This window comes from Stenotrophomonas sp. GD03794, from assembly GCF_029842145.1.
GTDB classification, from domain to species: domain Bacteria; phylum Pseudomonadota; class Gammaproteobacteria; order Xanthomonadales; family Xanthomonadaceae; genus Stenotrophomonas; species Stenotrophomonas riyadhensis.
On record NZ_JAOCFV010000003.1, the window covers coordinates 57,672 to 114,099 of the forward strand.

General features: G+C 65.7%; 55 protein-coding genes and 1 tRNA gene (2 of these 56 only partly in view). 15 read left to right on the plus strand and 41 right to left on the minus strand.

Annotated elements, in window-relative coordinates; all coding sequences use genetic code 11:
• The 17 genes from N5D91_RS02655 to hisS all read right to left on the minus strand — a co-directional run.
• On the minus strand, window positions 1–2,240 hold the 5' portion of the coding sequence (locus N5D91_RS02655; RefSeq protein ID WP_180855594.1) for a TonB-dependent receptor. Its footprint begins 718 nt before the window's first position; the window shows 2,240 of its 2,958 coding nt (coding positions 1–2,240); it begins with the start codon at window positions 2,238–2,240; the stop codon falls past the left edge of the window.
• 403 nt (window positions 2,241–2,643) lie between these two features.
• Entirely contained in the window at window positions 2,644–3,375 is a 732-nt protein-coding gene (locus N5D91_RS02660; RefSeq protein WP_180855595.1) for a copper homeostasis protein CutC, read from the minus strand.
• On the minus strand, window positions 3,372–4,370 hold the full coding sequence (locus N5D91_RS02665) for a N(4)-(beta-N-acetylglucosaminyl)-L-asparaginase (RefSeq protein ID WP_180855596.1): 999 nt from the start codon (window positions 4,368–4,370) through the stop codon (window positions 3,372–3,374). Before N5D91_RS02665 ends, N5D91_RS02660 begins: the two co-directional genes overlap by 4 nt.
• Window positions 4,371–4,421: 51 nt before the next feature.
• On the minus strand, window positions 4,422–5,444 hold the full coding sequence (locus N5D91_RS02670) for a glucokinase (protein WP_180855597.1): 1,023 nt from the start codon (window positions 5,442–5,444) through the stop codon (window positions 4,422–4,424).
• 84 nt (window positions 5,445–5,528) lie between these two features.
• Window positions 5,529–5,813: a hypothetical protein gene (locus tag N5D91_RS02675; RefSeq protein WP_180855598.1), complete on the minus strand. Its 285-nt coding sequence runs from the start codon at window positions 5,811–5,813 to the stop codon at window positions 5,529–5,531.
• A gap of 36 nt (window positions 5,814–5,849) precedes the next feature.
• Entirely contained in the window at window positions 5,850–7,439 is a 1,590-nt protein-coding gene (locus tag N5D91_RS02680) for a calcineurin-like phosphoesterase family protein (RefSeq protein ID WP_180855599.1), read from the minus strand.
• Window positions 7,440–7,593: 154 nt separating this feature from the next.
• Window positions 7,594–8,214: a bifunctional phosphoribosyl-AMP cyclohydrolase/phosphoribosyl-ATP diphosphatase HisIE gene (hisIE, locus tag N5D91_RS02685; protein WP_180854701.1), complete on the minus strand. Its 621-nt coding sequence runs from the start codon at window positions 8,212–8,214 to the stop codon at window positions 7,594–7,596.
• On the minus strand, window positions 8,204–8,980 hold the full coding sequence (gene hisF, locus N5D91_RS02690) for an imidazole glycerol phosphate synthase subunit HisF (protein ID WP_180854702.1): 777 nt from the start codon (window positions 8,978–8,980) through the stop codon (window positions 8,204–8,206). The genes hisIE and hisF overlap by 11 nt, the downstream gene beginning before the upstream one ends.
• Window positions 8,974–9,708, minus strand: coding sequence for a 1-(5-phosphoribosyl)-5-[(5-phosphoribosylamino)methylideneamino]imidazole-4-carboxamide isomerase (hisA, locus tag N5D91_RS02695; protein ID WP_180847201.1), 735 nt, complete (start codon window positions 9,706–9,708; stop codon window positions 8,974–8,976). The genes hisF and hisA overlap by 7 nt, the downstream gene beginning before the upstream one ends.
• Entirely contained in the window at window positions 9,705–10,307 is a 603-nt protein-coding gene (hisH, locus tag N5D91_RS02700; RefSeq protein WP_008268504.1) for an imidazole glycerol phosphate synthase subunit HisH, read from the minus strand. Before hisH ends, hisA begins: the two co-directional genes overlap by 4 nt.
• Window positions 10,304–11,377, minus strand: a complete 1,074-nt coding sequence (gene hisB, locus N5D91_RS02705) for a bifunctional histidinol-phosphatase/imidazoleglycerol-phosphate dehydratase HisB (protein ID WP_180854703.1) — start codon at window positions 11,375–11,377, stop codon at window positions 10,304–10,306. The genes hisH and hisB overlap by 4 nt, the downstream gene beginning before the upstream one ends.
• Window positions 11,374–12,468, minus strand: a complete 1,095-nt coding sequence (gene hisC / locus N5D91_RS02710; RefSeq protein WP_180854704.1) for a histidinol-phosphate transaminase — start codon at window positions 12,466–12,468, stop codon at window positions 11,374–11,376. Before hisC ends, hisB begins: the two co-directional genes overlap by 4 nt.
• Entirely contained in the window at window positions 12,465–13,760 is a 1,296-nt protein-coding gene (gene hisD, locus N5D91_RS02715) for a histidinol dehydrogenase (protein ID WP_180847204.1), read from the minus strand. Before hisD ends, hisC begins: the two co-directional genes overlap by 4 nt.
• Window positions 13,757–14,668, minus strand: a complete 912-nt coding sequence (gene hisG, locus N5D91_RS02720) for an ATP phosphoribosyltransferase (protein WP_010482592.1) — start codon at window positions 14,666–14,668, stop codon at window positions 13,757–13,759. The genes hisD and hisG overlap by 4 nt, the downstream gene beginning before the upstream one ends.
• Before the next feature lie 34 nt (window positions 14,669–14,702).
• Window positions 14,703–15,011 carry a YerC/YecD family TrpR-related protein gene (locus N5D91_RS02725; protein ID WP_088025802.1) on the minus strand — a complete coding sequence of 103 codons (309 nt, stop codon included), beginning with the start codon at window positions 15,009–15,011 and terminating at the stop codon, window positions 14,703–14,705.
• A 488-nt stretch (window positions 15,012–15,499) separates the two neighbouring features.
• A complete protein-coding gene (locus N5D91_RS02730) occupies window positions 15,500–15,793 on the minus strand; it encodes a hypothetical protein (RefSeq protein ID WP_219635070.1) in 294 nt (97 codons plus the stop codon).
• On the minus strand, window positions 15,793–17,190 hold the full coding sequence (gene hisS, locus N5D91_RS02735) for a histidine--tRNA ligase (RefSeq protein ID WP_180854706.1): 1,398 nt from the start codon (window positions 17,188–17,190) through the stop codon (window positions 15,793–15,795). The genes N5D91_RS02730 and hisS overlap by 1 nt, the downstream gene beginning before the upstream one ends.
• Window positions 17,191–17,317: 127 nt before the next feature.
• Between hisS and N5D91_RS02740 the strand changes: the two genes are divergently transcribed.
• Window positions 17,318–18,070: a helix-turn-helix domain-containing protein gene (locus N5D91_RS02740; protein ID WP_075674614.1), complete on the plus strand. Its 753-nt coding sequence runs from the start codon at window positions 17,318–17,320 to the stop codon at window positions 18,068–18,070.
• A gap of 26 nt (window positions 18,071–18,096) precedes the next feature.
• Here N5D91_RS02740 and thrC read toward each other — a convergent pair whose 3' ends face one another.
• Genes thrC through thrA form a run of 3 tightly spaced genes read right to left on the minus strand, consistent with a single transcriptional unit; the run spans window position 18,097 to window position 22,828 of the window.
• Window positions 18,097–19,383 carry a threonine synthase gene (gene thrC / locus N5D91_RS02745; RefSeq protein ID WP_180854707.1) on the minus strand — a complete coding sequence of 429 codons (1,287 nt, stop codon included), beginning with the start codon at window positions 19,381–19,383 and terminating at the stop codon, window positions 18,097–18,099.
• Between the two features lie 29 nt (window positions 19,384–19,412).
• A complete protein-coding gene (locus tag N5D91_RS02750; protein WP_180854708.1) occupies window positions 19,413–20,327 on the minus strand; it encodes a homoserine kinase in 915 nt (304 codons plus the stop codon).
• Window positions 20,324–22,828 (minus strand): bifunctional aspartate kinase/homoserine dehydrogenase I, encoded by a 2,505-nt coding sequence (gene thrA, locus N5D91_RS02755; RefSeq protein ID WP_180847208.1) that lies wholly within the window; start codon window positions 22,826–22,828, stop codon window positions 20,324–20,326. The genes N5D91_RS02750 and thrA overlap by 4 nt, the downstream gene beginning before the upstream one ends.
• A 27-nt stretch (window positions 22,829–22,855) precedes the next feature.
• Here thrA and N5D91_RS02760 point away from each other — a divergent pair, with 27 nt between their 5' ends.
• Complete coding sequence (locus tag N5D91_RS02760) at window positions 22,856–23,176, plus strand: hypothetical protein (protein ID WP_180847209.1); 321 nt, start codon at window positions 22,856–22,858, stop codon at window positions 23,174–23,176.
• A 9-nt stretch (window positions 23,177–23,185) separates the two neighbouring features.
• Here N5D91_RS02760 and N5D91_RS02765 read toward each other — a convergent pair whose 3' ends face one another.
• Window positions 23,186–24,136: a DMT family transporter gene (locus N5D91_RS02765; RefSeq protein ID WP_180854709.1), complete on the minus strand. Its 951-nt coding sequence runs from the start codon at window positions 24,134–24,136 to the stop codon at window positions 23,186–23,188.
• 209 nt (window positions 24,137–24,345) lie between these two features.
• Window positions 24,346–25,044: an AraC family transcriptional regulator gene (locus tag N5D91_RS02770; RefSeq protein ID WP_279907084.1), complete on the minus strand. Its 699-nt coding sequence runs from the start codon at window positions 25,042–25,044 to the stop codon at window positions 24,346–24,348.
• Window positions 25,045–25,125: 81 nt separating this feature from the next.
• Here N5D91_RS02770 and N5D91_RS02775 point away from each other — a divergent pair, with 81 nt between their 5' ends.
• On the plus strand, window positions 25,126–25,905 hold the full coding sequence (locus N5D91_RS02775) for a DUF6491 family protein (RefSeq protein WP_180854710.1): 780 nt from the start codon (window positions 25,126–25,128) through the stop codon (window positions 25,903–25,905).
• Here N5D91_RS02775 and N5D91_RS02780 read toward each other — a convergent pair.
• From N5D91_RS02780 to N5D91_RS02790, 3 genes are all read right to left on the minus strand, one after another.
• Window positions 25,902–26,954 carry a linear amide C-N hydrolase gene (locus N5D91_RS02780; protein ID WP_153854933.1) on the minus strand — a complete coding sequence of 351 codons (1,053 nt, stop codon included), beginning with the start codon at window positions 26,952–26,954 and terminating at the stop codon, window positions 25,902–25,904. The two genes, N5D91_RS02775 and N5D91_RS02780, sit on opposite strands and share 4 nt — an antisense overlap.
• Window positions 26,955–27,021: 67 nt before the next feature.
• On the minus strand, window positions 27,022–27,435 hold the full coding sequence (locus N5D91_RS02785) for a DUF6691 family protein (protein WP_180854711.1): 414 nt from the start codon (window positions 27,433–27,435) through the stop codon (window positions 27,022–27,024).
• Entirely contained in the window at window positions 27,432–27,869 is a 438-nt protein-coding gene (locus N5D91_RS02790; protein WP_180854712.1) for a YeeE/YedE thiosulfate transporter family protein, read from the minus strand. The genes N5D91_RS02785 and N5D91_RS02790 overlap by 4 nt, the downstream gene beginning before the upstream one ends.
• Window positions 27,870–27,955: 86 nt before the next feature.
• Between N5D91_RS02790 and N5D91_RS02795 the strand changes: the two genes are divergently transcribed.
• The gene (locus N5D91_RS02795) at window positions 27,956–28,276 is read left to right on the plus strand and encodes a metalloregulator ArsR/SmtB family transcription factor (RefSeq protein ID WP_180847213.1); all 321 of its coding nucleotides are present in this window, start codon (window positions 27,956–27,958) and stop codon (window positions 28,274–28,276) included.
• 3 nt (window positions 28,277–28,279) lie between these two features.
• Here N5D91_RS02795 and N5D91_RS02800 read toward each other — a convergent pair whose 3' ends face one another.
• The 5 genes from N5D91_RS02800 to N5D91_RS02820 form a co-directional block, all read right to left on the minus strand.
• Window positions 28,280–28,708, minus strand: coding sequence for a BLUF domain-containing protein (locus tag N5D91_RS02800; protein ID WP_032127425.1), 429 nt, complete (start codon window positions 28,706–28,708; stop codon window positions 28,280–28,282).
• Between the two features lie 83 nt (window positions 28,709–28,791).
• On the minus strand, window positions 28,792–29,925 hold the full coding sequence (locus N5D91_RS02805; protein ID WP_153854937.1) for a hybrid sensor histidine kinase/response regulator: 1,134 nt from the start codon (window positions 29,923–29,925) through the stop codon (window positions 28,792–28,794).
• Entirely contained in the window at window positions 29,922–30,497 is a 576-nt protein-coding gene (locus N5D91_RS02810) for a chemotaxis protein CheB (protein WP_110712110.1), read from the minus strand. Before N5D91_RS02810 ends, N5D91_RS02805 begins: the two co-directional genes overlap by 4 nt.
• On the minus strand, window positions 30,497–31,321 hold the full coding sequence (locus N5D91_RS02815; protein ID WP_180847214.1) for a CheR family methyltransferase: 825 nt from the start codon (window positions 31,319–31,321) through the stop codon (window positions 30,497–30,499). Before N5D91_RS02815 ends, N5D91_RS02810 begins: the two co-directional genes overlap by 1 nt.
• Window positions 31,318–34,428 carry a response regulator gene (locus N5D91_RS02820; protein WP_180854713.1) on the minus strand — a complete coding sequence of 1,037 codons (3,111 nt, stop codon included), beginning with the start codon at window positions 34,426–34,428 and terminating at the stop codon, window positions 31,318–31,320. Before N5D91_RS02820 ends, N5D91_RS02815 begins: the two co-directional genes overlap by 4 nt.
• Window positions 34,429–34,605: 177 nt before the next feature.
• Here N5D91_RS02820 and N5D91_RS02825 point away from each other — a divergent pair, with 177 nt between their 5' ends.
• On the plus strand, window positions 34,606–35,742 hold the full coding sequence (locus N5D91_RS02825; protein WP_180854714.1) for a PAS domain-containing sensor histidine kinase: 1,137 nt from the start codon (window positions 34,606–34,608) through the stop codon (window positions 35,740–35,742).
• Window positions 35,732–36,091, plus strand: a complete 360-nt coding sequence (locus tag N5D91_RS02830; RefSeq protein ID WP_057500964.1) for a response regulator — start codon at window positions 35,732–35,734, stop codon at window positions 36,089–36,091. Before N5D91_RS02825 ends, N5D91_RS02830 begins: the two co-directional genes overlap by 11 nt.
• Before the next feature lie 31 nt (window positions 36,092–36,122).
• Here the strand turns inward: N5D91_RS02830 and N5D91_RS02835 are convergent, their stop codons facing one another.
• Entirely contained in the window at window positions 36,123–36,689 is a 567-nt protein-coding gene (locus N5D91_RS02835; RefSeq protein WP_153854941.1) for a TetR/AcrR family transcriptional regulator, read from the minus strand.
• Between the two features lie 171 nt (window positions 36,690–36,860).
• On the opposite strand from N5D91_RS02835, the gene N5D91_RS02840 reads away from it, so the two are divergent.
• A complete protein-coding gene (locus N5D91_RS02840) occupies window positions 36,861–37,691 on the plus strand; it encodes a universal stress protein (protein ID WP_180854715.1) in 831 nt (276 codons plus the stop codon).
• Here the strand turns inward: N5D91_RS02840 and N5D91_RS02845 are convergent.
• On the minus strand, window positions 37,639–38,532 hold the full coding sequence (locus N5D91_RS02845) for a helix-turn-helix domain-containing protein (RefSeq protein WP_180854716.1): 894 nt from the start codon (window positions 38,530–38,532) through the stop codon (window positions 37,639–37,641). The genes N5D91_RS02840 and N5D91_RS02845 overlap by 53 nt on opposite strands.
• A 146-nt stretch (window positions 38,533–38,678) precedes the next feature.
• Between N5D91_RS02845 and N5D91_RS02850 the strand changes: the two genes are divergently transcribed.
• Window positions 38,679–39,236: a GNAT family N-acetyltransferase gene (locus N5D91_RS02850; protein WP_180854717.1), complete on the plus strand. Its 558-nt coding sequence runs from the start codon at window positions 38,679–38,681 to the stop codon at window positions 39,234–39,236.
• 7 nt (window positions 39,237–39,243) lie between these two features.
• Here N5D91_RS02850 and N5D91_RS02855 read toward each other — a convergent pair whose 3' ends face one another.
• The gene (locus tag N5D91_RS02855) at window positions 39,244–39,708 is read right to left on the minus strand and encodes a GNAT family N-acetyltransferase (protein WP_180854718.1); all 465 of its coding nucleotides are present in this window, start codon (window positions 39,706–39,708) and stop codon (window positions 39,244–39,246) included.
• A gap of 117 nt (window positions 39,709–39,825) precedes the next feature.
• Here N5D91_RS02855 and N5D91_RS02860 point away from each other — a divergent pair, with 117 nt between their 5' ends.
• A complete protein-coding gene (locus tag N5D91_RS02860; RefSeq protein ID WP_180854719.1) occupies window positions 39,826–40,725 on the plus strand; it encodes a dihydrodipicolinate synthase family protein in 900 nt (299 codons plus the stop codon).
• Between the two features lie 85 nt (window positions 40,726–40,810).
• Here the strand turns inward: N5D91_RS02860 and N5D91_RS02865 are convergent, their stop codons facing one another.
• On the minus strand, window positions 40,811–42,013 hold the full coding sequence (locus tag N5D91_RS02865; RefSeq protein ID WP_180854720.1) for an acyltransferase: 1,203 nt from the start codon (window positions 42,011–42,013) through the stop codon (window positions 40,811–40,813).
• Window positions 42,014–42,174: 161 nt separating this feature from the next.
• Window positions 42,175–42,251: transfer RNA gene (locus tag N5D91_RS02870), tRNA-Arg, on the minus strand.
• A 109-nt stretch (window positions 42,252–42,360) separates the two neighbouring features.
• Here N5D91_RS02870 and N5D91_RS02875 point away from each other — a divergent pair.
• The 6 genes from N5D91_RS02875 (at window position 42,361) to N5D91_RS02900 (ending at window position 48,207) form a co-directional block, all read left to right on the plus strand.
• On the plus strand, window positions 42,361–42,951 hold the full coding sequence (locus N5D91_RS02875) for a phosphatase PAP2 family protein (protein ID WP_153854947.1): 591 nt from the start codon (window positions 42,361–42,363) through the stop codon (window positions 42,949–42,951).
• Between the two features lie 109 nt (window positions 42,952–43,060).
• Complete coding sequence (locus tag N5D91_RS02880; protein ID WP_180854721.1) at window positions 43,061–43,384, plus strand: hypothetical protein; 324 nt, start codon at window positions 43,061–43,063, stop codon at window positions 43,382–43,384.
• 77 nt (window positions 43,385–43,461) lie between these two features.
• On the plus strand, window positions 43,462–44,568 hold the full coding sequence (locus N5D91_RS02885; protein ID WP_153854949.1) for a polysaccharide biosynthesis/export family protein: 1,107 nt from the start codon (window positions 43,462–43,464) through the stop codon (window positions 44,566–44,568).
• 19 nt (window positions 44,569–44,587) lie between these two features.
• The gene (locus tag N5D91_RS02890) at window positions 44,588–45,268 is read left to right on the plus strand and encodes a YjbF family lipoprotein (RefSeq protein ID WP_180854722.1); all 681 of its coding nucleotides are present in this window, start codon (window positions 44,588–44,590) and stop codon (window positions 45,266–45,268) included.
• A gap of 3 nt (window positions 45,269–45,271) precedes the next feature.
• Window positions 45,272–46,033: a capsule biosynthesis GfcC family protein gene (locus N5D91_RS02895; RefSeq protein WP_153854951.1), complete on the plus strand. Its 762-nt coding sequence runs from the start codon at window positions 45,272–45,274 to the stop codon at window positions 46,031–46,033.
• Entirely contained in the window at window positions 46,030–48,207 is a 2,178-nt protein-coding gene (locus N5D91_RS02900) for a YjbH domain-containing protein (RefSeq protein ID WP_283102592.1), read from the plus strand. Before N5D91_RS02895 ends, N5D91_RS02900 begins: the two co-directional genes overlap by 4 nt.
• A 120-nt stretch (window positions 48,208–48,327) precedes the next feature.
• Here the strand turns inward: N5D91_RS02900 and N5D91_RS02905 are convergent, their stop codons facing one another.
• The 6 genes from N5D91_RS02905 to N5D91_RS02930 all read right to left on the minus strand — a co-directional run.
• A complete protein-coding gene (locus N5D91_RS02905; RefSeq protein WP_153854952.1) occupies window positions 48,328–49,152 on the minus strand; it encodes a hypothetical protein in 825 nt (274 codons plus the stop codon).
• A complete protein-coding gene (locus tag N5D91_RS02910) occupies window positions 49,149–50,303 on the minus strand; it encodes a DUF1972 domain-containing protein (RefSeq protein WP_180854723.1) in 1,155 nt (384 codons plus the stop codon). The genes N5D91_RS02905 and N5D91_RS02910 overlap by 4 nt, the downstream gene beginning before the upstream one ends.
• 31 nt (window positions 50,304–50,334) lie before the next feature.
• Entirely contained in the window at window positions 50,335–51,714 is a 1,380-nt protein-coding gene (locus N5D91_RS02915) for an O-antigen ligase family protein (protein ID WP_153854953.1), read from the minus strand.
• Between the two features lie 91 nt (window positions 51,715–51,805).
• On the minus strand, window positions 51,806–52,912 hold the full coding sequence (locus tag N5D91_RS02920; protein ID WP_153854954.1) for a glycosyltransferase family 4 protein: 1,107 nt from the start codon (window positions 52,910–52,912) through the stop codon (window positions 51,806–51,808).
• Between the two features lie 58 nt (window positions 52,913–52,970).
• Entirely contained in the window at window positions 52,971–54,410 is a 1,440-nt protein-coding gene (locus N5D91_RS02925) for a lipopolysaccharide biosynthesis protein (RefSeq protein WP_180854724.1), read from the minus strand.
• A 92-nt stretch (window positions 54,411–54,502) separates the two neighbouring features.
• On the minus strand, window positions 54,503–56,428 hold the 3' portion of the coding sequence (locus N5D91_RS02930) for a polysaccharide biosynthesis tyrosine autokinase (RefSeq protein ID WP_153854956.1). The gene runs 285 nt beyond the window's last position; the window shows 1,926 of its 2,211 coding nt (coding positions 286–2,211); its start codon lies off the right edge, out of view — the gene reads right to left on this strand; it ends in the stop codon at window positions 54,503–54,505.

Below are 56,428 nucleotides of genomic sequence, written 5' to 3' on the forward strand. Positions count from 1 at the left end.
CCACCGGCCGGATTGGCCCACGGCGTACCGTCCATGTTCTTGCCGGTCAGGCAGCCCGCTTCGCTGGCCAGTACCTCGTCGGCGCCAACGTCGACGATCATGTCTTCCAGTTTGATCGCCCAGTAGTCGGCACTGACCGACAAGTTCGGCATCACGTCCCAGACGAAACCGACCGTCCACGAATCGCCGGTTTCCGAACGCAGCAACGGCGTGCCACGCCGGTTCACGTCGAAGGTGTACCAGACATCGGTGTTGCCCACGCCACAGTTGTTGACCAGGTAGGCACCGCTCTGGATGCAGCGCAGGCGGTCATAGGTCTGCACTTCGGAGCTGCTCGGTTGACCGAGCAGATAGTGCATGTCCGGCGCATGGAAGCTGGTGGCATAGGAGCCACGCACCAGCAGCGACTCCGCCGGGCGCCATTCCAGACCGACGTTCCAGGTGGTCTCCTTCTGGCTGCCGATGTCCAGCGCTTCGCCGCTGTTGTCAGCCTTGTAGCTGCCATAGCGGTCATAGCGCGCGGCCGCAGTGGCGGTCACGCTGTCCAGCAGCGGAATCTTGAACTCGACACCGGCCGAATAGCGGGTGCGCTCGCCGCCACCGCGATCGACGTTCTGCAGGTCGAAGTCGATGCCGGCGCGTGGATCGGGACTGAGGTGGTAGCCCTGCTGCGCGACTTCGGCCACCGCCGCGAACGAGATCGGACCGGCCCAGCCCTGGAACAGCTCGCCGGTGATATCCGCCGACGCCTGGTTGACCCATGAGGACGCACGGTTCTTCGCCACGGTGCCCATCTGCCAGTACTGATCCGGCGTCAGCGGGTTCCACCAGCGCGATTCGTTCAACGCATAGATCGCCTCGCCGTCGGCGGTAGTGCCCAGCTTCGGGCCGAGGAAATAGTCGTACGACTTCTGCTTGTCGACCACGTTCTGCCGTTCTTCCACGCGGTAATAGGAACGCCCCACCGTGGCGCTCCAGTCGAAGCGATCGGCCAGGCGTCCACGCAGGCCCGCACTCCAGTCCCAGGACAGTTCGCGGTTGGTGTTACGCAGCGTATCCAGGCCGCCCACCTCGTTCGGGGTGAACTGGCGCACGCCGAGGATCGGGCGGTTGCGGTTGGCATCCCAGTAGTAGCCGTTGTCATCGTCGATCAGCGACACGCTGGGCGGATTGGTGCCCCAGATCGCCTCGGAGCGGTACACCGCCAGGTTGGTCCAGGCCTGCAGGTCGTTGCTGAAATCGAAGGTGGCATACAGGTTGCCGGACACGTTCTCGGCACCACCGGTGAGCAGCCAGTTGGCGTAGTCGGCGCTCATGCCGCACAGGCGGCCGGTGTTGGTGATGGTGTTGGCGGCGTAGTTGTAGACCAGGCGATCGGCGGTGTAGTACTCCCCGTCGAACTTCTCGCAGGTGCCGGTGGGCGGCGTCAGGCGCTGGCCGGTGGTCGGATCGATCAGCGCCAGGCCGGCAGTGGGACGGAAGCCGACCTTGCGTTGTTCCATGTTCCAGGACGGGTACGGCGCATCATCGGCATCGTCCATCTGCGGGCGGTCACGGCCGAACAGCGGATCGCGCTTTGTGTACTGCAGCGCGTAGGTCACGCTCCAGTTGTCGCCGGTCTTGCCGCCGGCCCAGGACAGATCCCAGGTATCGCGGCCGCCTTCGGTGGAGGTACCACCGCGCACGCGTACTTCGTCGCCGTCATAGTTGGTCTTCAGGATGACGTTGACCACGCCCGCGATCGCATCGGAACCATAGATGGCCGAGGCGCCACCGGTCAGTACTTCGATGCGCTCGACTGCGGCAGCGGGAATGTTGCCGTAGTTGGAGAAGTTGGTTTCGCCGCCGTAGGGCAGCGGATAGTCGGCTACACGGCGCCCGTTGACCAGCAGCAGCGAACGGTTCGGGCCCATCCCGCGCAGGTTCAGGCCGCTGGCATTGGGCGTGTGCGAGCCCCACTGCGAGGCAGCTTCAACGGTGCCGGTGGCTTCGGTGAGGGTCTTCAGCGCGTCGTACACGCTGACGAAGCCTTCCTTCTGGATCTGCGCGGCGGTGATCACGTTGACCGGCGCCGGGCCTTCAACGCTGGCGCGCTTGATGCGCGAACCGGTGACGGTGACCGCGTCGAGATCCTTGGTGGACGAGTTGGCGGCCTCCTGCGCACTGGCCGCCAGGGGCAACAGGGCCAGGACCAGGGCCTGGGACAGCAGGTGACGACGCTTGCGAACGATCTGAGCCATGGGTGGTTGCTCTTCGAAAGTGTGGACGCACGGACGGGTGGTGGCGCGGCACTACGGCTGATCCGGGCACCTGGATCGGTTCAAGACCGATACGGCGCCCTCCCCTGTGGATCGATCCAAACTAAAGCACAGCTGAACCATGCCCAGCATGTGGCGGCGCAGCAACACGCGGCGGAATGCCGCTAACGGCCTTCGCCAGCCATGACAATCAAAGAGTTGCGTGATATCGCTGAGAGAACAAAGCACGAAGTGGTGACACGATTGCGACAAACGCGCGCGGAACGGTTTTGTCCGTGGCGGGTTGCCGTAAGGGGTCGGATCCCCTCGCAGAGGGGCTCTGACCCGACTGCATCCAGATGGGGTCAGAGCCCTTCTGCGAAGGGATCCGACCCCGGGCTTGCGATCAGACGTCCAGCGCCTGCCGCAGCGCGGCCACAGTGGCAGTGGCGGTCTGGCTCCAGTCCGGGTCCAGCCCTCGCAAAGCCGGGTTCTGGAACTGCATCGCCGAGCGCCGCAGGCCCTTGGCCGAGGCGTGCAGTTCGGTGCAGCCGGTCTGCCGTGCGACGGTTGCGATGTTGCCCGGTGCCAATCCGGCGCCCGCCATCACCGTGATGCGGCCCGCTGCCTGGGTAACGAGGCCTGCCAGCACATCGGCACCGGCCTCGGCGCTGACCTCGCCGCCCGAGGTCAGCACGCGCTGGCAACCCAGCCCGATCACCTGCTCCAGCGCGACCGGCACATCGCGGGCGGCGTCGAAGGCGCGATGGAAGGTCACCTGCAGCGGCCCGGCAGCCTGCACCAGCTCGCGGCACAGTGCCACGTCGATCCCGCCCTGCACATCCAGCGCGCCGATCACCACGCCATCGCAGCCCAGCGCGCGGCACTGCGCGATGTCACGCAGCATCAGTTCGGTTTCCAGCGCGTCGTAGTGGAAGTCGCCCGGGCGCGGCCGCACCAGCACGAACAGCGGAATCGACAGGCGTTCGCGGGCCATCGCGATGCTGGCGAACGACGGCGTGGTGCCGCCCTCGGCCAGGTTGTCGAACAGCTCGATACGATCGGCGCCGCCGGCCTGTGCGGCCAGCGCCGAGGCCAGCGAGTTGCTGGCGATCTCCAGGGTCCGCCGCGTGCTCACGCCTGGGTGCTCGTGTAGATCGACGGCGAATCGCGCAGGTCATCCTGGCGCTGCCCATCGCAGACCGCGTAGACAAAGCCGCGATGCAGCGCGTAAGCGCCGACCTCGCCCTGCTTGTTCATGGCCAGGAAGCAGACCTGCAGTGTCTTGCTCGCTTCCGGGCGCTTGCGCACCACGCGGTCGATCGCTTCGCGGCAGGCCTGCGCCGGCGAGCGCCCCTGGCGCATCAGCTCGACCACCAGGAACGAGGCGGCGTTGCGGATCATCTCTTCACCCACGCCCGAAGCAGTGGCCGCGCCCACGTCGTTGTCGACGTACAGGCCGGCACCGATGATCGGACTGTCGCCAACGCGACCGTGCAGTTTCCAGGCCATGCCGCTGGTGGTGCAGGCACCGGCCAGATGGCCATTGGCATCCAGTGCCAGCATGCCGATGGTGTCGTGGTTGTCGCTGTTGCCGGGAATACCACGGCGCTCGGCGTTGATCTGCGGCCGGTACTTTTCGGTCTTCAGCCACTCGCGCCAGGCCGCTTCAGCCTGCGGCGTCAGCAGGTGCTTGCGCTCGAAACCCTGCTGCACCGCGAACTGCTGCGCGCCCTCGCCCACCAGCAGCACGTGCGGGCTGTTCTCCATCACTTTGCGGGCCACCGACACCGGATGCAGGATGTCGACCAGCGCGGCCACTGCACCGCAACGGCCATCGCCGTCCATGATGCTCGCGTCCAGGCTGAGCACGCCATCGCGATCCGGGTTGCCGCAATGGCCGACGGTGGGGTTGCACAGCTCGCTCTCGGCCCAGCGTGCGCCCGCTTCCACCGCATCCAGCGCGCTGCCGCCCTGCGCCAGTACCTTCCATGCGGCCTGGTTGGCCGGTACGCCGAAGTCCCAGGTCGAAACCACCTTGGCCCCACCCTGCGTGCGCGCCTGCACGCCCGGCAATGCCGCCATGCCTGCGGCCAGTGCACCGGCCTGCAGGAACTGCCTGCGATCCACCATCTTCCCCTCCCAGTCTGCAATGCATGGCCGGCCCGATGCCGGCCCTGCCGATCAGTCGTGCGTAGGCTGCCGTGCGGCATGCCAGACCGCTGCACCGAGCACGCCCAGCTGGCCGTGCTCCACGCGCCACACCGGCACCTGCCGCAGCACCTCGGTCAGCACGCCCTTGTTGAGGAAGCGCTCACGGAAGCGGCCATCGGCCAGGAAATCCTGCACATGCGCGGAAATGCCACCGGCCAGGTATACCGAGCGCGCGCCGACGGCGATCGCCGCGTCGCCGGCCAGGCTGCCCAGCCAGGCACAGAAGACATGCAGCGTCTCCACCGCCAGCGCGTCCTCGCCACTGCGCGCGGCGCCGATCAGTGCCTCGGTGCTGGTCCACACCGGGGTGACGCCGCGCAGTTCGCACAGGCACGGATACAGGTTCATCAGGCCGCTGCCGGACAGCACTCGCTCGTTGTCCACGTGCGCCCAGCGCTGCAGCAACTTGCCCAGCACCTGCAGTTCCAGCGCGTTGCCGGCGCCGAGCGCGGCATGGCCGATCTCGCTGGCCAGCACCGGGCGCTCGCCATCGGCGAAACGCAGCGCGGCACCCAGGCCGGTACCGGCACCCAGCACCAGCGCCGGGAAGGCCTGCGCCGGATCGGCGTCGCCGTTCAGTGGCACCAGGGTTTCCGGCTGCAGGAACGGGATGGCCAGCGCCACCGCTTCGAAATCATTGATCAGCTGCAGTTCGCGCAGGCCGGACTGTTCGCGCGTGGTCGACAGCGAGACTGTCCACGGCAGGTTCGAGTTGATCAGCACATCGCCATCGAGCAGGCCGGCGATGGCGACCACCGCGGTCTGCACCGGCTGGCCGAGGCCACTGGTGAAATCGGCCAGGATCGCGGCCAGGCTGGGATGCTCGGCGCAGGCATAGGTGCGATGGCTGCCCAGACTGGGCGCCTGCCCGGGCTGCGTCTCAGCCAAGGCCAGGCGGGCGAAGGTGCCGCCGACATCGGCAACGACCAGATGGCGCGGAAGACCGCCGCGGGCGGAGTCGGAGGAAACCGGGGACGCTGCTGCGATGGTCACGCTGGCCTGCTTGGATCGATTGAATCGCCCCGATTCTCAGGCATCGGGGCGGCTTTGCCTAGCGCGCCGATGGTTCAGGTTGGCCTACATGCCTTCCTGTTCGGCCACCTGCACGCCATCCACCAGCACGCGCAGGCGCTGCGGGCGGAAGCCGGCGAACAACAGCGGCCGGGTGCGCTCGACCAGTACTTCATGGCCGGCGATGTGACGCAGCCACGACTGTACCAGCGAGAACGAGAAGTGGGTGCCCGGATGCAGCGGGTGCTGCACCCAGACCTTCTCGGTGGCGCTCCGCAGCAGCATCGCGCCGGTGAACCAGTGGCGGCTGAGGGTCACCGGCGTGGTGCCGGCCATGAAGCGGATATCCATGCGGGGTCCTTTCGCGTTGGGCAGCGGCGCCCTGGATCAGGGCTGGGCAGTCTGCAGGCTGTAGCTGGTGGTGGCGGTGAACACTGCACCATCAGGCTGGGTGGAGCGTACTTCGACCTTGTGGCTGCCTGTTGCCAGGTCGGTCGGCAGCGCGCCCCGCCACAGGTGCGGCGACGCGGTGGCCTCCGGCGAACGGTCGTAACCGCGCAGGTTGTTGGCAAGATCGTCGGCCACGTTCTCCACCATCAGGCGCGGATCGGGCTGGCTGACCTGTTTCATCGGCTGCCACGCGCCGCCATCCACGCGGTACTCGACCACGCTGGCGTCCTCACCCATGTAGACGTTGGCATAGATGCCCCAGGCCGGGTAGGCGCCCTGGCGCAGCACCTTGGGTGCATGCAGGCCGATCTGCTCGCTGGCCGGCTGGCCGGCCACGCGGTACTGCAGCTTGTAGCTGCCGTTGCCGGCCACATCGAGCAGCGCATAGCCCTTCGGCGTGCCATCGCTCATGGTGCTGTCCGGCACGCCGGCGGCGTTCTTGACGCCCGACCAGAACGCACCGCAGTTGGCACCGACGTTGTATTCGTGCAGCGGCTTGTCGCCGTTCCAGCCCTCGGCCTTGCCGTGGTAGACGTGCTGCTGGGTGTGGCTGTGGCCGCTGAGCACCAGCACGTTGCGGAAGTCCTTGAGCAGGTCGAACAGGCGCTGGCGGTCGGCGTGGCGGAAGGTCTCGCGCCCCGGCGCGGCGTCGAACAGCGGGATGTGCATGCCCAGCACCAGCAGGCGATCCTTGTGCAGGCCCTTCAGGTAGCTGGCGAGGAAAGCGAACTGGTCTTCGCGCAGGCCGCCGATGTATTTCGGCTTGGCCTTGGGGTCGTAGACCACGTCGTCCAGGAACACGAAGCTGGCGCCACCCTCTTCCACCGCGTAGGTGTCCGGGCCGTAGATGTTGCGCCAGCTGTCCAGTGAGTGCTCGTCGCTGGCCGCATCGAAATCGAGATCGTGGTTGCCCGGCACGTGGAACCACGGCACACCGAGCTCGGTGGTGACCTTGTTGATCGCCGGGTACAGGGCCAGGTCATCGTTGACGATGTCGCCCAGGGTGGTGCCCATGCGCGCCCTGGTCTGGCCAACCAGCGGCGCCACGATCGACTGCTGGTAGTAGCCGATGTCCTTCAGGCTGGCGGTCTGCGAATCGGTGAACACCAGCATCTGGAAACCACGGCGGCTGTCATGGCGATCCGACTGCAGGGCGAAATCCCAGTTGCGGGTGACGTCGCTGGTCGCGGCGATGCCACCGTACTTCAGTGCCGGTGAACCGTTCGGGCGGTAGTGGCGCCAGAACGAAGGCAGGCCGTCGGTGGCCTTCGGGAAGGCGTACGCATCAGGCTTGATCACAAATACGGTCTGGCCGTCGCGCACTGGCAGGCTGTAGCTGCCGTCGGCGGCGGTCTTGACGATGGTCTCGCCGTTGGAAACCTGCACCCCGGCCAGGCCCGGATCGGTCGCACCGCGCCCGGGTTTGCCGTCGCGCTCCAGGTAGACCTTGCCGCTGACCACGGTATCCGCGGCCCAGGCCGGCGAGGTCAGCAACAGGCAGCACAGCCAGGTGGCAGGCAGTTTCATGGGCGGTCCGGGAAAGAAAGACCGCCTATTGTAGATTCCGCTGATGACATCGCGCACGTGATGGCGCATTGCCGGTAGTGCCGGCCGCTGGCCGGCAACCAGCCGATGCCCGACGATCATGAGGTTGCCGGCCAGCGGCCGGCACTACCGCTCTTCAACGATGACGCTTTTCCAGCACCGCCCGCGCATCATCCAGCGACAAGCCTCGCGCGCGCAGCAGCACCAGCAGGTGGTACAGCAGGTCCGAAGCCTCGCCGAGCAGCGCCTCATCATCCTGCGCCACGGCGGCCAATGCGGTCTCCACGCCCTCCTCGCCCACCTTCTGCGCGATGCGGCGGATGCCGCCCTCGAACAGGCTGGTGGTGTAGCTGCCTGGCGGGCGCTGCGCCTCGCGCATCGCCACCAGCTGGCCCAGCCCGCCCAGGAAGTCCTTCGGTGCCTGGTCGAAACAACTCTCGGCACCGGTATGGCAGGTTGGCCCGGCCGGGCGTGCCATCACCAGCAGCGTGTCGGCATCGCAGTCGACGCTGATCGACTGCACCACCAGCACGTTGCCGGACTGCTCGCCCTTGGTCCACAACCGCTGCTTGCTGCGGCTGAAGAAGGTCATGTGGCCGATGGCCAGCGTGGCCGCCAGCGACTCGGCGCTGACATAGCCGAGCATCAGCACCTGCAGGGTATCGGCTTCCTGCACCACCGCCGGCAGCAGGCCGTCGCCCTTGCCCCAGTCCAGCGCCTGCAGCGCATCCAGCGATGGCCTCACTTCAATAGACATCCCGCACCTCGATCTGCTGTCCGCGCAGGTAGCGCTTCAATTCCGGAATGGCGATGGCGCCGCTGTGGAACACGCTGGCCGCCAACGCGCCGTCGACGTCGGCCTGGTCGAAGGCTTCGGCGAAGTGCTCCATCGCACCGGCACCACCCGAGGCGATCAGCGGCACCTGGCACAGGGCCCGCGCCTGCTGCAGCTGCACGACATCGTAGCCACGGCGTACGCCATCGCTGTCCATGCAGTTCAACACGATTTCGCCAGCGCCACGCCGTTGCGCTTCGACGATCCAGTCCAGGGTCCGCAGCGGTACCGCCTGGGTCTTGTCCGGGTCGCCACTGAAACGGCGTACCCGCCACTGGCCGTCCGCTTCGCGTACCGAGTCCACACCCACCACCACGCACTGCACGCCGAACTCGTCGGCCAGTTCAGTGATCAGTTCGAGGCGGCCCAGCGCAGGCGAGTTGATCGACACCTTGTCGGCACCGGCGAACAGCACGCGACGCGCGGTTTCCACGCTGTCGATGCCACCGGCCACGCAGAACGGAATGTCGATCAGGCGTGCGATGCGCTCGATCCAGGCGACGTCGACCGACCGTGCTTCGGGACTGGCGCCGATGTCATAGAACACCAGCTCGTCGGCACCCTGGTCGCGGTAGCGCTGCGCCAGCTCGGCGATGTCGCCCATGTCGACGTGATCGCGGAAGCGCACGCCCTTGACCACGCGGCCATCGCGCACGTCCAGGCACGGAATGATGCGGCGGCTCAACATGCCAGCGCCTCGCTCAGGTCCATGCGCTGCTCCAGCAGGGCCTTGCCGAGGATGGCACCGCCGCAGCCGGCAACACGCGCCTCGGCCACATCGGCCACGTCACGGATGCCACCGGAGGCCTGCACCGCCACGCCCGGCAGCAGCGCCGACAGGTGCTGGTAGAGGCTGATGTTGGGCCCGGCCAGCATGCCATCGCGGGCGATGTCGGTGCACAGCAGGTGGCGCATGCCGGCACGCGCATAACGCAGGGCCAGGTCATCCAGGGTCACGCCGGCGTTCTCGGTCCAGCCGTGCACCGGCAACTGCCATTGGCCCTGGGCATCCTGGCGGGCATCCAGCGCGATGGTGATGCGCTCGGCGCCGAACTCCTCCAGCCAGCCGACCACTTCGTCGGGGCGGCGTACTGCCAGCGAACCCACCACCACGCGGCCGGCGCCGGCATCGAGGATGCGCGCCACGTCGTCGCGTCCGCGCACGCCACCGCCGGTCTGCACCTGCAGCGGCGTCTGCGCACGGATCGACGCCAGCAGCGGCACAAGGGTGTAGCCACCGGCACGCGCCGCGTCCAGGTCGACCAGATGCATCCACTGCGCGCCCTGCGCAGCGAAGGCCTGTGCACGCGGCAGCGGATCGTCGCCATACGAGGTTTCCTGCGCGTAGTCACCCTGGCGCAGCCGCACCACGCGGCCGTCGCGGATATCCAGCGCGGGGTAGACGATGAAACTCATGCAGCAGTGCCCTCGAGGAAGTTGCGCAGCATCAGCGAACCGGTCTCGCCGGAGCGCTCGGGGTGGAACTGTGCGCCGTAGTAACGCCCCTGCTCCACCACGGCAGTGAACAGGCCACCGTGGTCGCAGGCAGCGACGGTGTGGGTATTGAGCGGCGCCGCATAGCTGTGCACGAAGTAGGCGCTGGCGCGCTCCGGCACGCCTTGCAGCAGCAGCGATTCGCGCAGCGGGAGCAGGCGGTTCCAGCCCATGTGCGGCACACGGATGCCACAGGCCGGTACCAGCTTGCGCACCACGCCCGGAATCAATCCCAGTGTCTCGACGCCGGCCTCCTCGGAGCGTTCGAACAGCAATTGCATGCCCAGGCAGATGCCCATCAGCGGCACCTCCAGTCGCTGCAGCGGTTCCACCAGGCCCTGCGCATGCAGGCGCTGCATGCCGGGACCAGCGGCGCCGACGCCGGGCAGGATCACCCGCTGCGCACCGACCAGACCGTCGGCATCGCGCACCAGCCGCACCGTCGCGCCCAGGCGCTCCAATGCGTAGCGCACCGAGCCCAGGTTGGCACCGCCGGCATCGATCAGCGCAACGTCGCTCACAGCGCCCCCTTGGTGCTCGGCAGTGCCGTGCCCTGGCGGGCCAATGCCGGGCGCAGCGCGCGCGCCAGTGCCTTGAAGCAGGCCTCGACCTTGTGGTGGTCGTTGTCGCCGCGCACCTGCAGGTTGAGGTTCAGGCCGCTGGCGTCGCACAGCGAACGGAAGAAGTGCGGCACCAGCTCGGTCGGCATATCGCCCACGCGCTCACGCTTGAACTCGCCCTCGAACACGAAATAGGGGCGGCCGCTGAAATCCAGCGCAGCGCTGGCCAGGGTCTCGTCCATCGGCAGGGTGAAGCCGTAGCGGCCGATGCCGCGCTTGTCGCCCAGCGCCTCGCGCAGGGCCTGACCCAGCGCCAGCCCGGTGTCCTCGATGGTGTGGTGCTCGTCGATGTGCAGGTCGCCCTCGGCCTGGATGTCCAGCGCGAACCCGCCGTGCTTGCCGATCTGTTCCAGCATGTGGTCGAAGAACGGCAGTCCGGTGGCGATGCGCGCATCACCGGCACGGTCCAGATCCAGTTCAACGCGGATCCTCGTCTCCTTGGTGTTGCGTTGGACCACGGCGGTGCGCGGCGCATCGGCCAGCGCGTGGGCGATGCCCGGCCAGTCCCACTCGCCACCGAACTGCTCGGTGCGCAGCTGGAAGCCACGGATGTTGAGGTTGTCGGCGAACTGCAGGTCGGTGATACGGTCGCCGACCATGCCCGAACGCGCCCAGTCGATGCTGCGGTCCTGCAGGTAAGCGGTCATCAGGCCGATGCCCGGCTTGCGGGTGGGCGCCTTGTCCTGCGGCCAGCTGCAGTCGATCAGCACGTCACGGAAGGTGACCCCCTGGCTCTCGAAGATCTGCAGCATCAGGTCGTTGGGGCCATCGAAGCTGGCGCGCGGGTAGCTGTCGCTGCCGAGGCCATCCTGATTGGTGACGATCACGAACTGGTAGCCGGCATCCCGCAGCTTCAGCAGCGCCGGGATCACCTGCGGCACGAAGCGCAGCTTCTCGTAGGCGTCGATCTGGAAATCGGACGGCTCCTCGATGAGGGTGCCGTCGCGGTCGATGAACAGGATTGGTGTCATGCTGCGGCCCTCCGCGCCGACAGGGCCGCAAGCACGCGGTCATTCTCTTCGGGGCTGCCGATGCTGATGCGCAGTGCATCACCCAGCTGCGGTGCGGCGCGCTGGTCGCGCACCACCACACCGGCATCCAGCAAGGTGTCGAACGCTGCCTGCGCATCAGCGAAGCGGACCAGCAGGTAGTTGCCGGCCGAGCGGTACACGCGACGAACGCCAGGCAGGCCCGGCAGCGCAGCGAACAGGCGTTCGCGCTCGGCGATGACCGTGGCCACGCGCTCGGCGGTACGTGCCAGTGCGGCCGGCTGCAGCGCCTGCACGGCCAGCTCGGCGCACGGGGTCGGCACCGGGTACGGCGCCTGGCAGCGGCGCAGTACGGCAATCAGTTCCGGCGCGGCGATCAGGGTACCGATGCGCGCGGCCGCAAGTGCGTGCGCCTTCGACAACGTGCGCAGCACCGCCAGATTGGCGTGCGCGGCCAGCAACGTGGTCGCCGACGGGCGCTGCGTGTACTCGACATAAGCCTCGTCCACCACCACCAGGGCCTGCCCACGCAGAGCAGTGGCGACGCGCTCGATCTCGTCCAGGGCGATGTCACTGCCGGCCGGGTTGGACGGTGCGCACAGGAAGACCAGCTTGGCGTTGCGCGCCTTGGCGGTATCGATCACAGCATCCAGATCGGCACGCAGGCCGTCTTCGGTATCCACCAGGGGCACTTCAATCAGTGCGGCGCCCTGCAGGCGCGCACAGACCGCGTACATGCCGAACACCGGCGGCGTGACCAGCACGCCATCGCGGCCCGGCACGCACAGGGCACGCACCAGCAGATCGATGGCTTCGTCGCTGCCGCGGCCGATCAGCAGCTGCTGCGGCGTTACTCCATACAGCCCAGCCAGGCCCTCGCGCAGGGCCAGCGGCTGCGGCTCGGGGTAGCGACGGCTGCTGCCGGCGCTGTCGGCCGGATTCGCCCAGGCCGATTCGTTGGCATTCAACCAGACCTCGCCCTGCACCGCTGCACTGCGCGCCGAACTGTAGCCAGCGAAGGCCTGCAGGTCCGGGCGCACCAGTGCGAGCACCTCATCGATAGCCGCGTTCATGCCGCGGCCTCCATGCGCAGGGCCACTGCACGCTCGTGCGCATCCAGCCCTTCGGCGCTGGCGATGACGCGTGCGCAGCCGCCGATTGCCGCCAATCCTGCAGCGCTGGCGCTCTGCACGCTGATCAGGTTCTGGAAGCTGGCCACGCTCACGCCGCTGTAGGCACGTGCGGCACCGGCGGTGGGCAGCACGTGGTTGGTGCCGCTGCAATAGTCACCCAGTGCCTCGGGCGTGTAGTCGCCGAGGAACACCGAGCCGGCTGCCTGCACCTCGTCCAGCCACGCGCGCGGTTCGCGCAGGGCCAGGATCAGGTGCTCGGGCGCGTAGCGGTTGCTGATCGCGAACGCCTCGGCCAGCGAATCGACCTGGATCAGGCGCGACGCCGACAGCGCCTGGCGCGCGATCTGCTGGCGCGGCAGCAGGGCCACCTGGCGCTCCACCTCAGCCTCGACCGCCGCCAGCATCGCGGGGGCGTCGGTCAGCAACAGTACCTGCGAATCCGGACCGTGCTCGGCCTGCGACAGCAGGTCGGCGGCAACGAACGCCGGATTGGCGCCGGCATCGGCGATCACCAGTACTTCGGAGGGACCAGCCGGCATGTCGATGGCGGCGGCGCCATCCTGTGCGACCTGCTGCTTGGCTTCGGTGACGAAGCTGTTGCCGGGACCGAACAGCTTGTCACAGGCCGGGATGCTGGCCGTGCCATAGGCCATCGCGGCGATCGCCTGGGCGCCGCCCAGCTTGAACACGCGCTGCACGCCGGTCAGGCGCGCGGCCACCAGCACCGCAGGATCGGCACTGCCGTCGGCGCGCGGCGGCGTGCACAGCACCACTTGGGGGCAGCCGGCCAGCTGCGCCGGAACGCCCAGCATCAACGCGGTGGACGGCAGCGGCGCGCTGCCAGCCGGTACGTACAGGCCAACCCGGCCGATCGGACGCAGCATGCGTTCGCAGACCACGCCCGGTGCGGTTTCCACCGCATACCCCGTACCCATGCCGGCGGCGTGGAAACGGGCGATGCGTTCGGCGGCGTCCACCATGGCCTGGCGCAGTTCGGCCGGGACGGCGGCTTCGGCCGCAGCGAACTCGGCTTCGCTCACTTCAAAGGCTGGCAACTCGACACCATCGAAGCGCGCGGTGATCGCACGCAGCGCGTCGTCGCCCTGTGCGCGCACCTGTGCGATCAGCGCGGCCACGGCATCGCGGGTCTGCTGCGCCACGGTCTGCACCGGGCGGGTCAATGCCGCGCTGCGCGCGGCCTCATCAAGTCGGGACCAGATCAGACGGTTCATGCCAGCGATCGCTCCACGCTCAGTACCATCAGGCCCTGCGCACCCGCGCGCTCGAGTTCCTCCATGCGCTGCCAGCTCAGCGGGCCGGGGCACATGGTCTGCAGGCGCAGCGCGCCGCCATCGGCCGGCAACCGCACCAGCGGCTCGGCATCGGCCAGCAGCTGCGCCAGCGCGTCGACGCGGTCCTCGCTGGCACGGAACATCAGCAGCTTGCGGTCCTGGCGCTGCACCACACCGTCGAGGCGGCGCAGCAGCATCGCGCGCAGCGATGCACGTGCGTCATCCGGCACGCGCACCGCGCCGGCCAGCACCGCCTCGCTGTCGAGCAGGTTGTGCACCGGGGTCAGCTGATTGGCGCGCAGGGTGGCGCCGCTGGACACCAGATCGCAGATCAGGTCGGCGGTGCCCAGGCGCGGAGCGATTTCCACCGAACCGGACAGCTCGACCACCTGTGCGTCCACGCCCTGCTCGGCCAGCCACTGCTTGAGGATGGCCGGGTAACTGGTGGCGATGCGGGTGCCGGCCAGCTGCGCCGGACCCTGCCACTGCCATTCCTCGGGGACCGCCAGCATCAGCCGGCACTGGCCGAAGCCCAGCCCACGCAGCGCCTGGTAGGCGTCCGGCAGGCCGATCTGACGGCGTGCCGCGGCCTGTTCGTCCAGCTCGTTGCGGCCGACGATGCCGAGGTCGCAGACGCCGTCGGCGATCAGGCCGGGGATGTCGTCGTCGCGCACCAGCAGCAGGTCCACCGGCAGCGATTCGCCGTAGCAGAACAGCTTGTCGCGGCTCTCGCGCCAGCTCAGGCCGCAGGCGCTGAGCAGGTTGCGGGCGGGTTCGGCCAGCCGGCCACTCTTCTGGATGGCGATACGCAGCCGGTCTCGTGCCGGCGCTGCCTGGGTTGCACTCATGGGGGAGGTCTCGAAGTTCGGAACGGGGCGCGGATCAGCGCGAGGCAAGGCGGTCGATGGCGGCGGCATAGCCTCGATGGCCATGCTCAAGCGTGCGTGCCACCCGTCCGGTGGTGGTCACGCTGACGCCGGTGCGCTCGTGGATCTCGCGGTACGGCACGCCCTGCTGCAGCAGCGGCACCACCTTCCAGCGGTCAGCCATGGCTTCCAGCTCGGCCGGGGTGCACAGGTCACGCAGGAAGGCTTCGACCTGTTCCGGCTCGCGCAGGGCGGCAAAGGCTTGGGCCAGGGCTTCCAGGTCGGCCTTCGGGTCTTTGGCGGCAATCTCGGGGCGGGCTTTCATGGGGTGGTTTCCATGCATTAATGTAATAGCGCGTTAGTACATTAACGCATTCTTGCGCAGTGCGTCAAATCGAGGATTGAGGGGGCCGCAGGGCTGCTGCCCTGCACCCGCAGAGGCAAGAGCCAGAGCAACAGCGGGCATTCCTTGGGATGGCGGGGTGGGTCCGGTCGAGGGGGACGCTGCAAGTACGTCCATGTAAGCTCGGTCGCCGCTTGCTCGTGTGCGCAATCCTGCGCACACGGCAAGGCCGGGGTTGGGCGTCCTGCCCAACCCGCCCGAGGCATGCCTCGGGCCCATGCGGCTCACGCCCCCTCAACCGGACCCACCCCGCCTTCGACAGTTGGCCGCGATCTGCTGGATCTCGCTGGGAAACTGATCGGAACCGGCTTTTGTAGAGTCGAGCCATGCTCGACTGCGCTTCGTCCAGAAACGCAAAACGCCCACCAAGGGGCGGGCGTTCTGCTTTCAAATCAACAACCTGGCCCGACTCAGGGCAGGCAGCGCACCTCGGCCTGCAGCGCTCCGCGCCGCAGGCATTCGCCGAACAGGCTGCCCTGCCGGCTCGGCCGGGACTGAACGTTTTCCAACGCCCCCGCACCTGCGGGGCACTTCCGCGAGGCCAAAGCCTGCAGGTCACTCTCCAGCTGCGCTCTGTCGATCACATGGCAACGATCAACCTGCAGCCGGTACTGGTCCAGACCTATCCGCGTGCTGTGCAGCGCCGGGTCGCTCTGGCAGCCGGCCAGCAGGAGGACGATCAGCCCTCCTGCCGCGACCCGCATCACACCATCGCCTTCGACTGCTCCAGCTCCACCAGCAGGGTGCTGGCCAGCTCGTCGCGCGACACTTCGAACTGCTGTTCGCGCAGCAGGTCCTTCACTGCCACCACGCCGCGCGCCAGTTCATCCTCACCCGCCAGCACCACGAAGCGGATGCCGGCCTTGGCCGCGTACTGGAACTGCTTGCCGATCTTCTTCGGCTCCATCTGCACTTCGGTGTTGATGCCACCGGCACGCAGGCGGCGGGCAATGTCAAGCGACTGCGGCATGCCCTGCTCGTCCATCAGCGCCACCAGCGCCTGCACGCTGCTGGCTTCGATGCCGTCGATCAGGCCCGCCTCGCGCAGCTGCCAGAACAGACGCGACAGGCCAATGGAGATACCCACGCCCGGCAGCTTCGACTTGCTGTAGTGGCTGGCCAGGTCTTCGTAACGGCCGCCCGAGCAGATCGAGCCGATCTGCGGGTGGTCGGTCAGCGTGGTCTCGTAGACGGTGCCGGTGTAGTAGTCCAGGCCGCGGGCAATGGAGAAGTTCAGGCAGTACGCGGTTTCCGGCACGCCCAGCGCCTGCACCAACTGCAGCACTTCGCGCAGTTCGGCGATGCCGGTACGCAGGATCTCCGAAGAACCGGCGTCGGCTTCCAGCGTGACCAGCTGCGCCAGCGCATCGGCATGGCCCTGCGAACGCACGGCGACGAACGACAGGATCTTCTCGACCTGTTCTGCCGGGATGTTGAAGCCCTCGCCCACCAGCGTCTCGCGCACGTAATCGGCGCCTCGCTTGTCCAGCTTGTCCACTTCGCGCAGTACGGCCAGCTGACGCTCGCCCTCGGCCACGCCCAGGCTCTCGAAGAAGCCGCGCATCAGCTTGCGGTTGTTCAGCTGGATGCTGAAGTCACCGATGCGCAGTTCCGAGAACACCGCATGGATGACCGCCAGCACTTCGGCGTCGTAACGCACGCTCAGGCTGTCCTTGCCGATCACATCGATGTCGCACTGGTAGAACTCGCGGAAACGTCCGCGCTGGGCGCGCTCGCCGCGGTAGACGCGCTGCATCTGGTAGCGGCGGAACGGGAAGGTCAGTTCGTGTTCGTGCTCGGCCACATAGCGTGCCAGCGGCACGGTCAGGTCGAAGCGCAGCGCCATTTCCGGCAGCGAACGGTCGCCCGATTCGGCCGCGTTCGCCAGCGCGCCGGTGGACTGCACGAAGTACACCTGGCGCTCGGTCTCGCCGCCGGACTTGGTCAGCAGCACGTCGGACAGCTCGAACACCGGCGTCTCCACCGGCAGGAACCCGAAGCGCTCGTAGTTGCGGCGGATGACGTCCAGCATGCGCTGGAACGCAATCTGCTCGCGCGGCAGCAGTTCAAGGGTGCCGGGCGGGGTACGGGGCTTGATCACGGGCGGAACTCCTGCTGGAACGGGACGTGGGAGGGGGCGACATTCTAGCGCCCCCGCCTCGGGCAGGGTCGAACGGCCGCTTGAAGTATCATAAGGCCCTCCCCGCCCGCGATACGCCCCCCGCAACATGTCACGGCCTTCCGGCGCTCCGCCCGCCACCAACGATCCCGCCTCGCCGTCCTGCACCACGCTGGACTGCCTGCACTGCTCGGTTCGCCACCTTGCGGTGTGCTCGGCGCTGTCGCCCGATGAAGTGCAGGCGCTGGAACAGGTCACCGTCTCGCAGCAGGTCGGCATGGGCAGCACGCTGGCCCGCACCGGCGAAGAGCGCGACCATGTCTATACATTGACTGCCGGCGCACTGCGCCTGGTGCGCACCCTGGCTGACGGCCGCCGCCAGATCAACGGCTTCGTGCTGCCCGGCGACTACCTGGGCCTGAGCGGCAGCGACCACCACCGCTACGACATCGAGGCCATCGCCGACAGCCGTGTATGCCGCGTCGCGCTGCCACAGATGAAGGCCCTGCGCAGCCGTTTCCCGCACCTGGAGCGCAAGCTGCTGCAGCGCGCGTGCCAGGAACTGGATGCCGCGCAGGACGCCGCGCTGGCGCTGGCACGCCTGCAGCCGGCCGAGAAGCTGGCCGATTTCCTGCTGCGCCTGGCCGCACGCGAGGCCAAGCTGGGTGGCGACGGCCTGCGCGTATCGCTGCCGATGGGCCGCGGCGATATCGCCGACCATCTGGGCCTGACCATGGAAACGGTCAGCCGCACTTTCACCAAGCTGCGCCAGCAAGGGCTGATCGCCCTGCCCCACCTGAACGTGGTGGAGATCCTCGACGAGGACGGGCTGCGCACGCTGGCCGGTGAAGGGTTGATCTGACCGCATGCGGTCCGTGGGGTTGCCGGTCAGCGCAGCAACACCTCACGCAACGCCGTGTAATCGGCCGCCAACGGTTCGGCGTGCGCCGGCCGCTGCAGCAACGCATCCAGCACAGGCGGCACCGCCACCGCTTCGCCGATCAGCGGCTCGACCACGGCCTCGAACTTGGCCGGATGCGCCGTGGCCACCACCGCCCAGTCGCCCTTGGCACCGCGCGCACGCAGGTCCTGCAGCACCTTCACCGCCGTCGCCGTGTGCGGGCAGAACAGCTCGCCGCGGCTGGCATGCGCTGCCGCAATCGTCGCGCGGATGGTCACGTCATCCACCGCGAACGCGCGGAACGCAGCACGCAGTTCCGCGTCGTCGCCGTGGTAGAGCCAGCGCAGTCGCTCGAAGTTGCTCGGCGCACCGACGTCCATTGCATTGGCCACGGTCGCCACACTCGCCTGCGGCTGGTAGTCGCCGCCATTGAAGTACGCCGGCAGCACCGCATTGGCATTGGTGGCCAGCACGATCTGACCGATCGGCACACCCAGCGCGCGCGCCAGCACCGCTGCCATCGCATTGCCCAGGTTGCCGGTCGGCACCACCAGATTGAGCCGGCGACGATGCGCGGCGTAGTGGGTCAACGCTGCATGCGCGTAGTAGCTCATCTGCGGCAGCAGTCGGCCCAGGCTGATGCTGTTGGCCGAGCTCAACGGCACCTGCGCCTGCAGTTCGCGGTCAGCCAGCGCCTGCTTGACCATCGCCTGGCAATCGTCGAATGCGCCCGCCACACGCAGAGCCTGGATGTTGTCGCCGAAACAACCGAGCTGATGCGCCTGGCGCGGAGATACGCGGCCATCCGGATACAGCACCACCACGCGCACGCCCGGCTGGCGATGGAAGGCCGCCGCAACGGCGGCACCGGTATCGCCGGACGTGGCGACGACGATCGTCAGATCGCGGTCCTTGCCGGCCTGCAGCCGCGACAGCGTACCGGCCAGGAAGCGCGCGCCGATATCCTTGAACGCTGCGGTCGGCCCATGGAACAGCTCCAGCACGTGGTCGCCATCGCCGAGCGCACGCAGCGGCACCGGGAAGTCGAACGCCTCGCGACAGATCGCCGGAAGCGCAGCCTCGAGTGCATCGCCAGCAAAGAACGGCATCAGCAGATCGGCGGCGGTATCGGCCAGGGTCGGCCCGGCCTGCAGTTCGCGGACGGCCGGCAGAAGCGCGGGGACATACAGCCCGCCATCGGGCGCCAATCCGGCGGCGATCGCCGCGCTGAGGCCAACGGCCGGAGACTGGCCGCGGGTCGAAACAAATTGCATGGGTTCGGTATCCAGTAAAGGGGAAGGATTCAGCACAGCCGGGCTCCCGGTGCATCCAGTGGCGATACCCAGGCGTCACTGTCGAAGCCGGCCGCAGCGAACGCTGCCTGCACCGGCGCCGCAGCGGCACGCGCCTGGTCGGCATCCTCGAACCAGGCGAACACGCTGGGTCCGGCACCTGAGATGCCCGCGCCCATTGCATGGGACGACAGCGCCGCATCACGGGCGGCTTCGAAGCCGGCAATCAATCCGGCCCGTCGCGGTTCGACCAGCACATCGCGCAGGCCCGCGCGTACCAGCGTCGCGTCACTGCGATGGCAGCCACTGAGCACCAGCGCGAGGTTCGCGCTCTGTGCCACGAACTCGCCCAGCGCATAGCTGCCCTGCAGGGCCTGGCGGGCACGGCGCGTTTCCAGCACCGCGTGCGGATGCACCAGCAGGCTGTGCCAGCTGGCAGGCACCGGGATCGGCAACAGGCGATCGGCCGTACACAACGCCAGGCCACCCAGCAGCAGCGGGCCGACGTTGTCACCGTGGCGGCCGCCACTGGCCACCGCCTCACCGTCCAGCGCAAACGGGTACAGCGCCTCGCGCGACAGCGGCACATCCAGCAGCGCATTGGCGGCGACCAGCGCCGCGACACTCGATGCGGCCGATCCGCCCATGCCGGAACCGAACGGGATGCCCTTGTCGATCTCGACCGCGAAACCGAAGTCCAGGCCCAGCCCTGCGCGCAGCGACATCAAGGCTGCACCTGCGGTGTTCCCGGCCGCATCCAGTGGCAACTCAATGGCACTGCCACGGATCGCCTCGATGCGCACCAGCGGCTCATCGATGCGGCGCACGCTCACGGTATCGCCAATGCCGGCAATGGCATGGCCGAGAATGTCGAAGCCCACCGCCACGTTGGCCACCGAGGCAGGCGCGAACGCACGTGCGATCACAGGCGCGCTCCTTCACCGGCCGCGACCCGCAGCAGGTCGGCGAACACACCGGCCGCGGTGACTTCCGGGCCGGCGCCCGGACCCTGCACCACCAACGGGTTGTCGCAGTAGCGACGGGTGCGGAACTGCACCACGTTGTCGGTCAGCCGCAGGTTGGCGAAGGCGTGATCGGCCGGCAGCTCCTGCAGACCGACCGAGGCGCCATCGGCACCCAGCTGTGCCACATAGCGCAGCACCGCCCCCCGCGCCCGCGCGTCCTGCAGGCGCTGCAGCAGGCTGGCATCAGACTCACCCAGCCGCGCCATGAACTCATCCACGCTGCCATCGCGCAGCAGCGCCGGCACCAGGCTTTCCACCTGTACCTGTTCCAGGCTGAGCGCGTGGCCGGCTTCGCGGGCGAGGATCACCAGCTTGCGCGCCACATCCACGCCTGAAAGATCATCGCGCGGGTCCGGCTCGGTGTAGCCCATCGACCGCGCCTGCGCGACCAACTGCGAGAACGGCTGGCTGCCATCGAAACGGTTGAACAGCCAGGCCAGCGTGCCGGAGAAGATGCCTTCAATCGCCAGCACCTCGTCACCTGTATCGACCAGATCGCGCAGCGTGGTGATCACCGGCAGGCCCGCGCCGACCGTGGCCTCGTAGCGGAAGCGCGCGCCACTGGCCGCCGCTGCAGCACGGATGCGCTGGTAGCGCGGCAGCGGCCCGGCGCCGGCCTGCTTGTTGGGGGTGACCACGTGGATGCCGGCCGCCAGCCAGCCCTCATAGCGCTCGGCCACCTCGGCACTGCCACTGCAGTCGATCACCACCGCATGCGGCAGGTGCGCGGCCAGCAGGTGTTCGGTGAAGCGATCCAGATCGCTGGACTCGCCCGCTTCCTGCAAGGCCTCCCGCCAGTCGGCGTGCAGGCCATCCACTTCCAGGCGCATGCGCGAACGCGAGGCCAGCGCGCGCAGGCGCAGATCCACATTGGCCTTGGCCAGCAGCTGCGGGCGTGCGGCCAGCAACTGGTCCAGCAGTGCGGCACCGACGTTGCCCGGCCCGATCACACCGACCGCAAACGTCTGCGGCGACAGCCAGAAGCCGGCATGCGCGGCGCGCAAGGCGCGGGTGGCATCGGCACTGTCCACCGCCACTGAAATGTTGCGCTCGGACGAGCCCTGCGCGATCGCCAGGATGTTCACCTGCGCACGGCCCAGTGCCTCGAACAGGCGTGCGGCCACGCCGGGTTGGCCGGCCATGCCGTCGCCCACCGCCGCCAGGACGCTGACGCCCTCGCTGACCTGCACGCGCTGCACCTGGCCCACCGACAGCTCATGCGCGAACGCATGCAGCAGCGCCTCGCGGCCGCGCGCAGCTTCGGCGGCGCGTACCACGCAGCAGATCGAATGTTCCGACGACCCCTGCGAGATCATCACCACCGACACCTGCGCCTGGCGCAGGGCGGCGAATACGCGCTCTGCAGTGCCCGGCACGCCGATCAGACCGGTGCCTTCCAGGTTCAACAGGGCCAAGCCGGGGCTCAGGGTCAGGCCCTTCACCGGCCCGCGCGGCGAGCGCTCGGCGCTGATGCGCGTCCCCGGATGCGCCGGCTGGAAGGTATTGCGGATGAAGATCGGCAGGCCGAGGCGGATCGCCGGCGACATCGTCTGCGGGTGCACCACCTTGGCGCCGAAATAAGCCAGCTCGCAGGCCTCGTCGTAGCTCAGCGACTCCAGCTGCACCGCCTCGGGCACCAGCCGCGGGTCGGCCGACAGCACGCCGTCGACATCGGTCCAGATGTGCAGTTCATCGGCGTTGAACAGCGCGGCGAAGATCGCGCCGGAGTAATCGCTGCCGTTGCGGCCGAGCGTGGTGATGCGGTCATGACGGTCACGGGCGACGAAGCCGGTGGCGACCAGGCGTGGCTGCGGATGCTGCAGGCGCCACTTGGCGAGGCGGTCGGCGCTGGCTTCCCAGTCGACATCGACGCCCAGTTCGCCATGCCCCACCACCAGCACGTCGCGCGCATCCAGCACTGCACAGTCTGCGCCCAGCGCCTGCAGGTGCGTGCCGAGCAGCTGCGCGGAGAACACTTCGCCCAGGCCCTGCACGCGGTCGAGTACTTCGCGTGGCAGCTCGCCGATCACCGCCAACGCCGCCAGCACTTCGGCCAGTTGATCGAAGCGGGCGTCGATCCATTCGACTGTCTCGCCCACCTGCTCGCCCAGCAGGGCCACGGCGGCGCCACGGTGGCGCGCGCGCAGCGCATGCCAGGCCTCGCGCCAGCCTTCGTCACCCTTGGCTGCCAGCTGGGCCAGCTCGATCAGTGCGTCGGTGACCCCCTTCATCGCCGAGACGACAGTGACCTGCAGCGATTCGGGGCGGGCCAGCAGCAGGCCGGCGACATGGCGGTAGCGTTCGGCATCGGCCACCGAGGTGCCGCCGAACTTGTGCACGACGATGGACGGTGCAGCCAGATCGGCCGGGGCAACGGGATGAGCGGGGGCGTGGGAAGACATGCAGACCTCGGTAGGAGGCCCCGTCGCATGCAGGTGTCGAGTTTCCCCGCCACCTGTATGGTGCGGGGCCGTGGTTTTCGGGAGTTACACGAAGACGACGGGCCGCACCAGGGCAGTGGTGACGGTGGTGGTGGTAATGGTGGTGGTGGCGACCGGCGCAGTCGAACGGCCCGCAGTGGCGGGGGCGATCAGGCTGGCATGGGCGGCATCAAGAACCATGACGCACAGAAAACACCGTGCGCCGGGCCGCTGTCAAGTGCTGCGATGCAAAAAATCGTTGCCGCGATCATCGGCCAACGTGCCGGCATTTGGTTGCATCTGAGACCAAGCGGCCATCAGCATGCTTGACGACCGCATTCAGCCGGCATGTTCGGCGATCGCACGGGGCGTGCGATGCGCATGCGCGCACAGCATCACGCCGGCCACCAGGAACACGATCGCCAGCGCTTCCAGCAGCGAGGGCCAGCGCTGCTGCCAGGCGAATGCGTAGAGCAACGCGAACAGGGTCTCGAATACGATCATCTGGCCGGTCAGGGTCAGGGGCAGCAGGCGGCTGGCACGGTTCCAGAACGCATTGCCAAGGATCGAGGCGACCACCGCTACACCCGCACTGATCGCCCAGAAACCACTCCACTGCGTCGCCGTGTGCCCGCCGGCGTGGCCGATGAAGGCCATCGGCACCAACAGCAGAGCCAGGCCGCCGGTGGTGACGCCCGTCAGCAGCGACCAGTCGTGGCTGGACAGGTCCGGTCGGCGCGCCAGCCAGCGGCTGTTGCCGATCGAGTACAACGCCCACGAGAACAGCGCGCCGAATGCGCACAGCAGGCCGATCAGGCGCTGCCGCCACGGGATTGCCAGATGCTCGGACATCAGTGCTTCCCAGCCAACCAGTGCCACGCCCAGCACGCACAGCCCCAGTGCCGGCAGCAGCTGCTTCAGCGGTACAGCGCCCTGCTCGCGCACACCGACCAGGGTCACCACTACCGGAATCAAGCCGACGATCAAGGACGCCGCCGCACCGCCGGCCCACTGCACCGCCGTCGCCAGCAGCAGGAAATACACCAGGTTCCCGGCCAGGCTCAGCCACAGCAGGCCGATCCACTCGGCGCGGCCGAGCCGTGGCGCCAACCGCTTCCAGCGTGGCAGCAGCAGGGCTACGGCGATCAGGCCGTAGACCAGATAGCGACCGGCGGACAGTTGCAGGGCATTGAACGACTGCAGTACGGCGGGCGCGAGGAAAACCACGCCCCACAGTGCGCCAGCGGCAACGCCATTGGCGATGCCCAGGGCCATCGGGTTGTTGCGCATTCGGGTTCTTCGGGGGGAGGAACAGGCCGCGCAGTGTAAGCGCTGGCCGCTGGGCGCTCTTGACCGAGGCTACTGCCCTGGCCGGCCGCGCGTATGGGAAGCCGAGCATGGGCTCGGCTCTACAGGACACCGGCTTTTGTAGCGTCGAGCCATGCTCGACTGCCGTTCGCGAGGTGGTCGGTGCAGAAGCACTCGAGCCTGGCTCGACGCTACAGTCCGGCGCTCCTGCGCCACGCGGCGGGGGTCTGCCCACACTCACGGCGCAGCGCGCGGGTCAGTGCGCTCTGCTCGGAATAGCCTGCGGCCAGCGCGATATCACTGATCGGCGCCGTGCTGGTGCGCAGCTGGTGCTTGGCCCAGCGCAACCGGCATGTACTGAGCCATGCCTGGGGGCTGAGCCCGAACTCACGCTGGAACAGCGCGTGCAACCGGCTCTCGCTGACCCCGACAGACGCGGCCATGCGCGCCACCGGCCACGCCTGGCCCGGATCGGCCTGCACTGCCGCACACAGTCCCTGCATGCGCGCGCCACTGCCGGCCGGTGCAAACACCTGCAGCAGCTGCGGCAGCAGGGCCGGCATCGGCTGCCCGTCCTGCACGCCCGCCAGGCGTTGTCGCAGCGCATGCGGCAGGTGCAGCCAGCGCTGCCGGCACAGATGCTCCTGCGTGCCGTCATCAAGCACGCCGGGAGGACAATCGACGATCACGAAACCGTTCGGGCCATCGGCCATCTGGTCATGCGCTTCGCCGGCCGCGACGAAAACCCCCTGCAGCAGGTCGAGGCGACCACCGCGGCCTTCCATCTCGAAGTGCAGTTCGCCCTGCAGCGGCAGCACCCACTGCGCGTAGTCATGGCGGTCCAGGCCGGTGGCCTGGCTGTAGTGCCGCAGATGGAAGATGGCGCCCATCCGCGCAGTGTGCGCGTGTAACAACGGCCGTGCAAACCGCTGCTATAGTCGATCCGTCATCCAACGCAGGGAGTGCAGGACATGACCCATCGGCAGGTGTCACTGATGCTCGCCACCAGCCTCGGCCTGGCGCTCGCAGCTTCGGTCTCCGCACAGGAGCGTACACCCCCGGCCCCGCACTGCATGGACGCGGTCGGCGTGCAGGAAGTGGAGCAGGCATCACCGCGCTCGATCGCACTGCGCGCCGCCTCCGGACAGGCCTATCGCATCGACTTCAGCGAGGATTGCCCCGGCGTCCGCGGTGCTACCTCGCTGAAGCTGGAAGCACCTGCCGGCTGGGCCTGTGGTCGCCCCAGCGAACGCGTCGTGGTCGACGGCCGCCGCTGCGGCATCAGCGCGGTCACCCCGCTGCAGGATCGCGACTACGCCAGCGTCGCCCGCGACAGCGACCGCCTGCGCACGGCCACCCTGCCAGCCGTGACCATCCGCGAGCGCAAGGAAATCCGCCGCAGCTTCGGCGGCTCGCCGTCGTACTGCTTCGCCACCCGCAACGTCCGCGCGTGGTCGTCCGACCCGCAGGGCGTGCTGGTGGAGACCAATCCGCGCCGCAATGGCGGCCACCGCTACTACCGGGTCGAACTCGGCAGCCACTGCCGCCAGCTCGACCGTGCGCCGCAGCTGAGCTTCCACTCGGGCCTGCAGAACGGCCTGATCTGTGGCAATCCCGGCGATCGGATCATGACTGCCGAGTTCGAGACAGACGATCTGCGCGGTGAAAGCATCGCCCCGCTGCCGCAGTACACCCGCGGCAGCTGCGCGATCCAGGCGGTCTACCCGGCCTCCAGCCAGACGTCGAACTAACCGTCGACGCCCAGGAAGGTGAACGGTGCACTGGGCACGAAGTGACCCAGCGCATCGCCCGCAAAGGTGTTGCGCTGGTCCTTGCCAAGGTCGAGCTTGAGCACCTGGCCGCCGAAATCGACCTTGTTCAGATCGACCCAGAAGGTGTTCGGGGTCAACGCCGACTCGAAGAAGTACAGCCGCCGCTTGTGGTCGGCCACGGTGCGCCAGCGCGTGGATGAGATGTTCGGCTCACCCGGCGTGGTGATGCCATACGGCACCGACGCGTTGCGGATCACGCTGAACACACTGGCCAGGGCCTCCACCGGGTCTTCGGCCTTGGGAATGGCGTTGATGTAGAACGAGGCGCGCGCGAAACGATCGGCGGAGCGATTGGTGCCCGGCAGCATCACCGTGCCACCGATCTGCTGCCAGTAACTGTTGAGGGCCAGCTGCTGCTCGAAGATCGGCGAGTTGGTCATCACCTGATAGCGCCGGTCATGGTGGATCACCTGGCGACCGCCGATGTACTCGACGATGGCGCTGTCGCCGGTGGCATCGGACAGCGACAGGTGCAGCGTCGCCTGGCGGTCTTCGCCCGGCACCTTGTCGGTGACGATCGAGTACGGTTCACGCTTGAGCGCCGCGACCGCCTCATCCACGGTGGCGAAATTGTCCAGCACATACTGCGCCCACAGCGAGATCGCCAGTCCCGGCTTGTTGCCTCGCTGCTGCGGATACTCCGATTCCACCAGCCACAGCAGGTTGGCCACCAGGCCCTTTTCGTTCATGCCATCGGTGGTCGACACGTCGTAGCCGGTGGCCACCACGCTGCCGTAGCGCGCAGTCCAGGCCAGCGACTTCGGGCCGGCCAGGCCGGTACGTGCGATGCCACGCGGCAACACGTAGAGGTTGGTCGCCACATCGACCTTCCAGTCCATCGAGCGCGCGGTGATCACATCGCCGTTGTCGCCCCGATACACCGCACGCGTGCAGGCCAGTGCCGGCGTGATCGCAGATGCCAGCGCCATGGCCAGCATTGCCTTTCCCTTCCACTTCATCCGTGCCATGTCGTTACGCTCCTTTCCCCGTGGTCCGTCGATCTGACCCGATCCATGGTGACACAGGGGTGAAGCCTCAGTGCACGAAGCGATCGTGCAACCAGAAGCCCACCACCATGGCAGGCACGAACCACAGCGCTTCACGCGATGCGACAGCCAGCCCGGCGATGGCCGGTCCGGGGCAGTAACCAGCCCAACCCCAGCCGATACCGAACAGTGCAGCACCCAACAGCAGGCGCGCATCGACATCACGTGCACTGGGTAGCTGGAAGCGCAACGCGAACCACGGCTGCGCGCGTCGCAGCACCCAACGCTGCCCGACGGCACTGACCAGCAATGCCGAGCCCAGCACCCACATCAGGGTGGGATCGAAATCACCTGCGATGTCGAGGAAGCCGAGTACCCGACGCGCGTCGATCATCCCCGAAAACGCCAGTCCCGCGCCGAACAGCGCACCTGCCATAGCGGCGGCCATGACCGCGCGGCTCATGTCAGGCCTCCGCCGTGACGGACCAGGAAGGTGGTCAGCATCGCGCAGGCCATGAACACCAGCACTGCCAGCAGCGAGCGCTTCGAGCCGCGGGCCATGCCGCAGACGCCATGACCACTGGTACAACCACTGCCCAGGCGCGTGCCGAAGCCCACCAGCAGGCCGGCGCCGATCAGCTGCCAGGCGGGCAAGGCATCGCGCACCAGCATGCGTGGCGAGGCTTCGGGCAGCGACTGCCACCACAGTGCCATCCCCGCTGCTGCGAGGAGACCCAGCAGGAATGCCCAGCGCCAGCCGCGCTCACCTTTCGCTGCACGCAGGCTGCCCGCAGCGATCCCGCTGATACCCGCCACGCGCCCGACAGTGGCGAGCAGCAACACCGCGGCGGCGCCGATCAGCGCACCGCCAGCCACCGCAGTCCATGGCAGGTTCATGCCCTGCCCTCTTTTGCGCCGCTCATGGGATTGCCCTTTGATTTAGATTTATCTAAATTAGACACTTCTAAACAAAAAGGTCAACCATGGCCCGCACCCCGCTCGACAGCGCCGCCATGGCCGAACACGCCGCCGAGGCTGCAACGCTGCTTAAGAGCCTGGCCCATCCTGCGCGGCTGCGCGTGCTGTGCCGCCTGGTCGAAGGTGAGGCGCCGGTGCCGGAACTGCAGGCACTGACCGGACTCAGCGCATCAGCGCTGTCACAGCATCTGGCGGTGCTACGCCAACTGGGTATCGTCGCGACGCGTCGCGAAGCGCAGGCAATCCACTACCGCGTGATTGAAGGGCCCGCACTGGGCGTGCTGCAGGCGCTGCATGCCGCCTACTGCGGCGGCACTTCGCGTTGACGCTCAGCCGGCGTGCAGGGCAGGCTGTACGACGTTGTCGAGCAGATCCACCGGGGTCGGCGCCGAACGATCACCTTCCAGCGCCCGGCTGAAACCCGACCAGTCGCTGGCCGACAGCTGGCGCAGCAGCGCCGCATCCACCGGCAACGCGCGCATCGACCAGTACGGAAACTGACGCTGGCCCAGGCGGCCGCGCGCCAGCTCGATGATGTCGACATGGCTGCCGGCCTGCAGGATGCGCTCGTACACCGAATCGATACCGTCCGGCGGCCCCTCGATGTACTGCAGGAATCGCCCGCCGTCATGCAGCAGCACACCGGTCACGCCCGCCATCTTGTTGAAGCGGGCGGCATCGTCGACCAGCGCCTGCAACCGTTCAGCGGAAAGATCCGGCAACGCCTGGCTGACGTAGGCGATGGCACGCAGTGGCATGGTGCTTCCTTGACAAGATGTACACCCACGGTAGCAGTTGCGGACGAGCCCGTCTCAATACACCCGCGCACTTCCTGAAGAATTCAGGTTGCGACCGCGCCGGCTCCATCCCATCGACGCGGCAGGACCGCCTCGAACACCACCTGCCCGGCCTCGTTGCGTGCGCCGATACGACCGCCATGGGCGCGGACGAACTGATCCACGATGTACAGGCCGAGACCCAGGCCCTTGCTCTGGTGGAAGCTGGCCTTGAACGGCTCGAACAGCCGCGGCAGCAGCGCGTCATCGATGTGGCCGGCATTGCTTACCCGCAGCACGACGGTGCGGGCGTCATTTCCATCCAGCTGCACCTGCGCCTCGCTGCCATGGGTCAACGCGTTGCCCACCAGGTTGGCCGCGATCTGGCCCAGGCGATCCATATCGCCCTGCAGCCGGGTATCGCCGACGACGTCCAGGCGGATGCGCTCATGGCCATGGGCGCTGCCCGCTTCGGCGATCACCGCGTGAGTGACCTCGCGCAGGTCACAGGCGGTCGCCTGCAGTCGCAGGCCGCCGCTGCGGATACGCGAGAAGTCCAGCAACTGCTCCACCATCCGCGCCATGCGCAGGGTGCTGGCCTCCAGGAACTGCAGCGTCTGCTGTGCCCCCGTATTGTCCTCCGGCAGCTCCAGCGCCAGCTTGTCCGCACACAACAGGATGGCCGACAGCGGCGTACGCAGGTCGTGGGTCAGCACGGCGGCCATCGTCTCGTTGAGCTTGAGCGCGCGTTCCAGCGCCTCGTTGCGCGCCTTCAGCAGCTGCCGCTGCTGGTACAGCTCGATGAAGACATTGACCTTGCTCAGGATCACCTGCGGCGCCACCGGCTTGTGCAGGAAGTCGACCGCGCCGGTTTCGTAACCCTTGAACGCACGCAGCGGATCGTCCGGCGAGGCGGTCAGGAAGATGATCGGCACCGTGCGGCTGCGATGCGAACCGCGCATCAGCTCGGCCAGGGTGAAGCCATCGATCTCCGGCATGTGCACGTCCAGCAGGGCCAGTGCAACCTCGTGCTCGAGCAGCAGCTCAAGCGCCTGCGCGCCGGAACCGGCCAGCAGCAGATTCACGCCCTCGCGCTGCAGCAGCGCCTGCATGGCCACCAGGTTCTGCGGCACGTCATCGACGATCAGCAGGTTGACCGGGGACTGCGACTGCGCAGGGTCCGGTGGCAACAGGTTCATGCAAACAACTCCTTCAGGCGACGACACATCAGTTCAAGGGGCAGCACGGCATCGGCACCGGCGCGCTGCAGGGCGGAGGCCGGCATCATCGATGCCTCGGCCTCCTCGGGACATTGCAGCCAGGCACGGCCACCGGCGGCGCGTACCGCGGCCACGCCTTCACTGCCATCGCTGCTGGCACCGGTCAGCAGCAGCGCCAGTACCTGCGCACCGAACACCGCGGCGGCCGATTCGAACAGCGGGTCGATGGCCGGGCGCGAGAACAGCACCGGCGCATCCACCGAGAGCGCCACCGAGCCGGCATCCTCCACCAGCAGGTGGTAATCCGGAGGCGCGAACGTCACCGTGCCCGGCTGCAGCGGTTGCTTGTCCTCCGCCTCGCGCACCGGCAGCGCGCAGTACGGCGCCAGCACCTCGGCAATGCGGCTGGTGCGATCACGCGGCAGGTGCAGCACGGCCAGCACCGGCGCCGGCAGCCGGGCCGGAAGGGCACCCAGCACCGCCTGCAGCGCGGCAACACCTCCTGCGGAGGCGCCGACCACCACCACCGCAGGGCGAGACTGCACCGCCATCAGGAAATCTTCCGGTACAGGCGGTGCTCGCGCGAGCAGACCTCGAAGGCATCGTGGTGGCGCCCGAACTGCAGCGACTCCTTGCTGCCAAGGCCCAGGAATCCGCGATGTACCAGCGCTTCACGGAACAGGCCCACCGCGCGGTCCTGCAGGTCGCGGTTGAAATAGATCAGCACATTGCGGCACGACACCAGGTGCACTTCGGAGAACACGGTATCGGTGGCGAGGCTGTGGTCGGCGAACACCACGTTGCGACGCAGCTGGCGATCGAACACCGCGCCGTCGTAGGCCGTGGCGTAATAGTCGGACAGTGACGCCGTGCCACCGGCCGCCAGATAGTTGCGGCTGAACTGCGCCATCCGATCGATGCCGTAGGCCCCTGCTTCGGCAGTGGCCAGCGCCGCCGGGTTGATGTCGGTGGCATAGAGGATGCTGCGTTCAAGCAAGCCCTCCTCGTGCAGCAGGATCGCCAGCGACCACACTTCTTCGCCGGTGCTGCAGCCAGCCACCCACAGTTTCACCGATGGATAGGTGCGCAGCACCGGTACCACCTGCTCGCGCAGCTCACGGAAGTACGCGGGGTCACGGAACATCTCCGAGACCTGCACGGTGAAGAACTGCATCGCCTGCGCGAACAGCTCCGGCTCGTGCAGCAGGCGATGCTGCAGGTCGACCAGGCGCTCGCACTCGTAGCGCTGCATGGCCTGGCGGATGCGTCGCCGCAGCGACGACACCGCATAGCTGCGGAAGTCGTAGTGGTAGCGCTGGTACAGCGCCTCCAGCAGGACCTTCAGTTCCAGGTCGAACAGCGCCTGTTCATTCATTGCCGCGAGCACCAGACCCGGCACAGCGAAACCAGTTTGTCGACGTCGATGGGCTTGGCGATGTAGTCGTTGGCGCCGGCCTGCAGGCAACGCTCACGGTCGTCCGGCATCGCCTTGGCGGTCAACGCGATGATCGGCAGGTCCTGCAGATGGCGCTGCGCACGGATCTCACGCATCGCCGCCAGGCCATCCTTCTCCGGCATCATGATGTCCATCAGCACCAGGTCGACCTCGCGTTCGGTCAGGCGATCCACCGCTTCCTGGCCGTTGCGTGCGATCTCCAGGGTCACGCCCAGCGGCTCAAGCACGCTGGACAACGCGAAGATGTTGCGCACATCGTCCTCGGCCAGCAGCACGGTCCGGCCGTCGAGCACGGTGTCGCGACGGCGGGCCTCGCGCAGCAGGCGCTGCTGGTCGCTCGGCAGGCTGGCCTCGACGCTGTGCAGGAACAGGGTCACTTCGTCCAGCAGGCGCTCGGGCGAGCGCGCGCCCTTGATGATGATGCTCTTGGAGTAGCGGCGCAGGCGCTGCTCTTCCTCGCGGCTGAGCGCGCGGCCGGTGTAGACGATCACCGGCGGGAAGCCGACGTCATCGTTGCCGGCCATGTGCTCGAGCAGGTCGTAGCCACTGCCATCCGGCAGCGACAGGTCCATCACCATGCAGTCGAAGGTGACCGTACTGAGCTGTTCCAGCGCACCGGCCAGGGTGCCCACTGCGACGATCTGCAGCTGCTCGCGGCCCAGCAGCAGTTCCAGGTTGTGGCGCAGCTCGCTGTCGTCCTCGACGATCAGCAGGCGCCGCACGTCGCGCTGGCTGGTCTGTTCCAGCTGCTCGATGGCCGTCACCAGCCGCTCGCGCGTGGTCGGCTTGATCGCAAAACCAATCGCGCCCAGCTCGCGCGCCACCTGGCTGCGATCCATCGCCGAGACCACATGCACCGGGATGTGGCGGGTCTCGGGGTTGCGCTTCAGGCGCTCCAGCACGCTCAGGCCGGACACGTCGGGCAGGCCGATATCCAACAGGATGCCATTCGGGCGCAGCTCGCTGGCCAGGGTCAGTGCCTCTTCGGCGGTCCCGGCCACCACGCAGTCGAAATCCAGTTCATGCGCCAGGGCCACCAGCGCTTCGGCGAACGTGGCGTCGTCTTCCACTGCCAGGATCAGGCGCCCGGCACGCTGGCGGCGGCCACGGTCATCGGCCACGTTGGCGGTGACCGGCGCCACCGATGCAACGGTCGGTGCGACAGCAGTGCGCGCAGCGATCGGCGGCGCAGGCTGCGGCGCAGGCGCTATTGAGGCGGCGGCCGGCACTTCGCCCGGCTCCGAAGCCGGCGCGCCCTGCAGCGGCAGTTCCAGCATGAAGCAGCTGCCACGACCTGGTTCGCTGTCGACCTGGATGCTGCCGCCCATGCGCTCGGCGAGGTCGCGCGAGATCGACAGGCCCAGACCGGTGCCACCGTAACGGCGGCGGGTGCTGCCGTCGGCCTGGCGGAAGGCCTCGAAGATGACCTGCAGCTGCTCGCGGGCGATGCCGATGCCGCTGTCGCAGACCTCGAAACGGATGCGGCCGTTGCCGCCGGCACGCACATGCAGGCTGACCTTGCCATGCTCGGTGAACTTCAGCGCATTGGCCAGCAGGTTCTTCAGGATCTGCTGCAGGCGCTGGCTGTCGGCCACCAGCTGGCTCGGCGCCAGCGCATCGGCCTCGATCTGCAAGGCCAGGCCCTTCTGCCGCGCCATCGGCTCGAACGTCTCGCGCAGGCGCTGCAGCACGCTGTCCACCACCACCACTTCGTCCGCCAGCTCGACGTGGCCGGCCTCGATGCGCGACAGGTCGAGGATGTCGTTGATCAGCGCCAGCAGGTCGTTGTTGGACGACAGGATCGCGCGCGCGTACTTCACCTGCTCTTCGGTGAGCGTGCCGTCCTTGTTGTCGGCCAGCAGCTTGGCCAGGATCAGCGAGCTGTTCAGCGGCGTGCGCAGTTCGTGCGACATGTTGGCCAGGAACTCGGACTTGTAGCGCGAGGTCGCAGCCAGTTCGTTGCTGTTGCGCACCAGCTGGCCCTGCGCGACCAGCAGCGCCTGCTTCTGCGCCTCCAGCTCGTGGGTGCGCTCCTCCAGCTGGACGTTGCTCTGTTCCAGCTCGGCCTGCTGTTCTTCCAGATGGGCCTGCGAGTGCTGCAGGCTGCGGCTCTGCTCCTCCAGCTCCTCGTTGGCAACGCGCAACTCTTCCTGCTGGGCCTGCAGCTCCTCACCCTGGCGCTGCGATTCCTCCAGCAGCACCACCAGCTGTGCACGCAGCAACGAGGCCCTCAGGGCCATGCCGATGGTCTCGGCGCAACGCTCCAGCAACTCACGATCCAGCTCGCGCTGCTCGCCCACCCGCGCACGGCCCAGTTCAATCACACCAACCACGGCGCCATCACTGCTGATCGGCGCCAGGATACGTTCGCGCACCGGCAGCCGGCCCAGGCTGGTCTGCAGTTCAAGCATCACTGCATCATCCCCGTGCAGGTGACGCACGCGTTCATCACGGGCCACCTGCCCGGCCAACCCCTCCTGCAACGCCAGCGACGCCGGCATGCCGGCTGGCAACGCCAGACCGCCGGTCAGCTGCAGCCGCCCCCCTTCCAGGCGGTAGATGGCACCGACCTCAGCCTCCAGCTGTGCGCCCAGGCTGGTCGCGGCCGCCTCGGCGATCTGCTCCGGGCCCAGGTCGCCCCGCAGGCTCATCGCCACCGCGTTCTCGGCTTCCTGCAGCCACAGTGCACGCATTGCCTCACGCCGTGCCTGGATGGCACGGGAAACGATCAGCGCGATCATCAGGAAGGCGCAGCCACCGATGCTGCGATTGACGAACGAGAACGCCGAATTGGAGCTGGCCGGTGCAACGTTGTAGCCAACGATCAGAAGAATGCAGGCGACGATAGCTACGATGAACGGCGCCCGCGCACTGCGCTGGAACACCGTCACGCCCACGGCCAGGAAATAGGCCAGCCACACCGCGTAGCCCAACGGCACCACCAGCTCCAGCGCGATGGTCGCCGCCAGCAGTACGGCGGAGGTCATCCAGATCCAGCGGTCACGCGTGGTCGCACCAGGACGCATGCAGGTCGGTTCCAGAGGCAAAGGGTGGGTGATGGTACTCCGTGTCGCATTCAGCCGCACAGGACCTATGGCACGTGCTCGTCGTGCACGCATCCTTCACGCTGCACTGCCTAGCTTCACGTCCCTCTCAGGGGTAACACTTATTTCCACGTGGACGCTGCCGCTTCTACGACGTCCGTGCTGACGGACCCTTCCCGACAACTGCGACTGCTGATCGACAGCGTGCGCGACCATGCGCTGTACCTGCTTGATCCCGAAGGCATCGTCTGCAGCTGGAACCCGGGCGCCGAGCGCATCAAGGGCTATTCAGCCGATGAAGTGGTCGGCACGCACTTTGGCCGTTTCTATCTGGCTGCCGATCGCGAAGCCGGCGAACCGCAGCGCCTGCTCCGCCTCGCAGCGCAGCAGGGCCACGTTGCCAGTGAAGGCTGGCGGGTGCGCCGCGATGGCTCCTCGTTCCGTGCCAGCGTGGTCATCGAGCCGGTCGTCGAAGCAGGCGAGCTGCTCGGCTTCGTCAAGATCACCCGCGACATCACCGAGCAGTGGCAGGCACAGCGGCTGCTGCGTGATGCCCAGCGTGCGCTGCGCAATACCCAACAGTTCGAGACCGTCGGCCGCCTCAGCCGCGGGCTGTCGCACGAGTTCAACAATCTGTTGACCACCATCGGCAACGCCCTGGACCTGCTGTCCCTGCGCGTGAACGGTGACGATGCACGCGCCGCCGAGCTGCTTGATGCGGCGCAGACCGCGACCGATCGTGGTGCGCTGCTGACCCGCCAGCTGCTGGCCTTCAGCACCGGCCAGACCCTGATCCGCGAACCACTGGATATCAATGCGCTGATACGGCAGTGGCTGCCGGACCTGCAACGCGCCTGCCCGCCCACGGTGATGCTGGATGCCCAGCTGGCGCCCGGCCTGCCTGCGATCAACACCGATGCGCTGCAGCTGCAGACGGCGCTGGCCAATCTGGTCGCCAATGCCGCGGATGCTACCCTTGAAGGCGGCCGCATCCTGATCGGCACTGCACTGGAGCATCGTCTCGATCCGGATGCGGACTCCACGCTGCAACGTGGCTATGTCACCCTCAGCGTCTGCGATGAGGGCCACGGGATGGCCGCCGACATCGCCGAACGGGCGACCGAGCCGTTCTTCACCACCAAGGACATCGGCAAGGGCAGCGGCCTGGGCCTGAGCCAGGTGTTCGGATTCACCACCCAAAGCGGCGGCTTCGTCGACGTGTCCACCACGCCCGGTGTCGGCACCACGGTCAGCCTGCTGCTACCCGCAACAGAGGAATCACTCCATGACCGATGACCCGATCCGCGTTCTGATGGTCGAAGACCAGACCGATCTTCGCGAGATGATCGGCCTGGCCCTGCGCGATCTCGGCATCGAGGTGGCCACCACTGCCGATGGTCACGAGGCGGCGGAACTGCTCAAGGGCGAAGCGCGCTTCGACGTGGTGTTCAGCGACGTCAGCATGCCCAACGGCATGTCCGGCATCGAGCTGAGCGAGCACGTGGCACGCGAGCAGCCGCAGGCACGGATGATCCTGTCGTCCGGCTACGCCCGCTCGCAGCTGCCTCCGCTGCCCGAGCAGGTCGAGTTCCTGCCCAAGCCGTATCGCCTGCGCCAGCTGGTGCAGCTGCTGAAGCAGGCATAAGCGCACCTGCATCCAAGAGCTAGCGGGAGGCTCATCCCTTCATCGCCCCCTGCTGGAACGACGCCAGCAGCGTGGAGGCGGCCATGGCCGGGGCCAGCCGACCGCGTGCGAGTGACCAGGTGATGCCGTAGAAGCAGGTCCAGTAGAAATCGGCCAACCACACCGCACTGAACTCGACGTTGAACACGCCGGCCTTCTGGCCGCGCAGGAAAAACGCCTCGAAACGCTCACCGATCGGCGCCCAGCGCTCCGGCAGCAGATGCAGGTCACCCTGGCGCTGCTGCTCTTCCATCATCCGCGCGAACAGCAGCGTCACCAGCTCCCAGTCCGCCAGCAGCGTGGCGGTGACCTGCTGCAGTACCTGCCGTGCATCCGCACCATCGTCGAACCAGACCGCCGCCGCTTCCACGCGCTCGAAGCCGGCCGCGAACAATGCCTCGTCGATCGCCTCCCGGGTGGGCGCAAACCGGTACAGGGTCGCGCGACTGATACCCGCCCCCCGCGCCAGTTCGTTGAGGGTGCAGCGTGGATGGCTGACCAGGGTGGCCGCCAGCGCGTGGGGCAGGTCGCGGCGGGTACGTGCTGCGGCAGGTCGCATGAAAGCGCTGAGGAGTGGGTTCGCCCTCACGCTAGCATGAATCACCAATTAATAGACTGAATCAAAGATGATTCATTCGGATCACTGATGCGCTAAAACGGGAATGCGTCCGGTGCACCCGGGTCGGTGCACGGCAGGGAACGCGTCACAGGCATCGAAGGAGACAACGCCATGCTGCATCCACTACGCGACATCGCTGTGCTGTTCGATGCCAGCGACACCGGGCACCGCGTTCTGAACATCGCCGCGCACCTTGCGCAGGTACAGCAGGCTCATCTGGTTGCGGTCTCCACCGCACAGCATCCCACCGACATTGCCAACGGCTTCGCGCGCGGTGCCGGCATCGCCGCCGCTCTCGACCACGAGGCGCGCGCGGATGCCGCCTGCACCGCACAACTGATGCAGAACCTGCGTGCCGTATCCGAGCCGCTGCAGATCAGCAACGAACTGCGCATCGTCTCGGACTATCTGGGCGGCGCCGACCTGGCCCTGCAGTCGCTGTACTGCGACCTGATCATCGCCGGCTATCCGCGCACTCCCGGCGCCCCTTCTGGCTGGCACCCGCTGGGAACGCTGCGCCAGACCGGCGTGCCGATGCTGCTGGTGCCACCGCATTGGCATGGCGACCAGGTCGGCCATCGCATCGTGGTGGCCTGGAATGCCAGCAAGCAGGCACGCCGTGCGGTAGCCGATGCGTTGCCGCTGCTCGCACGTGCGAAAGCGGTGCACCTGCTGATGGTCGACACGCCCAAGGCCGAGGCCACACCCGGCGCCGAGATGGCCCAGCACCTGGCGCGGCACGGCGTCGAAGTAGAGATCCAGGCGATCAGTTCAACCCAGGGCGGCGTTGCCGCGACCATCCGCCAGCACGTGCTCGATGCCGACGCCGACCTGCTGGTACTGGGCCCTTACAGCCGCAGCCGGGTGGTCGAGCGCGTGCTTGGCGGGGTTACCGAGGATCTGCTGGCCGAAGTGCCGGCGCCCTTGTTCGTGTCGCACTAGTACCGCCCTGCCCTGCCCGGCGATAGCCGGTCAGCGACTGCCCGGTGTGCCGCCGGAAGTAGCGGCACAGGTAGGATGCATCCTCGAAGCACAGGCGCTCGGCGATGCGACCGATCGGCAATTCGCTGTAGGTCAGCAGCGCCTTGATTTCCAGCACCACCTGGCGATCAATCAACGCCTTAGGCGTTTCGTCGAAGCACTCGCGGGTCAGCTGCGAAAGATAGAACGGGGTGATGCACAGCGCGTCGGCATAGGACTGCACGTCGCGCTGGCGCGTGCTGCGCTCACCGACCAGTTCCCAGAAATTCCAGGCCAAGCGCTCGCGTCGGCTGACCTGCGCCACGGCCACACTGCGCGCCGGCAACAGCGTTGCGAATTTGAGGAAGAACGTCTGCAGCAGGTTGCGCAGCATCACGTGACGATAGCGGCCGCCATTGTGCTGTGCATCCATCAACTGCTGCAGCCAGCCCTGCAGCAGCGGCACGTCCAGCGGCGACGGCACGCAGTGGGGCTGATCGTGCAGGAACTTGAACAGTGCATTGGGAAGCACATAGGCCACCTCCGATGCCAGCGCCTTGGGCATCAGGCAGACCACCGCCAGAAAGCCGCGTGAGCGCTGCCGCAGCAGCGCCAGCGTGTCCTCTGCCAGCACCAGCACATCGTGCCGCCGCACCGCTACCTCACGGAAGTTCAGTGCAAAGCGCGCGCGCCCCGATACGCATACCAGCACCGCCAGATAAGCGTGGCCGAACGACAGCGGGACGCCCTGCCCTTCGGCCAGCGTACTGACCTCCAGGCGCATGGATTCGTCCTGGTCCAGGAGCTGGGGTACGCGATCCATGGGCCGATCCGGCTGTATTCCGGGCCCCAGCATACCCGGGCTCGACCACCCGTTGTGAAAAGTACCGAAACCATCAAGGTCCCGCTCTGGGCCGATCGCGCCTGGCGACCTAGCCTGTGCACTCTCTTTGTTCCCGTGGAATTGACATGCAGCTGCACACCGAACGCTTGATCCTTCGCCCCTGGCGCGACACCGACGCTGCCGATCTGTACGAGTACGCCCGCGACCCGCGCGTGGGCCCCATCGCCGGCTGGCCGGTGCACACCAGCGTTGAGGAAAGTACCGAAATCATCCGCACCGTCTTCAACCGGCCAGAGGTCTACGCGCTGCAGAGCCGCGAGGACGGCCACGCGATCGGCTGTGTCGGCATCCTGATCGGCACCGACAGCAACTTCGAGATCAGCGATCGAGAGGGTGAGATCGCCTACTGGATCGGCGTTCCGTACTGGGGCCGCGGACTGGTGCCCGAAGCGGTGCGCGAAGTGATGCGGCACGCCTTCATGCAACTGGAACTGGACGCACTGTGGTGCGGCTACTTCGCTGACAACCTGCAATCGCTCAGCGCGCAGAGCAAATGCGGTTTCCAGCATCACCACACCGAAATCAACAAATTCAACAGCTTCCTCGGCGACTACCGGACCGAGCACATCAGCCGCATCACCCGAGAACAATGGTGTGCCCTGCAGGCCGCCTCGCCGGCCTGAGCAGAGTTCAGGCCGACGTGCGCTGCATGAACAGGAGTTCTTGCGTCGAAGACGCCTCCACCTGCTGGAAACCAAGGTCACGGTACAGGGCCGCGGCGGCTGTGTTGTCACGATAGACGCGCAGGGTGAGCCGCTGGATACCGTCTTCGCGCAGCGCCTGTGCACTCAAGGCCTGCATGAGCAGCCGGCCAAGGCCGCGCCCGCGTGCCAGCGGGGAAACAATGATGCGGCCCAGGTGCGCGGTGCCGGCGTCGGTCATCCAGTACTGGCCAAAGCCCAGGCACTGGTCCTGCTCGTCCAGCAGCGCCCAGCCCGGCCGCGCCTCGAGCTCGAGCACCTGCGCGAACCGTTCCGGCAGCAAGGGAAACGGCACGCCGGGGCCCGCCCAGCGCTGGGTGGCCGCGGCGGAATCAAGCCAGCCGGCGATGCTGGCGTAGTGCGAAGGCTGGACAGCGTAAAGGTTCGGTTCCATGACGCTCATGGTGCGCCATTTGCACTGGGCAGACACGCTGCAGGACGGCACTTGAGTTTTGTCATAGGACAATAAACAATGCCAGGCGTCCAGCCCATTCCCCTCTCGGGAGATTCCATGTTCAAAGGCCTCAGCGCGTTTCCACTGACCCCACTCTCTGAAGCAGGTATCGACTTTCGCGCGTTTACCGGCCTGGTCGAGCGCCTGGTCGATTCCGGTGTTGATTCGATGGGCGTCCTTGGTTCCACCGGCAGCTATGCCTATCTGCAGACGCATGAACGCAAGCGCGTGTTGCGCGAAGCCCTGGCACACGCCGGAGGCGTACCGGTCATCGCCGGCATCGGTGCATTACGCACCCGGGATGTGCTGGAGCTGGCCCTGGATGCCGAAGATGCCGGTGTAGCGGGCCTGCTGCTCGCGCCCGTGTCCTACCAGCCCCTGAAGGACCATGAGGTGCAGGCGCTGTTTGAGACGGTTTGTGCGGCGGTGCGCACGCCGATCTGCGTCTACGACAACCCGAGCACCACGCACTTCCGCTTCACCGATGCACTGCATGGCCGGATTGCCGCGCTGCCCAACATCGCTTCGATCAAGATTCCGCGCCTTGCTGATGATCCGGTTGAGGCTGCCACACGTGTCGCGGCACTGCGCGCCAGCGTCCCTTCGCATGTGACGCTGGGCGTCAGTGGCGACGCCTCTGCGGTGCGTGGTCTGCTGGCGGGATGTGATGGCTGGTACTCGGTGACAGCAGGGCTGTTCCCAGAGGTTGCGCTGCAGATCGTGCGGGCCGTGGGAAACGGCGATGAGAAGGGTGCGATTGCCCAGTCCGTACGACTGGCGCCGCTGTGGTCGCTGTATGACCGCTTTGGCGGGATTCGCGTCATGGCCTGCACGGCGGCCCTGCTGGGGTTGTGCGGCGAGGACTGCCTGCCGTTGCCGTTGCAGGGGCTGCATGGTGGCGAGCGCGAGGAGGTGGCGGCGGTGCTGGGTGGTTTGGGGTTGTTGTCCAACAACTAGTCAAATCTTGCCACCTCCGGTGGCAGACGCCCCCAACTGACCCAAGCACTGACGAAATCGCCGCTGCTAGCCCCCGGAATAACCTTCAGTCCACTCGCTCAGGTCTAAGTAAAATACGCCATCTGGCAATAAGGACTTCGCTCACAACCTGTATTTTTTCGAGGACACTTCTACGCGACAGCATCGCAGGAAGTTCAATGCATCGATAACTGACAAGGCAAGCGATGAGCAGTGGAAGCAACAAAGTTGCAGTCAAAGCCCAGTACGAGGCGGGCGAGAGATCTGCAAAGACAACCGCACCTAAACCCTTGTAGGCAAGAAAGAGTACAAATCCGTGCAGGAGATAGATGCCATAGGACAGCTCACCCAAAATGGCTGAAACCCGAAGTGTAAGCAATCCGAACAAGGTGTTACCGCAGGCAATCGCCGCAAAGAAAACCGACCACAAGACGACTGCCGCTGGATGCCGAGCTGAATCGAAACAGGCAACCGACAGGATCATGCACGAAGCCGCTAGAATCGAGCCCCACTTCCCACGAAGAAAGCTCACAACGGCCATTCGAGTTGTTGCGTAGTACGCGGCGACACCACCGACAAAGGGCAACATCAGCACCCAGCTCAATCGGACAGCCGCATACGCCAGACCAAGTGCCGACAGCAGCAGCAATCCGCGCCGGACACGCTGACGCATGAAATACGCCAACAGTGGCAATACCGAATACCAAACCCATTCATAGGGAAGCGACCAAACGACTCCGGCCATGATGTAGCGGGTTCCAACAACACCATTGATATCAGGCGCCCCGAGAACAGTGAACGAGAACCATTGGATCACACCCACCCCAAACCGGAACAACGGGTCGACAAGGTGGAAGTCACTCTCGATCAAGACCAGAAGCAGCAACAGCACAACGCAGATCGCGTAAAGCGGCAACATACGCAGGACTCTGCCGACGTACAGCCTCGTCCAATCAGTGACGCCACTGGCAATTTGTCGATAAAAGAGATAGGCCGAAATCATGAAGAAGAGGGCAACTGCGGCCTCGCCAAGTTGCGCGTACAAGGCGGAGGCGGGAGCCTTCCACTCCCCACTCCTCGCGTAGACATACCAGATGGATGAGTGGTGGACGAACACACCTAGGGCAAGCAGCCCCCTGAGCCCATCGATTGAAGTAGCACGTCCCTTGGAGTCCGGTAGCGGCACGAACCTCCCCAGTGGCAAAGCACACAGCAGTGCGAGCAGGGCAATTCCAGCCGGCACGAAAGGCGAATAAAGATCGATCGACACCAACCCACCCAGAAGCAAACAAAAGAATGCATGGGCCGGAGCAAGCGCCCTCGAAAATCCATATCCGACCGCAAACACATGCAGGCAATGGCAGCCATTCCGCTGCCCCCACCCCATTCCAGGATCTGAACGGCAAACTCCCCCAAGTTACCCGGCCTGGCTGGTGACCCCGGCCCGATTCGAACGGGCGACCTTCCCCTTAGGAGGGGGACGCTCTATCCAGCTGAGCTACGGGGCCATTGGCAGCGGCACAGGATACCGCGTTCAGCTGAATGGACCAAGCGCGCGTCGTGCTGCGAAGCGCTCGGACTCGATATGCTGGCCCGCCGCGACCCGTTGTGAACTGGATGTCCGACGCCTGGCGAACCCTCTCCGCCCTCGGCGACAGCCGCTGGCTGCTGCCGATGGCCTTGGTGCTGCTGATCACCCTGCCCCGCGCAGATGTAAGCCTGAAATGGCGATGGCTGCTGGCCATCGCCGTCACCGCCGGCGTCACGCTTGCCTCAAAGCTGGCCTTCATGGGCTGGGGAATTGGCATCAAGAGCGTGCACTTCACCGGTTTCTCCGGGCATGCCGCGATGTCCAGTGTCATCTATCCGGTCGTTGGTGTACTGCTTGCCGGCCCCGGCAAGCGCGCTCGGACGTTCGGCGTGGTCATCGGTGTGCTGCTGGCCACCGCCATTGCCTGGTCACGAATCCCGCTGCATGCACATAGCCTGTCGGAAGTCGTTGCCGGGCTGGCACTTGGGCTGAGCTGCAGCACATTGGCACTGCGCACCGCATCACCCATCGGTCGCCCGCCTGCGATGGCTGTTGTCGCTGCCGTAGTTGCGGGGACGGTCCTACCCTTCACCCTGCCCGACCTTCATACCCATCAGCTCGTGATCGCACTGGCGAAGTTCATCTCCGGCAGGTCTGAGATCTTCCAGCACTTCTGAGAATCGCCAACATGACTCCACATTTCCTTCACGTTCCTTGACAGGGCAAATGAATAGCAGCCAACATAGCGGTGGAAAAATTTCCCTCACGGAGTAGGAGACCCCGTAGATGAAGAAGATGATTGCTGCCCTGGCCCTGCTGGGCCTGTCCTCGCCGGTGTTTGCTCAGGAAGTCCCGGCTGCGGAGGCCTCGACGGAGCGGGCGGTTGCGACCACCGCCGCCGGCGCCGAGGCCGCAGGCATTTCCACCGCCGCCATCGTCGGCACCAGCGTCATCGCTGTGGCAGCTGGCGCAGTGCTCTACAGCGTGGCTGGCGACAGCTCCAGCGGCGAGCGCGACAACGGCGGGAACGATGGCACTGGCGGTACGGGTGGCACTGGCGGTACCGGTGGCACCGGCGGTACGGGTGGCACCGGCGGCACCGGCGGCTGATCCAGGCCGAGCCTGCCCCAAGCCCTCGCCGGGCTCCGGCGAGGGTTTTTTATGCCCGAATTTCTCTCGATATGGCCATGACCAAGAAGCACTTTCGAATCGCTGCCGCGCTGCTGGCGGCCTCAGTCCTGCCCGCCTGCATGTGGTCCCCCGGGCAACATCTGCGCAGCTCCGAACTGATCCGCTCCCAGACCAGCGACGACGGTCAGCTGCAGTTGGTGCCGATCACTGCCAAGCTCATCGCGATGGATGCCGCGTCCGAAAGTGAGCAGTCACTGCCCGAAGCCCTTCTGAATTATGTCCCCGGCCAGTACCGCATCGGCATCGGCGACTCCCTGTACATCACCGTATGGGATCACCCGGAACTGACCGTGCCGGCGGGCCCCCAACAGACGCCGAATCTGGCCGGGCGCACCGTGCAGAGCGACGGCTCGTTCTTCTATCCCTACATCGGCGTGGTCGAGGCCGATGGCAAGACCCCCAGCCAGGTCCGCGAAGAAGTAGCACGCCGCCTGGCCAAGTACATCGAATCGCCGCAAGTGGACGTCTCGGTGCTGACCTACGCCAGCAAGCGTGTATGGGTAACCGGTGCAGCGCAGCAGTCAACGCCGGTGACGCTCGGCACGGCACCACTGACCCTGTCCGATGCGATCAGCCAGGCCGGCCTCAGTTCGGCCGGAGCCGACCTGTCCGGCGTGCAGCTCAGCCGTGACGGTGCCAGTTACACGATCGATCTTGAAGCACTGGCATCCCGCTATGGCGGTCGTCAGATCTACCTGAAGGACGGCGACTCGATCTACGTGCCCTTCTTGGATCGCAAGGAGATCTTCGTTGTCGGCGAAGTCGGGCAGCCCGGCGCCTTCAGCTTCCGCACAGGCGACGTGACACTGAACCAAGCCATCGGCCGTGCGCGCGGACTCAGCCAGACCACCGCCAACGGTAAGTCCGTCTACGTCATCCGCGGATCGCGCAATCTGCTGGAGCAGCCCTCGGTGGTCTACCAGCTTGACGCGCAGTCACCGGCCGCATTCGCTGTCGGCAGCCAGTTCCACCTGGTTCCTGGCGACGTGGTGTTTGTCGGCGCGGCCGGCGTGACGCGCTGGAGCCGCTTCGTGAACCAGCTGCTGCCGTTCACCTCGATCCTGAGCAATGCTGCAAGCGCACGCAACGATCTGAGCAACTGATATGCGATGGATGACGTCGGTGGCCGCTGCTGGCCGCCTGCCAAGGAACGGCACCTGGGCGCGCGCCTTCTGGCTCGCGCCTCCGGCACTGGCAGTGCTGCTGTCCGGTTGCACGACTGCGAGCCGGGCGACCGCTGACAGCATCATGCAGCTGGTGCATCGCCAGCCGTCCTATACGACGCAACAGGTGCTGCGCACGCCCTATCCGCAGGCGGATGTGCAGACCCCGGACATCCGTGGCCTGGTAGTGCTGGGCTACCTGGACGATGGCCAGCAGGTCTGGATGGCGGGCAAGCATGCCGTGCTACGCATCTCGGCGGCCGGCGTGCTCCTGTCCCTCAGTAGACAGGGCGCACAGTACGCCACCACCGTCGAAGACGAAGCACTGTTCGTCGACCTTCGCAGCGCCGCCGATGGCGCCAGCGTCGTGCGGCACTACGACCGCACACCCGGCTACGCGATGGGCGTCGAGGTTGTCGGCACGATCCGCGCGAAGGGCGAAGACACAGTCACCCTCCTCGACAAGCGTCGCACACTGCTGCGCTTCGACGAGCAGCTCAGCGGGGGCGACATGCGCGCGACCAACAGCTATTGGGTCGACCCTGCCGACGGCTTCATCTGGAAGAGCCGGCAGTTCCTCGCCCCGGGCTATCCGGTCGACCTGATCCATCTAAAGCCCTATCGGCCGGCAGGACGCTGATCCATGTACAGATTCACCCTGCGAATTGCCGCATTGCTGGCGGCAATCGCGATTCCCTCGGCGAACAGTTTCGGCGCAGACGCTGCGCTGTTCAGCGGCGCCGTGCAGCAGCCTGGAATGCACCGTGGCGACGACGGCGGACGCCTCGCAGCCGCGCTTCTTGCTGCTCGACCCGCGCCCGATGCGTTCCTGCCGGCAACACTGTTTGCCCGGCAGAGCGCCCGGCTGGCGCAGGTTCGACTGAAGGCTGGCGTGCTGCATGATCTGCAGACACTGAGCGAGGGTGGCGACGACGCGCTCCGCCAGCTCTCTGAACGCCTGGCGCGCTGGATCGAGAACATGCCGGTCACCGGACGTGTCCCGCTGTCGGCCGACCCCCGCCTCATGCAGCTGCAACCCCGATGGAACCCGCCGATCCAGGCAGGCGATTCAGTGCGCCTGTTCCAGCGGCCCTCGACCATCCAGGTGGTCGGAGCGGTTGCCGAGCACTGCACCCTCCCCCATCGACCATTGCGCAGCGCGTTGGACTACGTGAAGGACTGCGCCGCAACGACCTTTGCTGATGCCGACACCGTGCTGGTCATCCAGGTCGACGGCACCGTGCAGACGCTGGGCGCCGCTGCCTGGAACCGCGCTGACCCGCAACCGGTATCGCCGGGCGGGGTGGTGCTGGTGCCGTTCGCGCCCAAGTACATCCGATCGGTGGATGCCGAATTCAACGCAGACCTTGCTGCTCTCATTGCGACCCAGGCCGCCACCCCGTGATCCATAGTCTCCGCAACACTGCGGGCCGCAAGGTGCGTGCCACGCTGGCCTTGTCCCTGCTATCCATGTCCGTCTGTGCCGCCCTGCATGCGCAGGAAGCGCCACCACCGACCTCCAGCGAATGGGGTGGCATCGGCCTGCTGCAGACACCGACCGCGCGCATGGCCGACGACGGCGACATCGCGATCACCGCTTCGCACAACTCGCCGTACAGCCGCTACAACGTGACTATGCAACCGCTGCCCTGGCTGGAGGGTTCGTTCCGGTACATCAACGTCTCCAACCTTCGGTACGGCCCCGCATCGTTCAGCGGGAACCAGAACTACAAAGACAAATCGATCGATTTCAAGATTCGACTCATTGAGGAATCCCACTGGATTCCGGAAGTCGCATTCGGTGTTCGTGATCTGGGCGGCACTGGCCTGTTCTCGAGTGAATACCTCGTCGCCAGCAAACGCTACGGGCGGTTTGATGCATCACTTGGCCTGGCAACCGGCTACATCGGTAATCGCGGTGATTTCTCCAACCCTCTGGGCGTCCTCGACGATCGATTCAAGGACCGGCCAATTCCGACCAGCGCGATCGTCAACGCCGGCAAGTTCGGAGGCAACGCCATGTTCCGCGGACCGGTCGGTGTATTTGGTGGCATCGCCTACCAGACGCCGCTGGAGCAACTTGTGATCAAGGTCGAGTACGACGGCAATGACTACCGCCGCGAACCTCGCGGCAACAACCTACCCCAATCGACCCCCATCAACGTCGGCCTGGTCTATCGCCCCAGCAAGGTGGTTGAGCTGACGGCCGCCTGGGAGCGCGGCGACGCCGCCATGTTCTCTCTGACGCTCCGTGGCAACCCCGGCGGTACACGCAGTGCGCCCAAACCGCTGGACCCGCCTCCCGTCCCACTTACCGGCGACCACCGCGAGGCAGGAGAACAGAGCACGCTCGAAACGAGAGAGGCACCGACACAGCAGGACTGGAAGTTGATTGCATCGGATCTGAGAACCAACGCCGGATTCAACCTGGAGCGGGTGTCCGCACAGGGGAAAGAGCTGTTCCTGACCGGATCGCAATCGCGCTACTTCAACCCGGCCAAAGGCCTAGGTCGTTCGTCGCGCATCCTCTCCCATCACCTGGGCGACCGGTACGACTGGTACACGTTGCGCAGCGAACGCCTGGGCATGCCAATCGTTGACATGTCGGTCAAGCGCGAAGCGTTTGAAGGCTATCTGAGCGGCGGCGTTGATGAGGACACCCTCAAGAGGAGCAGCGAGCTCAGCGCACCCGGTACGAACAACGGGCATGAGCTGTTCCGTGCCAAGCGCTCGCCTTTCGGCGGCGGTTTCAGCTTCGGGTACCGGCAGAACCTGGGCGGCCCGGATGGCTTCATTCTCTACCAGGTGTCGGCCAACTACAGCGCCAGCTACTTCTTCGGCAAGAACGTCTGGCTGACCGGCAGCGCCAGTCAGAATCTGCTCAACAACTACGACAAGTTCAGGTATGACGCACCGAGCAATCTGCCGCGCGTCCGCACCGACCTGCGCAAATACACGCGCACCTCGGATTTGACGATTCCGAATCTTCAGCTGAATCTGTCGCGACGGTTGTCCCGCGACGTCTACGCCATTGCGTATGCAGGCTACCTAGAGTGGATGTATGCCGGCGCCGGCAGCGAAGTCCTGTACCGGCCGATGGATCAGCCCTGGGCGATCAGCGCCAACATCAACTGGGTCAAGCAGCGTGACTTCAACCAAGGTTTCGGGCTGCGTGACTACTCAACCACGACAGGCCATGCGACCCTCTACTATGCCTTCGGCAACCAGCAGCGGGTCATCGCTTCGCTGAGTGCAGGCCGATACCTGGCAGGGGACTATGGCGCGACCGCCAATGTGGCACGCGTCTTCCGCAATGGCGTGACCATGGGCGCCTACGCCACCAAGACCAACGTCAGCTCCGCCGAGTTCGGCGAAGGCAGCTTCGACAAAGGCATCTACTTCAGCATCCCGTTTGACACCCTGTTGCCTCGATCGACTCCGGCCAGGGCTACGCTTACCTGGAACCCGCTGATCCGCGACGGTGGCGCCATGTTGGCTAGGAAGTACCCACTCTACAACCTCACTGGCGAGCGAGATGAGCGCTTCTTCTACGAGAATATACAGGGCATTGCTGACTGAAGGCTCCTCGACCGACGTCCTGCCAACCAGGCCATTCGACCCCGAGCTCAGCCAGGGCGACCTGCGGGGTCGCCATCATCCGCGGGGCTCGCAACCGCAAGGGAGCCCGAGCCCCCATCATCAGAAGACCGAGAGGAATCTGGGATCACGGTACTTCACCGCAAGCTTGACCAGAACATAGCGCGCGTACAGCCAAGAGAGCGTGCGCGCAATCGGCCGCTGCTCGAACACAATGGGCCAGGAATGTACCAGCGAGCGGATCCGCCACAACATGCCATCTGCGGCCATATCCGACCAGAGCGCCGTATCGTGGCCAATCACCACGGGCATGACCACCACCTGCCGCTCAGACTCGGCAAAGTCGATCATGAAGCGCGTATCAATTCCATACAGAGTCAGGCGCTCATCAAATCGGGGCTGCTGCAGATATCCGGAACGGATCACCATTCCGCTGGAGATGGCCAGGACGTTCCTGGGAGACTGGCGCCCCATTGCTGGAGCGCTCACGTGCTTTCCCTTGAACACCTGAAGACGCCCCGGGCTAACACATCTGCCATTGGATTCCACAACGGGTAGAAACAGGTTGCTTGCTGGATTGGCTGAAACCTCCAGGCTCAGCGTCTCCAGAAATCCAGCCGGCAGCTTTGAGTCCTGATCAAGAATCAGAAGAAGATCACCCTTCATGGTCGCACTGACCGAGTTGTAGACCGTGGCCAGGCCGGCATTCTCCGGACAAGGAACGTAGCTCCGATCGAACCCTGACAGATCCAGGCCCGCAATTGAATCAGCACCGAAGGACACAGGACTGTTGTCCCAGACCACCACACGGCCGCCGAATCCACCCGGCCTGCGCAGCGCTTCGCTCAGAGACTGTAATGTGGGCGAGCTAGCTGGATCCATCCGATAAAGCACGACCAGGATGACGAGGGTGGCTGCTGAGCTCATTGCAGATCCAGATCCATCTTCCGAGCCGCATCATCGCCATGTTCACGCCCATGCGAGAACGCAGACAGAAGCTGCTCGTACTGTGCAAGTACCCGCTCCCAGGTAAAGGCCTCCGCATGACGCGATGCGGCCGCGCAGGACAGTGACTGCAGCTCGCCTTCGCGCGCCCCGAATCCGTCCATCAAAGAGGCAAACGAATCGGCGTCTGTGAAGTAGCGTGCCGAATCCCCTGCCACCCACCTGTTGAACGGATTGTCATGCGCGATGACTGGATTGGCAGCGCCAAGAGCTTCGACAAGCGAAGGATTGGTCCCCCCCACCTGATGGCCATGTACGTATGCAAGGCTGTGCAATCGAAGCGCCTTCACCGCAGCCTTGTCATAGATCGGCCCAAGGAAGACAACATCATCACTCGCCGCCTCGATTACTTTCCGATGATACGCATTGCTACGCTCATACCTCCCCAGAATCGCTAGCTTCTGGCTGCGAGGGCGAGCCGAGAAGCCTTGCACAATCTCCAGCAAGGAGTTCTCGGGCTCCGGCCGCGCAATGACGGTAAGGTACTGGCGAGGCGTCAGCCCATATCGCTCAACCAGGGAGCAATCAGCCGACTTCACACACTCAGCGCCATACGCGATGGTTGTAATCTTTGCACGCCTCACCCGCGTCGCCAGGTGGTCCTTGATGCGGGGATGATCTGCAACAAGATGATCGCCCAGCCAGCAACCAAGACGTTCATTGATCCAGAACCAAAGCTTGGCGACGGGTCCCCATTTCGCACGTGCCCATTCAATGCCATCCATATTGATGACATTGGTGACATCCCTCGCCCGTAGAAGACCTGAGAAGATTGCAGTGTTGTAGCCCAAGGTCAGGCAAAGATCGCCAGCAACGGAAGCATCACAATTCGACTTCCAGTCAAACAGGATTGTGCCTGCGGCGCCCGGAACTGCCACGGGAATGTGAATCCGTCTGACTCCATTCCATTCGTCCTCCCACCTGTCACCCTTGCCGTCCTCTTGGCAGTAGACAATCACTTGCCATCCCCGGGACACAAGGTGAAGAGCAAGGTACTCGGCGAAGGTTTCAAAGCCACCGTGCGCGGCGGGAACACCTCTTATTCCCAGAATTCTCAGAACTTTCTTGTTCACAGCGCTACACCTTTGAACTCAGACAAACGAATCATTCCCGGGCACTCCGAAGTACATCGCCCCCTGCTCGCGACTCAGGAGCTCCTACTATGGCAGGAGATGGACTTGAGCCCCCCATTGCTCGACCATAAGCAGCAATGAACAGTGCGAGCAGGAGGAAGAGCTGCAGGGTATCCATCACGCCCGTCGCAAGCGTAAAGAGCACATACCCAAGAACCAGGCCTGTGAACATTCTCCTGGACTTGACGGTCGGGAGCTGGCTACCCACGCCACGATGGACAAGAACGAACAGCGCAATGTAGCCAATGAACCCAAGTACACCCTGGTCAATCAATAGCTTGAAAACAACGCTTTCGGCATCGTAGAGATCGGCCGCTGCGCCGCCGGCCACCAGTTCGCGAGTCGCGTCCAGACCCAAGCCCCAGATGGGGGACTGCCAGAAGTAGGAGAGCGAGACGGCGAACTGCCCTGCCCGCATGGCGAGGTCAGAACCGTTCTGCTCGGTACCTACCGAGGCATCGAAGATGTTGACCACGGAAAGAACTTTCTCGAGGAACACATTCGACGTTGCCAACGCGATCACAAACGCCATGCCGCCCAGCAGCGAGTACTTCAGCGACCTGACGATGCCTACCGATACGCCGAACACCAGCAGGGCAAAGAAGTAAAGCATCAGTGGGCTGCGTGAGTTGGTGAAAAGCATCGAAATGATGATGCACCCCGAGACAGCAGCCATTGCCAGCATGTCGCGCATCCGCACCTGACCGCAGAGCCGGGCGACGTAGTACGTCAGAAGCATGATCGCGACCAGCGCGCCGTAGGTGATCGGATGCGATGTGGTTCCCTGCGCGCGCATGCCCCGCAGCGTGTCGGCATACGTTCTCGCCATCACGCGGCCGGTCTGGGTCGTCGAATTGATGAAGTCGATATAGGGATTCCAGTTCACCAGATAGGCCGCGATGGCATACACCGCCAGCAGACTGAAGAACATCACGTAGATCCTGAGCAGGCGCTTGGCCTCTGCCAGGCCCAATCCGCCGGCAAAGTGACTGAAGGCCAGGACCGGAACACCCACTTCCAGGCACAGCGCAATCCAGGTAAGCAGCCCGGCGGAGGCGCTGCCTATGTTCATCAAGACCGAAACGGCCGCCATGCCCAGGAACAACATCAAACCAGTGAAGAATGGCCCCTTCCTGACCGAGCCCTTGCGCGCAAGCGCCAGCGTCATCAGATACATGACCATTACCATCGCCATCAGAAAGCGATAGAGACTGAGCACCGGAATGCCGGGCACATCGACCAGCAGCAGCGCCTTGGGCGTGAGCATCATCCAGGCCGGCATCAGGAGCACGGCTTTTCGGAAGTAGAGGATGATCAGCAACGCGCCGATACATGCCAACAGGAAGATCATGCGAATGCCGCCATGCCAGATGCGGAGTGACGGACCGCTGTCCGAACGGTAGCTGCGGCGGTTCCGTTGCAATGCCCTGGTTGGGAGTCAATCATGTCGTAGGTCCAGATGAAGCAAACACCAATCGTGAAATCCGCTCTGCGTAGTTCTCCACCGAGAAGCGCGAGGAGAACGCGTCGAAGGCACGCCTGCCCAGTGCCAGGTGGCCAGGTGAAAGGGCATGGGGAAGGCCCTCGATCGTTTGTGCAAGCGCGACCTGACTGGCAGGTTCGAACAGGAATCCATCCTGTCCATGCTGCACAATTTCAGTCAGGCCCCCATGCGCGGCCGCAATCACCGGCTTACCATACGAGAACCCCTCGATTGCCACCCGCCCGAAAGGCTCGGGACTGGTGGAGGGAACGACCACGTAATGGCACCAGCGATAGTGCTCCGAGGGGTCCTCGCAGAAGCCGAAGAACTCGCAGGTCACGCCATCCGGCAGCGAACGGGCGATGTGATGGAGCTCTTCCACCAGGTGTACCTGCGCATCGATCGCCGACCCGACGATTCTCAGCCGGATGCGCCTCTGACTGCGCAGCAAGGCCTCGAGAAGGAACTTCTGTCCCTTCCAGGCATTGATGCGGCCGATCATCAGCAACCGCACCCCATCATTCCCGCCAAGCTCCTGCATGCATGCCGCAGGACCAGGAACGCCGTTGTAGACGACAGTGCCGGGCAGGCCAATGGCGAGCCGGGTTGCCTGCGAGTTGTACACGACCTCCACACCAGACAGCCTGATCAACACGCGAAAGAAGGCAAGCTCCTTGCGCCCGGGGATTTCCCGGACATGCAGAATGCGGCGTGCGCGGCGCGTGGACAGCGCGCATGCCAGCAGGGCAGACGCACAGACCAGAGTGTTCACATAGATCACATCGGCGCCACGGAAGCGATGCAGAAGGCGCCGTGTGGCAGCCAGCAGCCCCGCAGCGAACGAGAAAGGCCTGCGCAGCAGGCTTCTTCTCAGGTAACCTTCGGATTCGAAGTGCACCGAGCCACCGGCCTCTGAAATACGAGCCGCCAACGGCCCATGCTCGGGAAGAATGACTTCAACCTCCGCAGGCGTCGGCGCGTGTTGGACAATCGCCTCGACGGCGGCCAGGAAGCTCCGGTCAGAGCCGTACAACTCGGCACTCTGGTGTACGCAGACAATCTTCATGAGTGTGGTCCAGGAACGTCCATGTAGTGAGATCGCATCGGCAGCAACATGCTGCCCGCTAGGCCGCCTTCGTGGCGCGCCTGAAGACACTCAATGCGGAGAGCGCCCGTCGCCGCCACTCCCGGGAGAATGCAAGCGCCAGAACTACGTACCATGCTGCCGATGCCATGATGGCGAGTGTCAGCGAGACCGCGTCCTGCGCGAAATCTCCGTACCGCATGTACAGTTCGAGCGTGCCTCCCATGATCAGCGCCGCAATGAGTGGTGGGATCATCGGCTGAGTCACCTCAGACGGGCGGGCCCCCAGCACCCGCGCGCAGACCAGCATGACGGGAATGAAGTTGAGCAGGTTGGCCAGCAGATACAGTGCGGCCATCACCACGACGCCGTGCGTGATGCCCAACGCGAAGGCGCCTACCTGCAGCATTGCGCCGATCACTCCAAGGTGAAGCAGTGTCCTGGTGCGACGCGCGGCCATCAGAACCACACCTGTGACGCTCATGACCGACTGCAGCAGGGCGGTGGGAGCGAACCAGGCAAGCAGCTGCACCGCCAGATCCCAGCCTTCGCCAAAAGCCAGCCTGATGAACGGCTCGCGTAGTACGTACAACCCGACCATCATGGGAGCGACGACCAGAGTGATTCCGCCTACCGCGATCTGATAGACCTCAACCCTGCCCCTGCGATCTGACTGGAGACGCGAAAGGACCGGAAGAAGCGATCGCGAGACCACCAGCGTGATGCTCTGCAACGGGAAAAGCATCAGCCTATAGGCCAGCGAGTAGTTTCCCAGCACGGTCGAGGAATAGAAGCGCCCGACAAGGATGCTGTCCAGATTGCGCGACAAGTAGTTGACCAGATTGAAGCCGAGCACGCCCGAGCCGAACGCTGCCAACCCGCGGTACCCGAGCCCGCGCGAGGCAGTCGGCCGCCATTCCGAGGCAAGCCAAAGCTGGACACTGGTTGCAATCGAAACGAACGCGAGCTGGACAACGAGACTCCAGGCACCTGCACCCTCCAGCGCGGACACCAATCCGAGCGCCCCACCCACTAGGTTGCTGCTTCCTTCGATGCGGGCAATCCTGCGGAAATGCCCTGCTCGCTCGAGCAAGGCCTGGTGGACGATTCCACAGCCCGCAATGGGAAAGCTCAGTGACAGCACCGCCAGCAATGGCGCCAGCCCTGGGGCAGAGAAATACGTAGCGAGCGGAACGGCTGCGAGCAGCACCAGCAGGCACACCAGACTACCGGCAACGAGCGAGACGCGGAACGCAGCGTCGATGTCGCCGCGGCCAAGATCCTGCTTCTGGATGATCGCCGCGCCCAGCCCCATGTCACGGAACATCAGCGAGAAATTGACCACCACGGTTGCCATGGCCACAACGCCGTACTCGCTCGGCTCAAGCAGCCGCGCGAGCATGAAGACGACAACGAACTGTGCGCAGAGCTTGGAGATCTGCGCCAGTGATGTCCACTTCAGATTGTGACCAAGCTTCATGGATAGATCGTTCGGGGCGTGTTCGGTTATGCCCTCCTGCCAATTGCAGATCATGGGCTCAAGGCGCGTCCAGGCACCTGCCGGTCCGGCAGTTACTCGGTCGACTTGTACTCGTAGTAACCGTAGCTGTAGTAGCCGGTTGCGCGCTTCTGTACCGCATTGAAGATCGCACCACGGATGACCGCGCCGTTCTGCTCGAACCGCTTCCTGGCCAGTGCGATTTCCTTCTGCTGGTTCAGACCAAATCGGGCCACCAGCAGCGACGTTCCCGCCTGGGCGGCGAGGATGGCTGCGTCGGTGACAGCCAGGATCGGCGGCGTATCCACGATGACCAGGTCATAGCGGGAGGAGACTTCCTCCAGCAGTCGCGTCATGTTCGGATGCATCAGCAACTCGGACGGATTGGGTGGGACCTCACCGCGGGCGATGAAATCCAGACCATCGACAGGACCAAAGGAGCGGATGGCATCGCTGATCTGTGCCGCACCGACGATTACCTCGGACAGGCCTGGCGTCTGAGTGACGCCGAAGGCCCTGTGCATGGTGCCCTTGCGCATGTCGGCATCGATAATCAGTACGCGCTGACCGGACTGGGCAACGACCGTGGCCAAGTTCGTAGAAACGAACGTCTTGCCGGCATTCGGGCTCGCGCCTGAGATCAGTACGATGTTGTTCTTGGCTTCCAATCGCGCGAAGTGGAGACTCGTCCGCAGGCTGCGCAGCGCTTCGATGGCCAGATCCGCAGGATCCTTTACGGCCAGTAGGTGCAGATTGCCATCCTGCCTGAACTTGCCACGGACAGAGTCCTTGGCCTGGTTCTCGCTCGCTGGGATAGAGGCGTACACCGGGATGCCCAGTTCCTCGATCAGGCCTGGATCCTCGATGCCACGGTTAATCATCTGGCGCAACAGAATCGCAAGCACAGCCAGCAGGAAACCAGCGCATGCGCCGATCAACGCGATTACCTGCCTCTTCGGCTTGACGGGCGTGCTGTCATCAACACGTGCAGCATCTACGATGCGTACATTGCCAACCGTGCCCGCCCGCGCCACATCCAGTTGCTGGGCCTGGCTCAACATGACGGTGTACATCTCGTTTGCAACCGTAAGATCTCGGGTCAGTCGCAACAGCTCCTGCTGTGCCTTGGGAAGCTGTTTCACTTCACCTTGGAAGCCGTTCTTCCTGGCCTCAAGGTCACCGATCTGACGCATCAGCGCCTGATAGGCCGGATGGTCACGGGTAAACTTGCGATCCATCTCTGCCTGCTGCAGCCGCAACTGCTGGATACTGGTCTCAACGGCCACCCCCTGATCAAGAAGACCCTTCGTCTGCAGAGAGAGGTCCACCGAGTTCTCGCGCATCTGGAACTCGCTCAACGCTTTCTGCGAAGTTTCCACCTGCATCCGGATACCGGGCAATTGCTCCTTCACGAAGCTCAGCTGGGCCGATGCCTCGGCAGAATTCCGCTCTACGTTCTGGCGAACATAGGCTAGCGCAACCTGATGCAGGAATGTCTCCGCCGCCACAGGGTCGCGATTCTCGTAGAAGAGGCCCAGGATGCCCGAATCCTTGCCGATCTCGGCAACACCGATTCGCTCCTGCAACTCATTGATGACGGCCAGCTGGCGCCGCTTGATCACCGTGAAACGCATTCCCGGGTTAGCGCGCAGTGCGGCGACCTCCAGAGTCACTCCCCTTGCTTTTGCAGGCTGTCCCAGCTGACCGCCAAGGATCTTCTCACCGTCTGGGCCCAGCAGCTCGAACGCACCTTTTTCGCCGGCGACCAGCGTCAGCGCTTCTTCAACCAGTCCGCGTGGCACGTCAAGACGGTGAATCTGAAGAGTATCCCCACCCCAACCATAACGGCTCAGCCCAAGAATCGGCGACGCCAGGCCAGCAGGATCGACCGCCTCTGCGCGACGTGCGAGAAATCCACCAATCAACGGAAAACGCTTCGGAGCAATCTCGATATCCAGCTTCAGCGCATCGACGGCACTGCCGACAACCGCCCGTGACTT

Coding starts and splice junctions, on each gene's coding strand:
- N5D91_RS02665 (WP_180855596.1), bottom strand. CDS start 4,370: ATGGTGGATCGCAGGCAGTTCCTGCAGGCCGGTGCACTGGCCGCAGGC.
- N5D91_RS02675 (WP_180855598.1), bottom strand. CDS start 5,813: ATGGATATCCGCTTCATGGCCGGCACCACGCCGGTGACCCTCAGCCGC.
- N5D91_RS02680 (WP_180855599.1), bottom strand. CDS start 7,439: ATGAAACTGCCTGCCACCTGGCTGTGCTGCCTGTTGCTGACCTCGCCG.
- hisIE (WP_180854701.1), bottom strand. CDS start 8,214: ATGTCTATTGAAGTGAGGCCATCGCTGGATGCGCTGCAGGCGCTGGAC.
- hisF (WP_180854702.1), bottom strand. CDS start 8,980: ATGTTGAGCCGCCGCATCATTCCGTGCCTGGACGTGCGCGATGGCCGC.
- hisA (WP_180847201.1), bottom strand. CDS start 9,708: ATGAGTTTCATCGTCTACCCCGCGCTGGATATCCGCGACGGCCGCGTG.
- hisB (WP_180854703.1), bottom strand. CDS start 11,377: ATGACACCAATCCTGTTCATCGACCGCGACGGCACCCTCATCGAGGAG.
- hisC (WP_180854704.1), bottom strand. CDS start 12,468: ATGAACGCGGCTATCGATGAGGTGCTCGCACTGGTGCGCCCGGACCTG.
- hisD (WP_180847204.1), bottom strand. CDS start 13,760: ATGAACCGTCTGATCTGGTCCCGACTTGATGAGGCCGCGCGCAGCGCG.
- hisG (WP_010482592.1), bottom strand. CDS start 14,668: ATGAGTGCAACCCAGGCAGCGCCGGCACGAGACCGGCTGCGTATCGCC.
- N5D91_RS02725 (WP_088025802.1), bottom strand. CDS start 15,011: ATGAAAGCCCGCCCCGAGATTGCCGCCAAAGACCCGAAGGCCGACCTG.
- N5D91_RS02730 (WP_219635070.1), bottom strand. CDS start 15,793: ATGCGGGTCGCGGCAGGAGGGCTGATCGTCCTCCTGCTGGCCGGCTGC.
- N5D91_RS02740 (WP_075674614.1), top strand. CDS start 17,318: ATGTCACGGCCTTCCGGCGCTCCGCCCGCCACCAACGATCCCGCCTCG.
- thrC (WP_180854707.1), bottom strand. CDS start 19,383: ATGCAATTTGTTTCGACCCGCGGCCAGTCTCCGGCCGTTGGCCTCAGC.
- thrA (WP_180847208.1), bottom strand. CDS start 22,828: ATGTCTTCCCACGCCCCCGCTCATCCCGTTGCCCCGGCCGATCTGGCT.
- N5D91_RS02760 (WP_180847209.1), top strand. CDS start 22,856: ATGCAGGTGTCGAGTTTCCCCGCCACCTGTATGGTGCGGGGCCGTGGT.
- N5D91_RS02765 (WP_180854709.1), bottom strand. CDS start 24,136: ATGCGCAACAACCCGATGGCCCTGGGCATCGCCAATGGCGTTGCCGCT.
- N5D91_RS02770 (WP_279907084.1), bottom strand. CDS start 25,044: ATGGGCGCCATCTTCCATCTGCGGCACTACAGCCAGGCCACCGGCCTG.
- N5D91_RS02775 (WP_180854710.1), top strand. CDS start 25,126: ATGACCCATCGGCAGGTGTCACTGATGCTCGCCACCAGCCTCGGCCTG.
- N5D91_RS02780 (WP_153854933.1), bottom strand. CDS start 26,954: ATGGCACGGATGAAGTGGAAGGGAAAGGCAATGCTGGCCATGGCGCTG.
- N5D91_RS02785 (WP_180854711.1), bottom strand. CDS start 27,435: ATGAGCCGCGCGGTCATGGCCGCCGCTATGGCAGGTGCGCTGTTCGGC.
- N5D91_RS02790 (WP_180854712.1), bottom strand. CDS start 27,869: ATGAACCTGCCATGGACTGCGGTGGCTGGCGGTGCGCTGATCGGCGCC.
- N5D91_RS02795 (WP_180847213.1), top strand. CDS start 27,956: ATGGCCCGCACCCCGCTCGACAGCGCCGCCATGGCCGAACACGCCGCC.
- N5D91_RS02800 (WP_032127425.1), bottom strand. CDS start 28,708: ATGCCACTGCGTGCCATCGCCTACGTCAGCCAGGCGTTGCCGGATCTT.
- N5D91_RS02805 (WP_153854937.1), bottom strand. CDS start 29,925: ATGAACCTGTTGCCACCGGACCCTGCGCAGTCGCAGTCCCCGGTCAAC.
- N5D91_RS02810 (WP_110712110.1), bottom strand. CDS start 30,497: ATGGCGGTGCAGTCTCGCCCTGCGGTGGTGGTGGTCGGCGCCTCCGCA.
- N5D91_RS02815 (WP_180847214.1), bottom strand. CDS start 31,321: ATGAATGAACAGGCGCTGTTCGACCTGGAACTGAAGGTCCTGCTGGAG.
- N5D91_RS02820 (WP_180854713.1), bottom strand. CDS start 34,428: ATGCGTCCTGGTGCGACCACGCGTGACCGCTGGATCTGGATGACCTCC.
- N5D91_RS02830 (WP_057500964.1), top strand. CDS start 35,732: ATGACCGATGACCCGATCCGCGTTCTGATGGTCGAAGACCAGACCGAT.
- N5D91_RS02835 (WP_153854941.1), bottom strand. CDS start 36,689: ATGCGACCTGCCGCAGCACGTACCCGCCGCGACCTGCCCCACGCGCTG.
- N5D91_RS02840 (WP_180854715.1), top strand. CDS start 36,861: ATGCTGCATCCACTACGCGACATCGCTGTGCTGTTCGATGCCAGCGAC.
- N5D91_RS02845 (WP_180854716.1), bottom strand. CDS start 38,532: ATGGATCGCGTACCCCAGCTCCTGGACCAGGACGAATCCATGCGCCTG.
- N5D91_RS02850 (WP_180854717.1), top strand. CDS start 38,679: ATGCAGCTGCACACCGAACGCTTGATCCTTCGCCCCTGGCGCGACACC.
- N5D91_RS02855 (WP_180854718.1), bottom strand. CDS start 39,708: ATGGAACCGAACCTTTACGCTGTCCAGCCTTCGCACTACGCCAGCATC.
- N5D91_RS02860 (WP_180854719.1), top strand. CDS start 39,826: ATGTTCAAAGGCCTCAGCGCGTTTCCACTGACCCCACTCTCTGAAGCA.
- N5D91_RS02875 (WP_153854947.1), top strand. CDS start 42,361: ATGTCCGACGCCTGGCGAACCCTCTCCGCCCTCGGCGACAGCCGCTGG.
- N5D91_RS02880 (WP_180854721.1), top strand. CDS start 43,061: ATGAAGAAGATGATTGCTGCCCTGGCCCTGCTGGGCCTGTCCTCGCCG.
- N5D91_RS02885 (WP_153854949.1), top strand. CDS start 43,462: ATGACCAAGAAGCACTTTCGAATCGCTGCCGCGCTGCTGGCGGCCTCA.
- N5D91_RS02895 (WP_153854951.1), top strand. CDS start 45,272: ATGTACAGATTCACCCTGCGAATTGCCGCATTGCTGGCGGCAATCGCG.
- N5D91_RS02905 (WP_153854952.1), bottom strand. CDS start 49,152: ATGAGCTCAGCAGCCACCCTCGTCATCCTGGTCGTGCTTTATCGGATG.
- N5D91_RS02915 (WP_153854953.1), bottom strand. CDS start 51,714: ATGATCTTCCTGTTGGCATGTATCGGCGCGTTGCTGATCATCCTCTAC.
- N5D91_RS02920 (WP_153854954.1), bottom strand. CDS start 52,912: ATGAAGATTGTCTGCGTACACCAGAGTGCCGAGTTGTACGGCTCTGAC.
- N5D91_RS02925 (WP_180854724.1), bottom strand. CDS start 54,410: ATGAAGCTTGGTCACAATCTGAAGTGGACATCACTGGCGCAGATCTCC.